This window comes from Nocardia neocaledoniensis, from assembly GCF_003182135.1.
In the GTDB taxonomy this organism is placed as follows: domain Bacteria; phylum Actinomycetota; class Actinomycetes; order Mycobacteriales; family Mycobacteriaceae; genus Nocardia; species Nocardia neocaledoniensis.
In genome coordinates, this window is the sequence record NZ_QGTL01000012.1 from 110,069 (window position 1) to 166,095 (window position 56,027).

Annotated in this window: 54 protein-coding genes (2 of these 54 running past the window's edge); 29 read left to right on the top strand and 25 right to left on the bottom strand. The window is 70.8% G+C overall.

The features are described 5' to 3' along the window. Positions 1-336, bottom strand: partial view of a ribonuclease FAU-1 family protein gene (locus DFR69_RS26920; protein ID WP_110040549.1) — the 5' portion only. 282 nt of this gene lie to the left of the window's left edge; only the first 336 of its 618 coding nucleotides appear in the window; it begins with the start codon at positions 334-336; the stop codon falls past the left edge of the window. 393 nt (positions 337-729) lie between these two features. Between DFR69_RS26920 and uvrB the strand changes: the two genes are divergently transcribed. After that, entirely contained in the window at positions 730-2,910 is a 2,181-nt protein-coding gene (uvrB, locus tag DFR69_RS26925) for an excinuclease ABC subunit UvrB (RefSeq protein WP_110040441.1), read from the top strand. 4 nt (positions 2,911-2,914) lie between these two features. On the opposite strand, the gene DFR69_RS26930 is transcribed toward uvrB, so the two are convergent. Continuing rightward, complete coding sequence (locus tag DFR69_RS26930; protein WP_110040442.1) at positions 2,915-3,382, bottom strand: VOC family protein; 468 nt, start codon at positions 3,380-3,382, stop codon at positions 2,915-2,917. Between the two features lie 65 nt (positions 3,383-3,447). Between DFR69_RS26930 and DFR69_RS26935 the strand changes: the two genes are divergently transcribed. Next, positions 3,448-4,263: a helix-turn-helix domain-containing protein gene (locus DFR69_RS26935; RefSeq protein ID WP_110040550.1), complete on the top strand. Its 816-nt coding sequence runs from the start codon at positions 3,448-3,450 to the stop codon at positions 4,261-4,263. 280 nt (positions 4,264-4,543) lie between these two features. Then, positions 4,544-4,996 carry a universal stress protein gene (locus tag DFR69_RS26940; protein ID WP_110040443.1) on the top strand — a complete coding sequence of 151 codons (453 nt, stop codon included), beginning with the start codon at positions 4,544-4,546 and terminating at the stop codon, positions 4,994-4,996. Between the two features lie 60 nt (positions 4,997-5,056). On the opposite strand, the gene DFR69_RS26945 is transcribed toward DFR69_RS26940, so the two are convergent. Together DFR69_RS26945 and DFR69_RS26950 are read right to left on the bottom strand one after the other, a co-directional pair. Next, positions 5,057-5,431: a cupin domain-containing protein gene (locus tag DFR69_RS26945; protein ID WP_110040444.1), complete on the bottom strand. Its 375-nt coding sequence runs from the start codon at positions 5,429-5,431 to the stop codon at positions 5,057-5,059. Positions 5,432-5,442: 11 nt separating this feature from the next. Beyond that, the gene (locus DFR69_RS26950) at positions 5,443-6,882 is read right to left on the bottom strand and encodes an MFS transporter (RefSeq protein ID WP_110040445.1); all 1,440 of its coding nucleotides are present in this window, start codon (positions 6,880-6,882) and stop codon (positions 5,443-5,445) included. Positions 6,883-6,950: 68 nt separating this feature from the next. Here DFR69_RS26950 and DFR69_RS26955 point away from each other — a divergent pair, with 68 nt between their 5' ends. Then, entirely contained in the window at positions 6,951-7,613 is a 663-nt protein-coding gene (locus DFR69_RS26955) for a TetR/AcrR family transcriptional regulator (protein WP_110040446.1), read from the top strand. Between the two features lie 12 nt (positions 7,614-7,625). On the opposite strand, the gene DFR69_RS26960 is transcribed toward DFR69_RS26955, so the two are convergent. The 3 genes from DFR69_RS26960 to DFR69_RS26970 are packed head-to-tail and all read right to left on the bottom strand — an operon-like array spanning position 7,626 to position 11,591. Next, positions 7,626-9,887, bottom strand: coding sequence for a HelD family protein (locus tag DFR69_RS26960; RefSeq protein ID WP_110040447.1), 2,262 nt, complete (start codon positions 9,885-9,887; stop codon positions 7,626-7,628). Positions 9,888-9,929: 42 nt separating this feature from the next. Next, on the bottom strand, positions 9,930-10,241 hold the full coding sequence (locus DFR69_RS26965) for an antibiotic biosynthesis monooxygenase family protein (protein ID WP_110040448.1): 312 nt from the start codon (positions 10,239-10,241) through the stop codon (positions 9,930-9,932). A gap of 12 nt (positions 10,242-10,253) precedes the next feature. Next, entirely contained in the window at positions 10,254-11,591 is a 1,338-nt protein-coding gene (locus tag DFR69_RS26970; protein ID WP_110040449.1) for a diguanylate cyclase domain-containing protein, read from the bottom strand. A gap of 90 nt (positions 11,592-11,681) precedes the next feature. Here DFR69_RS26970 and DFR69_RS26975 point away from each other — a divergent pair, with 90 nt between their 5' ends. Beyond that, complete coding sequence (locus DFR69_RS26975; protein WP_110040450.1) at positions 11,682-12,827, top strand: beta-ketoacyl synthase N-terminal-like domain-containing protein; 1,146 nt, start codon at positions 11,682-11,684, stop codon at positions 12,825-12,827. A 6-nt stretch (positions 12,828-12,833) separates the two neighbouring features. Here DFR69_RS26975 and DFR69_RS26980 read toward each other — a convergent pair whose 3' ends face one another. Beyond that, the gene (locus DFR69_RS26980; protein WP_110040451.1) at positions 12,834-14,651 is read right to left on the bottom strand and encodes a sensor histidine kinase; all 1,818 of its coding nucleotides are present in this window, start codon (positions 14,649-14,651) and stop codon (positions 12,834-12,836) included. Between the two features lie 153 nt (positions 14,652-14,804). Between DFR69_RS26980 and DFR69_RS26985 the strand changes: the two genes are divergently transcribed. Beyond that, positions 14,805-15,584 (top strand): sigma 54 modulation/S30EA ribosomal C-terminal domain-containing protein, encoded by a 780-nt coding sequence (locus DFR69_RS26985; RefSeq protein WP_110040452.1) that lies wholly within the window; start codon positions 14,805-14,807, stop codon positions 15,582-15,584. Positions 15,585-15,588: 4 nt separating this feature from the next. Here DFR69_RS26985 and DFR69_RS26990 read toward each other — a convergent pair whose 3' ends face one another. Then, entirely contained in the window at positions 15,589-16,221 is a 633-nt protein-coding gene (locus DFR69_RS26990) for a response regulator transcription factor (protein ID WP_110040453.1), read from the bottom strand. Between the two features lie 317 nt (positions 16,222-16,538). Between DFR69_RS26990 and uvrA the strand changes: the two genes are divergently transcribed. Further along, positions 16,539-19,511, top strand: a complete 2,973-nt coding sequence (gene uvrA, locus DFR69_RS26995; RefSeq protein WP_110040454.1) for an excinuclease ABC subunit UvrA — start codon at positions 16,539-16,541, stop codon at positions 19,509-19,511. Positions 19,512-19,960: 449 nt separating this feature from the next. Here uvrA and DFR69_RS27005 read toward each other — a convergent pair whose 3' ends face one another. Further along, entirely contained in the window at positions 19,961-20,302 is a 342-nt protein-coding gene (locus DFR69_RS27005; protein ID WP_110040456.1) for a DUF1844 domain-containing protein, read from the bottom strand. Between the two features lie 357 nt (positions 20,303-20,659). On the opposite strand from DFR69_RS27005, the gene infC reads away from it, so the two are divergent. The 4 genes from infC (at position 20,660) to DFR69_RS27025 (ending at position 22,889) form a co-directional block, all read left to right on the top strand. Next, positions 20,660-21,340, top strand: a complete 681-nt coding sequence (gene infC / locus DFR69_RS27010; protein ID WP_110040457.1) for a translation initiation factor IF-3 — start codon at positions 20,660-20,662, stop codon at positions 21,338-21,340. 31 nt (positions 21,341-21,371) lie between these two features. Further along, positions 21,372-21,569: a 50S ribosomal protein L35 gene (gene rpmI, locus DFR69_RS27015; RefSeq protein WP_067498539.1), complete on the top strand. Its 198-nt coding sequence runs from the start codon at positions 21,372-21,374 to the stop codon at positions 21,567-21,569. 100 nt (positions 21,570-21,669) lie between these two features. Further along, positions 21,670-22,056, top strand: a complete 387-nt coding sequence (gene rplT / locus DFR69_RS27020) for a 50S ribosomal protein L20 (protein ID WP_067498536.1) — start codon at positions 21,670-21,672, stop codon at positions 22,054-22,056. 35 nt (positions 22,057-22,091) lie between these two features. Further along, positions 22,092-22,889: a TrmH family RNA methyltransferase gene (locus DFR69_RS27025; RefSeq protein WP_110040551.1), complete on the top strand. Its 798-nt coding sequence runs from the start codon at positions 22,092-22,094 to the stop codon at positions 22,887-22,889. A 6-nt stretch (positions 22,890-22,895) separates the two neighbouring features. Here DFR69_RS27025 and DFR69_RS27030 read toward each other — a convergent pair whose 3' ends face one another. Then, positions 22,896-23,477, bottom strand: a complete 582-nt coding sequence (locus DFR69_RS27030) for a TetR/AcrR family transcriptional regulator (RefSeq protein WP_110040458.1) — start codon at positions 23,475-23,477, stop codon at positions 22,896-22,898. 104 nt (positions 23,478-23,581) lie between these two features. Between DFR69_RS27030 and DFR69_RS27035 the strand changes: the two genes are divergently transcribed. Continuing rightward, positions 23,582-25,015 carry an MFS transporter gene (locus DFR69_RS27035; RefSeq protein WP_110040459.1) on the top strand — a complete coding sequence of 478 codons (1,434 nt, stop codon included), beginning with the start codon at positions 23,582-23,584 and terminating at the stop codon, positions 25,013-25,015. Between the two features lie 73 nt (positions 25,016-25,088). Here the strand turns inward: DFR69_RS27035 and DFR69_RS34205 are convergent, their stop codons facing one another. Continuing rightward, a complete protein-coding gene (locus DFR69_RS34205) occupies positions 25,089-25,304 on the bottom strand; it encodes a hypothetical protein (protein ID WP_146229433.1) in 216 nt (71 codons plus the stop codon). Between the two features lie 285 nt (positions 25,305-25,589). Here DFR69_RS34205 and pheS point away from each other — a divergent pair, with 285 nt between their 5' ends. Beyond that, positions 25,590-26,651, top strand: a complete 1,062-nt coding sequence (gene pheS / locus DFR69_RS27040) for a phenylalanine--tRNA ligase subunit alpha (protein ID WP_110040460.1) — start codon at positions 25,590-25,592, stop codon at positions 26,649-26,651. Between the two features lie 18 nt (positions 26,652-26,669). Beyond that, a complete protein-coding gene (pheT, locus tag DFR69_RS27045) occupies positions 26,670-29,171 on the top strand; it encodes a phenylalanine--tRNA ligase subunit beta (RefSeq protein ID WP_110040461.1) in 2,502 nt (833 codons plus the stop codon). A gap of 63 nt (positions 29,172-29,234) precedes the next feature. On the opposite strand, the gene DFR69_RS27050 is transcribed toward pheT, so the two are convergent. Continuing rightward, positions 29,235-30,122 carry a ribonuclease Z gene (locus DFR69_RS27050; RefSeq protein ID WP_110040552.1) on the bottom strand — a complete coding sequence of 296 codons (888 nt, stop codon included), beginning with the start codon at positions 30,120-30,122 and terminating at the stop codon, positions 29,235-29,237. Positions 30,123-30,386: 264 nt separating this feature from the next. Between DFR69_RS27050 and DFR69_RS27055 the strand changes: the two genes are divergently transcribed. The 8 genes from DFR69_RS27055 to DFR69_RS27090 all read left to right on the top strand — a co-directional run bounded on the left by DFR69_RS27055 (position 30,387) and on the right by DFR69_RS27090 (position 38,335). Continuing rightward, positions 30,387-31,823 carry a TerD family protein gene (locus DFR69_RS27055; RefSeq protein ID WP_167456427.1) on the top strand — a complete coding sequence of 479 codons (1,437 nt, stop codon included), beginning with the start codon at positions 30,387-30,389 and terminating at the stop codon, positions 31,821-31,823. Beyond that, positions 31,820-32,587, top strand: coding sequence for an alpha/beta hydrolase (locus DFR69_RS27060; protein WP_244198480.1), 768 nt, complete (start codon positions 31,820-31,822; stop codon positions 32,585-32,587). The genes DFR69_RS27055 and DFR69_RS27060 overlap by 4 nt, the downstream gene beginning before the upstream one ends. Positions 32,588-32,610: 23 nt before the next feature. Then, positions 32,611-33,117, top strand: coding sequence for a PspA/IM30 family protein (locus DFR69_RS27065; protein ID WP_110040462.1), 507 nt, complete (start codon positions 32,611-32,613; stop codon positions 33,115-33,117). A 47-nt stretch (positions 33,118-33,164) separates the two neighbouring features. Continuing rightward, the gene (locus DFR69_RS27070; RefSeq protein WP_110040463.1) at positions 33,165-34,187 is read left to right on the top strand and encodes a hypothetical protein; all 1,023 of its coding nucleotides are present in this window, start codon (positions 33,165-33,167) and stop codon (positions 34,185-34,187) included. 186 nt (positions 34,188-34,373) lie between these two features. Next, positions 34,374-36,887 carry a sensor histidine kinase gene (locus tag DFR69_RS27075; RefSeq protein WP_110040464.1) on the top strand — a complete coding sequence of 838 codons (2,514 nt, stop codon included), beginning with the start codon at positions 34,374-34,376 and terminating at the stop codon, positions 36,885-36,887. Then, complete coding sequence (locus tag DFR69_RS27080) at positions 36,884-37,312, top strand: roadblock/LC7 domain-containing protein (RefSeq protein ID WP_110040465.1); 429 nt, start codon at positions 36,884-36,886, stop codon at positions 37,310-37,312. Before DFR69_RS27075 ends, DFR69_RS27080 begins: the two co-directional genes overlap by 4 nt. Beyond that, positions 37,309-37,746 (top strand): DUF742 domain-containing protein, encoded by a 438-nt coding sequence (locus DFR69_RS27085; RefSeq protein ID WP_110040466.1) that lies wholly within the window; start codon positions 37,309-37,311, stop codon positions 37,744-37,746. The genes DFR69_RS27080 and DFR69_RS27085 overlap by 4 nt, the downstream gene beginning before the upstream one ends. Positions 37,747-37,768: 22 nt before the next feature. Next, on the top strand, positions 37,769-38,335 hold the full coding sequence (locus tag DFR69_RS27090) for a GTP-binding protein (RefSeq protein ID WP_110040467.1): 567 nt from the start codon (positions 37,769-37,771) through the stop codon (positions 38,333-38,335). Between the two features lie 15 nt (positions 38,336-38,350). On the opposite strand, the gene DFR69_RS27095 is transcribed toward DFR69_RS27090, so the two are convergent. From DFR69_RS27095 to DFR69_RS27115, 5 genes are all read right to left on the bottom strand, one after another. After that, positions 38,351-38,701 carry a hypothetical protein gene (locus tag DFR69_RS27095; protein ID WP_110040468.1) on the bottom strand — a complete coding sequence of 117 codons (351 nt, stop codon included), beginning with the start codon at positions 38,699-38,701 and terminating at the stop codon, positions 38,351-38,353. Positions 38,702-38,894: 193 nt separating this feature from the next. Continuing rightward, positions 38,895-39,521 carry a hypothetical protein gene (locus tag DFR69_RS27100; protein ID WP_110040469.1) on the bottom strand — a complete coding sequence of 209 codons (627 nt, stop codon included), beginning with the start codon at positions 39,519-39,521 and terminating at the stop codon, positions 38,895-38,897. Between the two features lie 93 nt (positions 39,522-39,614). Further along, positions 39,615-40,040, bottom strand: a complete 426-nt coding sequence (locus tag DFR69_RS27105) for a hypothetical protein (protein ID WP_146229434.1) — start codon at positions 40,038-40,040, stop codon at positions 39,615-39,617. A gap of 252 nt (positions 40,041-40,292) precedes the next feature. Then, the gene (locus DFR69_RS27110; RefSeq protein WP_244198481.1) at positions 40,293-41,678 is read right to left on the bottom strand and encodes a lipase family protein; all 1,386 of its coding nucleotides are present in this window, start codon (positions 41,676-41,678) and stop codon (positions 40,293-40,295) included. 79 nt (positions 41,679-41,757) lie between these two features. Then, a complete protein-coding gene (locus tag DFR69_RS27115) occupies positions 41,758-42,396 on the bottom strand; it encodes a TetR/AcrR family transcriptional regulator (protein WP_110040471.1) in 639 nt (212 codons plus the stop codon). A 67-nt stretch (positions 42,397-42,463) separates the two neighbouring features. On the opposite strand from DFR69_RS27115, the gene DFR69_RS27120 reads away from it, so the two are divergent. Then, positions 42,464-43,021 carry a sugar O-acetyltransferase gene (locus tag DFR69_RS27120; protein ID WP_110040472.1) on the top strand — a complete coding sequence of 186 codons (558 nt, stop codon included), beginning with the start codon at positions 42,464-42,466 and terminating at the stop codon, positions 43,019-43,021. A 59-nt stretch (positions 43,022-43,080) separates the two neighbouring features. Beyond that, positions 43,081-45,852, top strand: coding sequence for a phosphoenolpyruvate carboxylase (gene ppc, locus DFR69_RS27125; RefSeq protein WP_110040473.1), 2,772 nt, complete (start codon positions 43,081-43,083; stop codon positions 45,850-45,852). Here ppc and DFR69_RS34635 read toward each other — a convergent pair whose 3' ends face one another. From DFR69_RS34635 to DFR69_RS27140, 4 genes are all read right to left on the bottom strand, one after another. Continuing rightward, positions 45,853-46,020, bottom strand: coding sequence for a hypothetical protein (locus DFR69_RS34635; RefSeq protein ID WP_167456415.1), 168 nt, complete (start codon positions 46,018-46,020; stop codon positions 45,853-45,855). 101 nt (positions 46,021-46,121) lie between these two features. Continuing rightward, positions 46,122-46,529, bottom strand: a complete 408-nt coding sequence (locus DFR69_RS27130; protein WP_110040474.1) for a RidA family protein — start codon at positions 46,527-46,529, stop codon at positions 46,122-46,124. 5 nt (positions 46,530-46,534) lie between these two features. After that, positions 46,535-47,305, bottom strand: coding sequence for an IclR family transcriptional regulator (locus DFR69_RS27135; protein ID WP_110040475.1), 771 nt, complete (start codon positions 47,303-47,305; stop codon positions 46,535-46,537). Further along, positions 47,302-48,345, bottom strand: a complete 1,044-nt coding sequence (locus DFR69_RS27140) for a sugar kinase (RefSeq protein ID WP_244198482.1) — start codon at positions 48,343-48,345, stop codon at positions 47,302-47,304. The genes DFR69_RS27135 and DFR69_RS27140 overlap by 4 nt, the downstream gene beginning before the upstream one ends. 105 nt (positions 48,346-48,450) lie before the next feature. Between DFR69_RS27140 and DFR69_RS27145 the strand changes: the two genes are divergently transcribed. From DFR69_RS27145 to DFR69_RS27160, 4 genes are read left to right on the top strand one after another with little or no spacing between them, the layout of a single operon-like run. Further along, positions 48,451-49,749 (top strand): type III PLP-dependent enzyme domain-containing protein, encoded by a 1,299-nt coding sequence (locus tag DFR69_RS27145; protein WP_110040556.1) that lies wholly within the window; start codon positions 48,451-48,453, stop codon positions 49,747-49,749. Between the two features lie 9 nt (positions 49,750-49,758). Beyond that, the gene (locus tag DFR69_RS27150; RefSeq protein WP_186817341.1) at positions 49,759-51,372 is read left to right on the top strand and encodes an N-acyl-D-amino-acid deacylase family protein; all 1,614 of its coding nucleotides are present in this window, start codon (positions 49,759-49,761) and stop codon (positions 51,370-51,372) included. Further along, positions 51,369-52,010, top strand: coding sequence for a bifunctional 4-hydroxy-2-oxoglutarate aldolase/2-dehydro-3-deoxy-phosphogluconate aldolase (locus DFR69_RS27155; protein ID WP_110040478.1), 642 nt, complete (start codon positions 51,369-51,371; stop codon positions 52,008-52,010). The genes DFR69_RS27150 and DFR69_RS27155 overlap by 4 nt, the downstream gene beginning before the upstream one ends. Before the next feature lie 11 nt (positions 52,011-52,021). Next, on the top strand, positions 52,022-53,482 hold the full coding sequence (locus DFR69_RS27160) for a GntP family permease (protein ID WP_110040479.1): 1,461 nt from the start codon (positions 52,022-52,024) through the stop codon (positions 53,480-53,482). Here the strand turns inward: DFR69_RS27160 and DFR69_RS27165 are convergent. Further along, positions 53,475-54,032: a TetR/AcrR family transcriptional regulator gene (locus DFR69_RS27165; RefSeq protein WP_110040480.1), complete on the bottom strand. Its 558-nt coding sequence runs from the start codon at positions 54,030-54,032 to the stop codon at positions 53,475-53,477. The genes DFR69_RS27160 and DFR69_RS27165 overlap by 8 nt on opposite strands. Before the next feature lie 101 nt (positions 54,033-54,133). On the opposite strand from DFR69_RS27165, the gene DFR69_RS27170 reads away from it, so the two are divergent. Then, complete coding sequence (locus DFR69_RS27170) at positions 54,134-55,231, top strand: FAD-dependent oxidoreductase (protein WP_110040481.1); 1,098 nt, start codon at positions 54,134-54,136, stop codon at positions 55,229-55,231. On the opposite strand, the gene DFR69_RS27175 is transcribed toward DFR69_RS27170, so the two are convergent. Both DFR69_RS27175 and DFR69_RS27180 read right to left on the bottom strand, forming a co-directional pair. Beyond that, positions 55,232-55,654 carry a tautomerase family protein gene (locus DFR69_RS27175; RefSeq protein WP_110040482.1) on the bottom strand — a complete coding sequence of 141 codons (423 nt, stop codon included), beginning with the start codon at positions 55,652-55,654 and terminating at the stop codon, positions 55,232-55,234. A 28-nt stretch (positions 55,655-55,682) separates the two neighbouring features. After that, a protein-coding gene (locus tag DFR69_RS27180; protein WP_110040483.1) for an SDR family oxidoreductase crosses the window boundary here: on the bottom strand, positions 55,683-56,027 show its final stretch. Its footprint extends 357 nt past the window's final position; only the last 345 of its 702 coding nucleotides appear in the window; the start codon falls outside the window, past its right edge; it ends in the stop codon at positions 55,683-55,685.

Sequence of the window (56,027 nt, forward strand, 5' to 3'; positions counted from 1 at the left end):
GCGGTGGTGACCGGGACTGTCGTGCGCCACGGTGGCGCGGACCCCCGGTTCGGGCAGCAGCCAGCACTCCTCGTAGCGGGCCCGCGCGCCGACCGTGCGGGCCAAGTAGAGCCCCCAGGGCTGCACCTCGTACCGGTCGACGGGCCGGATGAAGCCCCTGGCGTCGGTGCTGGTGAGTTCGGCCACGTCGAAGAACTCCACCCGGGGTCTGCCCGGCGGCGGGGCCGTGGGCGTCGCGACGGGTGGCGGCTGCGGGCCGCGGATCTCGCGCGCGAAGTATCCCGCGAATCCCGTGACCGCCGGAGCCGCGACGAGCAGGGGAAGCAGTGCGCTCATGGCCTTGTCCTTCACCACGTGCCGATGATCAGACCAAGGCTACGCCGGATCGGTGCGTCCGCACGGGGTCCGCGCCGCGCGCCCGCGCCGAATGGTCCTGCGACATGGGATCTTTCGGACACGGCCGCGCGACGCTGGAAGGTTGCGGGATCGCGGTGCGCTCCGGTCGGGAGGCGGCCGGACCTGGCGATCGGCGCCGCGGGGCCGGATCGCCACGATGCTGCGAAGCGCCGGCCCACGCTGTCCGCGCTCCGCGGGTCGCCCGGCGCGATGAGCGGAAATTCACCGGGACGACACCGGCGCGCGCACGGACCGACGGCGTGGCGGCCCTGCGTGTCGCGCCGGCGGCGCCGCTCGTCGCGACTTGTCGGTGGTCGCGCCTAACCTGGTCACATGGCATTCGCAACCGAGATCCCGGCGGAAGGGTATGAGGACCGGGGGCATCCCCTCGCCCATTCCGAGCATCGCCCCGTCGGCACCATCGAGCGTGCGGGCGGGAAGTTCGAGGTGGTCAGCGAGCACAAGCCCGCCGGCGACCAGCCCGCCGCCATCGCCGAGCTCGAGCGGCGGATCACCGCGGGGGAGAAGGACGTGGTCCTGCTCGGCGCCACCGGTACCGGCAAGTCGGCGACCACGGCGTGGCTGATCGAGAAGCTGCAGCGGCCGACGCTGGTGATGGCGCCGAACAAGACCCTGGCCGCCCAGCTGGCCAACGAGCTGCGGGAGATGTTGCCGCACAACGCGGTCGAGTACTTCGTCTCGTACTACGACTACTACCAGCCCGAGGCCTACATCGCCCAGACCGACACCTACATCGAGAAGGACAGCTCGATCAACGACGACGTCGAGCGGCTCCGGCACTCGGCGACCTCGAGCCTGCTCTCGCGCCGCGACGTGGTCGTGGTGGCATCGGTGTCGTGCATCTACGGTCTCGGCACCCCGCAGTCCTACCTGGACCGTTCGGTCCAGCTCGAGGTCGGCACCGAGATCGACCGCGACGCGCTGCTGCGCCTGCTCGTCGACGTGCAGTACACCCGCAACGACATGGCGTTCACCCGGGGCTCGTTCCGGGTCAGGGGCGACACCGTCGAGATCATCCCGTCCTACGAGGAGCTCGCGGTCCGCATCGAGTTCTTCGGTGACGAGATCGAGGCGCTCTACTACCTGCACCCGCTCACCGGTGACGTCGTGCGCCAGGTCGACTCGCTGCGCATCTTCCCGGCCACCCACTACGTGGCGGGCCCGGAGCGGATGGAGCGCGCGGTCGCCGACATCGAGGCCGAGCTGGCGGCGCGGCTCGAGGAACTGGAGAAGCAGGGCAAGCTGCTCGAGGCGCAGCGGCTGCGCATGCGCACCGAATACGACCTGGAGATGATCCGGCAGGTCGGGTTCTGCTCCGGCATCGAGAACTACTCGCGCCACATCGACGGCCGCCCGGCCGGCTCGGCGCCCGCGACGCTGCTGGACTACTTCCCCGACGACTTCCTGCTCGTCGTCGACGAATCCCACGTCACCGTGCCGCAGATCGGCGGCATGTTCGAAGGCGACATGTCCCGCAAGCGCAACCTGGTCGAGTTCGGGTTCCGGTTGCCGTCCGCGGTCGACAACCGCCCGCTGACCTGGGAGGAATTCGCCGACCGGATCGGCCAGGCGGTGTACCTGTCCGCGACGCCGGGCCCGTACGAGCTCGGCCAGGTCGGCGGCGAGGTGGTCGAGCAGGTGATCCGCCCGACCGGCCTGGTCGACCCGCAGGTCGTGGTGAAGCCGACCAAGGGCCAGATCGACGATCTGGTGCACGAGATCCGTCAGCGCACCGAGCGTGACGAACGCGTCCTGGTCACCACCCTGACCAAGAAGATGGCCGAGGACCTCACCGATTATCTGCTCGGCCTCGGCGTGCGGGTGCGTTACCTGCACTCCGAGATCGACACCCTGCGCCGCGTCGAACTGCTGCGGCAGCTGCGGCTGGGCGAATACGACGTGCTGGTCGGCATCAACCTGCTGCGCGAGGGTCTCGACCTGCCCGAGGTGTCGCTGGTGGCGATTCTCGACGCCGACAAGGAGGGGTTCCTGCGGTCGAGCACCAGCCTCATCCAGACCATCGGCCGCGCGGCGCGCAACGTCTCCGGCGAAGTGCACATGTACGCCGACAAGATCACCGACTCGATGCGGCACGCGATCGACGAGACCGACCGGCGCCGGGCCAAGCAGATCGCGTACAACGAGGCCAACGGCATCGACCCGCAGCCGCTGCGCAAGAAGATCGCCGACATCCTCGACCAGGTGTATCAGGAGGCCGACGACGAGGTGGCCGTCGGCGGCTCCGGCCGCAACGTCAGCCGCGGCAGGCGCGCCCAGGGCGAGCCGGGCCGGGCGGTGAGCGCGGGCATCTACGCCGAACGCGACGTGAAGTCGATGCCGCGCGCCGAACTGGCCGACCTGGTCGCCTCGCTCACCGAACAGATGATGAACGCGGCACGCGAGCTGCAGTTCGAGCTCGCGGGCCGCCTCCGGGACGAGATCGCCGACCTCAAGAAGGAACTCCGCGGCATGGACGCCGCGGGGCTGAGCTAGGCCGTCAGCCTTGCTCGGCCATCCAGGCGGCGATGCGGCGGTCGGCCTCCTCGCGCGAGATCTCCTCGAGCCGGGTGATCACCGCCCAGCGGTGGCCGAACGGGTCGATGACCACGCCGAAGCGCTCGCCGTTGACGAACGTCTGCGGCTCCTCGGCGCTGCGGGCGCCGTGCGCGATCGCCCGGGCGACGACCGCGTCGACATCGGGGCAGTAGTGCACGATCGAGGTGTGCACCCAGTCCGCGGGCGCGCGCACGTTGTTCTCGGGGATCGGCATTCCGAGCTGGATGGTCGAATCGCCGATGAGCAGTTCGGCGTGCGCGGGCTGGCCGTCGGGCCGGTCGGCGCGGCTGAGCAGCTTCGCGCCGAAGACCTCGGTGTAGAAGTCGATGGCGGCGTTGCCGTCCGGCACGGCGAGGAAGCAGCTGATGGAGTGGTAGCCCTCCGGAATGGGCGCGACGGGGTTGGTCATGGATTCGATCGTCGTCGGCGCCGCGGTCCGGGTCTTGTAAGAACGCGACAGATCAGGTGACCGCGGTGACCGTGCCGGAATCCGGTGACATGAAGGGCATCCTGCACCCCGGTGAACAGGCCAGGCACCGGTCGCTGGACCGGCTCGCGGTGGGCCCCGGGCTGTCGGAGTTCGCCGACCGGTACTGGGTCGTGCGCTGGGACCTGCGGGGCAAGCCCGCCTACCGTGCCGAGGTGCTGTCGTTCCCGTGCGTCAACGTGACTTTCGAGCGCACGCACACCCGCACCGGCGGCTTCGTCAACGGCGTGTGCACGACGAAGTACGTGCGGGAGCTGGCGGGGGAGGGCGAGACCTTCGGTCTCCGGTTCCGGCCGGGCGGCTTCGGCGCGTTCACCGGCGCCGATGTCGGTGCGCTGCGCGATGATTCGGCTCCGCTCACCGATGTGCTGCCCGAGGCGGAGGGGTTGGCCGAACGGGTCCTCGCGGAGCCGAGCGACCTGCGCAGGCGCGAGATCGTCGAGGAGTTCTTCGCCGGTCGCGGTCGTGGCGACGATCCCCGGTTCGCTCAGGTGTCGCGGATCGTGGCGGCGATGGCGTCGGACCCGGAGCTCACCCGCGTCGACCAGGTGACCGAGCGTTTCGCCGTTCCGGTGCGCAGTCTGCAGCGATTGTTCCGCCGCTATGTCGGAGCCGGACCGAAGTGGGTGCTGTGCCGGTTTCGCCTGCAGGACGCGGCGGATCTGCTCGCGCGCGGCGAGCGGGTGGATCTGGCGGAACTCGCCGCCCGGCTCGGCTATTTCGATCAGGCGCATTTCAGCCGGGAGTTCACCGCCGAGATCGGGATGACGCCGACCGAATACGCGCGCTCCGCCGCACGGTAGGTGGTGCGTCGATGTGATGGAAGTCCTACTCGCGCAGCGCCGTTGATTGTGTTGTGATAGACCACAGTTTTCGTGATCCGCCGTTCGATCTGCGCAGGTGGATTCGCCGAGGGTCGCGAACATCACTCGCACCAGCGAATACCAGGGCGAACACTCACTGTGTGATCTGTCGCGATTTCTGATAAATCGGCCTGTTTTGGCGTTAGGGTCGACCCAATTGCCGCGCTGACGCTCGATTCCCGGGTCGTTCATCGTCGGCACCGACCAAGTTGGAGGAGAGATGACCGCCTACCGGACCATTGTCGTCGGTACTGATGGCTCGGATTCGTCGTACGTCGCGGTGGAGAAGGCCGCGGCGCTCGCTGCCGACGCGGACGCGACTCTCGTGCTGGCCTGCGCCTACTTCCCGACCGATGATCGCGATGTCGCCGCCGCGGCCGACGTCCTCAAGGACGAGGCGTACCAGGTGCGTGGCTCCGCGCCGACCAACGAGATCCTGCACATCGCACGGGAGAAGGCCGTCGCCGCCGGTGCGAAGAACATCACCGAGCGCGCGATCGTCGGCGAGCCGGTGGATTCGCTGCTCGACCTCGTCAACGACACGAAGGCCGACCTGCTGGTCGTCGGTAACCGGGGTCTGAACACCCTCACCGGCCGCCTGCTCGGCTCGGTCCCCTCGGACGTCGCCCGCAAGTCGCGCTCGGACGTGCTGATCGTGCACACCGTCCGCTAGGACGTCGAACACTCGAGGGCGCCGCGTGATCGCGGCGCCCTCGAGTCGTTTTCCGGCCGGTCAGACAGGCTGCTGCCGGGTGCCCTCGCGCAGGCCGATGGACATCAGGTCGGCGGGTCCGTCGAGTTCGATCCGGTGCCACCGGCCGCGCGGAACCACGCACGCGGCACCCGCGCTCAGCGCGACGATCTCGTCCGGCTCGCCCGGGGTGTCCGAACGCAGGCACAGCCGCAGCGCTCCGCGCAGGCAGCACACCGCCTCGTCGCCTGTCGGATGCATCTCCCAGTGGTCGGCGTGCACATCGGCAGCGGTCTCGACGTGGAAAGCGGTCAACTGCCAGCCGCCGGAACCTGCGGCCATCCGCCGTTCGCCGGCGGAGACGGCGCCGCCGGGCTCGAAGCGCAGGGCACGGTCGAACAGATCGATCGGGGTCATCGGGGTTCCTTTCACTGTGCTGCCGCGGGAAGGTCCTCGCGGACAACGGGTTCGGTGGGTTGGGGTCGTGCGGCGGGCAGAACGACCGCGGCGACCACCGCGGCGGCGGCGAACAACAGCGCCGCGACGGCCAGGGCGACGGCGTAGCCGGCGTTGAGGGCGGCCGGGTCGGTGCCCGCGCCGGTGCGGGACGCGGCCAGGGTCGCCAGGGCGGCCACACCGATGCTGCCGCCGAGCTGACGGGCGCTGTTGAACACGCCGGAGGCCATCCCGGCGTCGCCGGGCGCGACACCCGTGACGGCGGCCGCGGCGACCGGGGCCAGGCACAGGCCGAGTCCGAAGCCGCCGACGAGCGAGGGGCCGAGAACGTCGGCGACGACGCTGCCCTCGGGACTGATCAGCGCGAACCAGCCGATGCCCGCGGTGGTCAGCACCGCGCCGGCGATGAGCAGCGGTCGTGGGGACCGGTGCGCGCCGATCCGGGTCGCGACCAGCGTTCCGGCGATCACGCACAGCGAGAACGGCAGGAACGCCGCGCCCGCCGCGCCCGCGCCCAGGTGCAGCACGCGCTGCAGGTACAGCGACACCAGATAGAACGCCGAGAACTGTCCCGCCGCGGCGAACAGGACGAACAGGTTGCCCCCGAGCACCCACCGATTCCCGAACAACCCGAGGCGCAGCAGCGGATTCCGCGCGTGCCGCTCGATGACCACGAAGGCCGCCAGCAGGGCCACGGCCGCGGCCAGCGTCGCGTCGGTCTCCGCCGCGAACCAGCCGAGCTGATCGGTGCGGATCACGCCGGTCACGAGCAGGCCGATGCCGCCGGTCGCGGCGATCGCGCCGAGGACATCGAGTCGCTCCGGGCTCGCCGACGGTCGATCCGCCGGCACTCCCGCCGCGGTCGCCAGCAGCGCGACCGCCACGATCGGGATGTTGACCAGCATCACCCAGCGCCAGTCCGCGTATTCGGTGAGCAGACCGCCGACGAGCACGCCCAGCGCACCACCCGCCGCGTTGACCCCGCCCCACACCCCCAGCGCCCGAACGCGCGCGGGACCTTCCGGAAACGTCGTGGTGAGGGTCGCCAGGGCGGCGGGGGCGACGGCCGCCGCGGCGAGGCCCTGGGCGGCGCGCGCGGCGACCAGCTGCCAGGGTTCTCCGGCGAGTCCGCCCGCGAGGGAGGCGAGCCCGAACACCACCAGCCCGGCAGTGAACAGCCTGCGCCGCCCGTACAGATCGCAGGCCTTTCCGCCGAGGAGCAGGAACCCACCGAAGGTCAGCGCGTAGATGTGCACGACCCAGGCCAGGTCGAGCGGGGCGAAACCGAGCGCGTGCCCGATCGAGGGGAGCGCGACATTCACGACCGCCATGTCCAGCGCGACCAGGAACTGAGCGACGGCGACGGCGGTGAGTGCGGCGCCGGGGCGCGGCGGTGACGAGTTTTTATACATGTATAAAAACTAACCGTGTGAGAGGTCCGTGTCCAGACCGCCGGCGCCGCATGGGTCAAGATGGACTCATGCCCACCTCGTCATCGCCCTCGGCGCGCACCGGAAGACCGGCCAGGATCTCCCGCGCCGACATCGTGTCGGCGGCCCACGACGTGATCGACACCGACGGCGTCGAGAAGCTGACGATGCGCAGGCTGGCCACCGAGCTCGGCTGCACGCCGATGGCCCTCTACCACCACGTCCGCGACAAGGACGCCCTGCTGCGACTGCTCCTCGACGACTACGCCGACCAGGTCGAATGGCCGGACCTGCCCGACGATCCCCGGCAGCGGATCCTGGTGGCCGCCACGGCGATGCACGAGGTGCTCGCCGCCCGGCCGTGGGTGGTCGAGGTCCTCGTCGACGGTGACCTGTTCGGGCGCTCGGCGCTGTGGTTCCCCGAGACCATCATCGACGCCGCCGTCGCGACCGGGCTTCCGCTCGACCGCGCCGTCGACGTCTACCGGACCGTCTGGCACTACACCGCGGGCGAGCTGATCATCACCACCCGCTCGGCCCGCCGTGCGGCGCGGGGCCCGACCTATCGCGCCGAGGTGTTCGCGAACCTCGACGCCGAGAGCACGCCCCGGCTGGCCGAAATCGGTTCCCGCTGGACCGAATTCGACACCAGGCGCACCTTCGCCGCCGGGCTGGCGGCGCTGGTCGACGGATTGCTGGCCGCCACGCCGTGACGGCCCCGCCGCTCACGCGAGGCGGGAGAGCACCTCGGGCAATTCCTCGGTGTGCACCACCGACAGCCGCTGGGTCGCGCGGGTCAGCGCGACGTACAGGTCGTTGAGCCCGCGCGGCGACTCGGCGAGAATCTCCTGCGGTTCCACCAGGTACACCCGGTCGAACTCGAGGCCCTTGGCGTCGTGCACGGTGAGGACCCGCACGGATTCACCCGCCAGCGAGGACAATTCGCCGATCAGCGCGGCGGGGGCGAGGACCGCGCTGGTGCCGGGCCCGTGCTCGGCGTCCAGCAGCCGCGCGAGCTCGCCGGTCACCTCGTCCGGTCGCACGCGGTACGCGCGCGGCGGATGACCGGAGTCGCGGACCGAGCGCGGCACCCGGACGCCGGGGTCGATCGCGGCCAGCACGTCGGCGGCGACGGCCATGATCTCGGCGGGCGTGCGGTAGTTCACGGTGAGCTCGGTGAGCTTCCAGCGTTGCGCCACATACGGTTCCAGCACCCGCTGCCAGGACGACGCACCCGCCGGGTCACCGGTCTGGGCCACGTCGCCGACCACGGTGATCCAGCGGTTCGGGATGCGCCGCATCACCATGCGCCACGCCATGGCCGACAGTTCCTGCGCCTCGTCGACGATCACGTGCCCGTAGGTCCAGGTGCGATCGCCCGCGGCGCGTTCGGCGGTGGTCTGGCGGTTGCCGAACTCCTGGCGCTGGGCCAGCTGGGACGCGTCGATGAGGTCGTAGGCCATGAGGATCTCGGGGTCGAGTTCGTCCTCGATGTCCTGTGGCGCCGAGCCGGTGAGGATGTCGAGCGCGTCCTGGGCCTCGGCCAGCTGGGCCCGCCAGCGGCGGCGGGCGCGTTCGCGTTCCTCGGTGTCGTCGACGCCGAGCAGCTCGGCCAGCTCGTCGAGCAGCGGCGCGTCGGCCGCGCCGAAGGTGCCGTCGTCGGAGCGCACGAGTTCGGCGCGGTCCTCGGGGCTCAGCGTCTTCGCCGCGCGGTCGAGCCGGGCCGGGTCGGCGAGCAGATCGGCCAGCACCTCCTGCGGCGACAGGATCGGCCACAGCGCGCTGATCGCGGCCTGCACCTGCGGGTCGGCGCGCATCTCGTCGCCGATCTCGCTCAGATCGGCGGAGCTGAGCAGGCTCGTCCCGCCGGACAGGTCGGCGCCCATGGTCGCCGCGAGCTGATCGGTGAGCGCGTCGATCACCGAGGACGCGAAGATCGGGCGGGCCAGGTTGTGCGGGCGGCGTGAGGAGCGGGCCCGGCCGCGCGCCTTGGTCGCGATCTTGCGGTCCAGCGTCACCGGGTAGCCGTCGAAGGTGAGCCGGACCGGCTGCGCCGGGACCTCCTGCCGGTCGCGGACGGCCTGCTTGAGCACCTCGAGCATGTCGAGCGAGCCCTTGATCTCGCCCGCGCGCAGCGAATCCTCGCGCACCGCCTTCACGCCCGGGTACAGGTCGCCGATGGTGGACAGCAGCACGCCGGTCTCACCGAGCGAGGGCAGCACCTGGCCGATGTAGTCGAGGAAGGTGGCGTTCGGGCCGATGATCAGCACGCCGCTCTTGGCCAGCTGCTGGCGGTAGGTGTAGAGCAGGTAGGCCGCACGGTGCAGCGCGACCGCGGTCTTGCCGGTGCCGGGGCCGCCCTGCACGACCAGCACGCTCTTGTGCTCGGACCGGATGATCGCGTCCTGTTCGGACTGGATCGTCTCCACGATGTCGTTCATGTGCCCGGTGCGCGCGGCGTTGAGCGCCGAGAGCAGCGCGCTCTCGCCGCCGACGCCGTCGTCGGTGCCGACCACGCCGTCGGCCTCGGCGGCGGCCAGATCCAGGTACTCGTCGTTGATCGCGGTCACCGCGCGGTTGCGCGAACGGATGTGGCGGCGCCGGACCACGTCCTCGGGATTGGCGGTGGTGGCCAGGTAGAAGGGCCGCGCCAGCGGCGCGCGCCAGTCCAGCAGCAGCGGTTCGTAGTCGTTGTCCTCGTCGAGGATGCCGAGCCTGCCGATGTAGCGCGCCTCGGGCTCGCCGCCGTTGAGGTCGATGCGGCCGAAGCACAGCCCGTGTTCGGCGGCGTCGTATTTCGCCAGGTCCTCGCTGTAGAGCGCGGTGAACGACTCGCGTTCGCTGCGGGCCTGCGGGGTGCCGCCGGTCTCCAGCAACACGGTCTTGAGCCGGTTCTGCGCGTAGTCGCGCATGCCGTCGAGCCGGGCGTAGAGCACCGAGAGGTACTGCTGTTCCGCGGCGCGATCATCGGCGAGGCGGTCGGGCAAAACAGGACTCCTTTGTCACCGGCGAGAACAGAGTTGTCGAGTCTACTCGGACACGACGTCGTCGCCGACGATCGGCGCGAAGTGGTCGACCTGGGGAATCGGGTCGTAGAAGTGGTGCAACAGCGCGCGCCAGCGCTGGTATTCCGGTGAACCGCGGAACCCCTCGGTGTGGTCGGTCAGCGTTTCCCAGTGCACCAGCAGCAGGTAGTCGTCGGGGTGCTCGATGCCCCTGGACAGCGACAAGCCGCGGAATCCGGGCATCGACGCGATGATCGGGTAGGCCTCGGCGAAGGCGGCCTCGAAGGCGTCGGCGAGTCCGGGGCGAACGGGCAGCATCGCGTGTTCGACGATCACGCGACCAGTCTGTCAGGACGCGTGGGTGTTGTTCGAGCGTCGATTCTGACCGAGACCGAGGTCACGATGTCCGGCGGGCTTGTCGCGGTACATGGCCAGGTCGGCGTCGTGCAGGACGGCCTCCGGAGTGCGGTGTTCGTGCGGGCCCAGCTCGGTGATGCCGAGCGAGGCGCTCACCTCCAGACGGTGGCCGCGGGCGATGATGGGCTCGCCGATCGTGGCGCGTAGCCGGTCGATGAGCGCTGGCAGATCGGCCCGCTGGGGATGACCGGCGAGCAGGATCAGGAACTCGTCGCCGCCGAGGCGGCCGACCAGGTCCTCCGCGCGCAGCGCGCGCTGGAGCCGCTGCGCCACGATCTGCAGCACGGTGTCGCCGATGGCGTGGCCGAGGGTGTCATTGATCGCCTTGAAGCCGTCGAGGTCGAGGAACAGCACCGTGGTCACCGTGTCGCCGCCGTCGTCGTCGAGCGCGGTCGCGAGCTGCGACAGGATCAGCGAGCGGTTGGCCAGCCCGGTCAGCGCGTCGTGGGTGGCCTGGTATTCGAGCTGGCGGCGGCTCTCCCGGAAGTCGGTGATGTCGGCGAAGGACGAGACCCCGGAGGAGTCGGGGCTGTCGGGGTTGAGCAGACGGCAGTTGCACGACAACCACACCTGCCTGCCGTCGGTGCGTTCCACCCCGAAGACGAAGTGGGTGACCGCCTCGCCGGTGGCCAGGGTGTGCGCCATCGGATGCCGGGTGGTCGGCAGCGGCTGCCCGTTGCGGTCGATCATGGTCGCGGGCAGTTCGTCGATGGTGAGCCCGACCACCGGCGCGGCGTCGTCGAGTCCGAGGATGCGCTTGCCCGCCGGATTGATCGACTCGAGCCTGCCCTTGCGGTCGACGACGAGCACGCCCTCCTCCAGCTGTGACACCACGGTGGTGAAGTGCGCCTCGGCCCGCCGCGCCGAGGCCTCGGCGGCGCGTTGCGCGGTCAGGTCGTGCACCACCACCTGGTAGGCGAGCTCGTCCTTCCAGGCGGTGAGCACCGAGACCGTCTGCACCGGCACGGTGCGGCCGTCGACGCGCACCAGATCCATCTCGGTCGGCGGTGAGGCGGCGCCCTCGGCGGTGAGCTGGGCGATGCGGTCGAGCATGGCGGGCACCGAATCGCGGTGCACGAAGGTCGTGATGGACAGCCCGAGCAGGTCGGCGGGCGAATGCGCGCCGAGCAGCCGCACCATCGCCGGATTGACGTAGACGATGGTGCCCGCCTCGTGCACGCAGATCGCGTCGGGCATGTGCTCGACCAGCGAACGGTAACGCTGCGCGAGTTGCTCGGCGTTTGCCGTCTCGGCGTGTGCTTCTGCCATGCGTTACCCCCGATCTCGACGTGGCCCGGCAGTGAACGGGACTAATGTGGAGACGTGCTTCCCAGCGGCATGAACTACCCCCTCGATTCTATGTCGATCGCCGGGCTCGGTGTCGTCTCCGGCTACGGGTGGGGGCGCGAACGGCTCTGGCGGGGGATAACCGGCGGGAAACCAGCCGCCGGTTTGTACCCCGGATACGGCCCAGGACGCGACGAGCACGCCTGGGTCGGCCGGATCCCCGACAGCGCGGAGCCCGCCGACAACGCCGGCCTGTTCGGGCGCGCCGTGCGCGCGGCGGCCGTCGAGGCCATCGCCGACGCCGAGACGCGCGGCTGGCGCCGGGCCGGCCGCACGGTGGGCCTGGTGCACGCGATCACCCTCGGCGACGTCGCCGACTGGCGCGACTTCTATCTCGTCGACGGCGGGCATCGTCGCTCGCGCGACTACCTGCCCCTGTTGCCCTCGACGCCGATCTCGGTCGTGATGCAGGAGTTCGGTTTCCACGGCCCGGCGATGAACGTCTCGGCGGCGTGCAGCTCGGGCGCGGCCGCCCTGCTCACCGCCCAGCTGTGGCGGGCCGCAGGCCTGGTCGACGACGTCCTGTGCGTCACCACCGACGTCTCGGCGACGCCGGAGATGCTCGAACACTTCGTCGGCATGGGCGCCGCCGTGGCGCACCTCGACCCGTTCACCGCGTGCAGACCCTTCCAGGCGGACACGCACGGCTTCGTCATGGCCGAGGCGTCGGTGGCGTTCCTGCTCACCGACGCCGTCGACGCGCCCTATGCCCGGGTACTGGGCGGGGCGATGACCAACGACGCGTACCACGTGGTCTCGGTCGATCCGGACCACACCCAGATCATCGCCTGCGCGCGTCGCGCGCTCACCGCCGCCGGGATCGAGGCCGGCGAGGTCGCCTACGTCAACGCGCACGGAACCGGTACTCGGCAATGCGACGCCGCCGAACGAGACGTGCTCACCACCGTCTTTGCCGACCGCCCCGTCGTCACCGCCCTCAAACCGCTCACCGGGCACTGCCAGGGCGCGGCCGCGGCGGTGGAGGTCGCCGCGATCGCGCTGTCCTACGAGCGCGGGCTGGCGGTGTCGGCGCCGATCGTGGCGCCGGCGCATCCGCGCCTGCTCGACGGCACCGCGCCGATGACGGAAGGTCTCACCGTGAAACTGTCGATGGGGATGGGCGGCAACAACGCCGCCGTCGTGCTCGGTCCGGCCTGAGCGCGGTCAGTCCTCGCCCGCCTCGGGGCCGCCGGCGAGCTCGTAGCCGTCGGTGGCGTCCTGGGGCAGCGGGACCGCCCAGCGCAGCCGGGTGCCGGGCATGTCCGGGTGGTTGCCGTCGGCGTCCGGGCGCTTCGCCGGCCCGATCTCGAAGTGCCCGCCCGCCTCCTGGGCGCGCTGCTCGAGATTGCGCAGCCCGCTGCGGATCACGTGATTGGGAATGCCCCAGCCGTTGTCGGTGACCGCGATGGTCAGATCGTCGGCGACCTCGATGACGATCGCGACCGTGTCGGCGCCGGAGTGGCGGACCGCGTTGCTCACCGCCTCGCGCACCACCGCCTCGGCGTGGTCGGCCAGCTGCGGGTCCAGCACCGACAGGGGCCCCGAGACCTGGATCGTGGCGCGCAGCGCGATGTCGGCGGTCTGGCGCCGGATCGCCAGCTCGAGCCGCTGCTGCAGCCCCGCGCTGTGTTCGGGACCGCTGGCGTGCAGGTCGAAGATGGAGGTCCGGATCTCCTGCACCACCTCCTGCAGGTCCATGATCACCGTCGAGAGCCGTTGCCGCACTTCGGGAACCACGGCCTTGGGCAGGGTGGCCTGCACGGTGAGACCGATCGCGAACAGCCGCTGGATCACGTGGTCGTGCAGGTCGCGGGCGATGCGGTCGCGGTCGGCGACGATGTCGAGTTCGCGCATCCGGCGCTGCGCGTCGGCCAGCCGCACCGCCAGCGCGGCCTGATCGCAGAAGGCCGCGGTGAGCTCGAGCATCTCGTCGGAGTACGGTGCGAAACCGGGCGGGCGGATGGTCACCAGCACGCCGAGGGTGGCGTCGGGGGTACACAGCGGCAACACGAGAGCCGGTCCGGCGCCGGGAGATTCGGCGCCGCCGAACTCGACGCCCAGCGTCGCGGTCGACGCGTCGTCGAAGCGCAGGGGAGTGCGCCTGCTGAACGCGTCGCCGAGCGCGGTGCCCGCGATCGGCACGGTCTGCCAGTCCTGCCCGGCGTCGGGGCCGGTCCACTGGGTGATCACCAGTTCCGAGATCTCGGCGGGTGATTCGTCCGGCACCGGCACCGAGGCCAGGAACGCCTGGTGCGAGCCGGTGAGCCCGCGCGCGTGGTCGACCACGTGGGCCAGCACCCGATCGGATTCGGTGCCCGCCAGGAATTCGGTGGCGATGTCGCGGGTCGCCTCGATCCACGCCTGCCGGGTGCGCGCCTGTTCGTAGAGGCGCGCGTTGTCGACGGCGATCCCGGCCGCGGCGGCGAGCGCGAGGACGAGGACCTCGTCCTCCTCGGTGAAGGGCTGCCCGTCGGACTTCTCGGTGAGATACAGGCTGCCGAAGACCTTGTCCCGGATCCGCACCGGCACACCGAGAAACGTGTGCATCGGCGGGTGGCCGGCCGGGAAACCCACCGAGGACGCGTGTTCGGTGAGATCGTCGAGGCGCAGCGGCGCCTTCTGCGCGAACACCGCGCCGAGCACGCCGTGGCCCGCGGGTAATCGTTCGATCCGGTCCCGGATGTGTTCGGGCATGCCCTCGTCGATGAACTGCGAGACCTGTTGCCCGTGCCCGCGCACCGCCAGCGCGCCGTAGCGGGCGTCGACCAGGTTCATCGCGGTCCGCACGATCGTGCGCAGGGTGTCGTCGAGGTCGAGGCCCGCGGTGACGGTGAGCATGGCCTCGACCAGGCCGTCCATCCGGTCGCGCGAGCCGATCATCACCTCGACGCGGTCGGCCACTTCGCCCAGCAGAGCGCGCAAACGCTGTTGCGAGGCGGTCCGGCCCACCGAATAGCGGCCACTCCGACCGTCATTCGTCATCGCCGTCCATCCCCTCGCCGCGCCGCCCCGCCGTCCCCGCAGAGTCTAGTCCGCGCCCCGGTCCGCTGTTCGGTGACTTTCGGCCCTTCACGCACGCGAAGGGGAGTGGTGGCATAGGGCACCGGGAAAAGGGATCGAGAAGTGGGGCAAGAGATGAATTCGTTGTCGACCACCCAGCACTGGACGACCGCCGCGGACCCGGAGCTCGCGGTGACCACCCGCGGCGAGGTACCACCCCAGGACGTCACCAGGGCGGTCCGCGCCATCACCCGCGTGATGCGCAGGCACCATCTCGACAGCCCGGCCCGGGTGCGCGTCACCGCGCCGCAGGGCTCCGACGAGCCCACGCTGGTGCAGGCCAACATCCGGACCAACGACACCCTGACCCGCGTGCAGGTCACCGGTCCCGGCGGCTTCGCCGTCACCTTCGCCGCCGAGCGGCTCGACCGTCAGCTGGCCCGGCGCGCCGGCAAGGAGACGCGCGGCGCCTGGCCCGACCCGGCGCGTCGTCCGTTGGCCGAGGTCACCGAGACCCGCCCGATCATCCGCCGCAAGGACTGCGCCCTGATGACGGGCACGCCGCTGGAGGCGAGCACGGTCCTCGACGCCATGGACTACGACGCGTACCTGTTCACCGACGCCCAGACCGGCGAGGACGCGATCGTCACCTGGGCCGACCCGCACGGTGTGAGCCTGGCCAGGCAGCGTCACACCGCCGCCGTGGGCGGCGCCGCCGAGCTGCCGCTGACGGTCAGCGCGATGCCGGTGCGCGTGGTCCAGGACGCCGCGCCCGTCTACGCCGAGGACGAGGCCTCCGACGTGCTGTGCACCGCGGGCCTGCCCTACCTGTTCTTCACCGACGCGCACACCGGGCGCGGCAATCTGCTCTACCGCCGCTACGACGGTGATCTGACCATCGTGGTCCCCGCCTGAGCCCTCACGGTTCGCGCAGTTTGGTCGCCAGCACGGCGGCCTGGGTGCGCCGCTCCACGCCGAGCTTGGCCAGCAGCCGGGAGACGTAGTTCTTCACCGTCTTCTCGGCCAGGAACATCCTGGCCGCGATCTGCCGGTTGGTGAGTCCCTCGCCGAGTAACTCCAGCAGTCGGCGTTCCTGCTCGGTGAGCCCTGCCAGCGCGCCCGAGGGCTCGGTGCTGCGGCGCAGCCGGGCCCGCAGCGCGTCGGCGGCGCGGGTGTCGAGCAGCGAGTGCCCGGCGCCGACCTGCTTGATCGCGTCGGCGAGCTTCATGCCGTCGATGTTCTTCACCACATAGCCGCTGGCGCCGGCGAGGATCGCGTCGAGCATGGCGTGCTCGTCGGAGAACGAGGTGAGGATCAGGCAGCGCAGGTCCTCGAACTCGGCCAGCAGGTTGCGGCACAGTTCGATGCCGTTGCCGTCGGGCAGGCGCACGTCCAGGACGGCGACATCGGGTCTGGCCTCGCGAATGCGCACCATCGCCTCGGCGACGCCGCCCGCCTGGCCGATCACCCTGAGTTCTGGATCACCTTCGAGCAGGTCGATCAGGCCGCGCCGGACGATCTCGTGGTCGTCGACCAGGAACACCTCGAGCACTTCGGCTCCTTCATCATGTCGATCGTTCCCGCCCCACGGTCCAACATAATCCGCGCATCGAAAGAGCGTGCGTGGACCGAGAACTCGCCCACGACGACCCGACCCGGAACCGGGTGGGCCGTCGCGGTCCGCCGTTACGGCCGTCCCGCCGACCGGGCGCCGTGGCGTCGCGGGCGAGGCAGTGGGCGACGGCTTCCGGCCGGAGGGGCGCGAGGCCCCGCGACTCGGTCAGCCGTTTCTGTCGGTGGGTCGGCCTAGCATGGCTGACGGGGGTTCATGTCCGGTCGGCGGATGACGATGGAGAAGGGATTCACCAGGTGGCGGAACGCCTCACTGTGCGCGGAGCTCGGGAACACAACCTCAAAGGTGTCGATCTCGATCTGCCGCGGGACAGCCTGATCGTGTTCACCGGGCTGTCCGGTTCGGGTAAGTCGAGTCTGGCGTTCGACACGATCTTCGCCGAGGGACAGCGCCGCTATGTCGAGTCGCTGTCGGCCTACGCGCGGCAGTTCCTCGGGCAGATGGACAAACCGGACGTCGACTTCATCGAGGGCCTCTCGCCGGCGGTGTCGATCGACCAGAAGTCGACCAACCGCAACCCGCGGTCCACGGTCGGCACCATCACCGAGGTCTACGACTACCTGCGCCTGCTCTACGCCCGCGCGGGCACGCCGCACTGCCCGGTCTGTGGCGAGCTGATCGCCAAGCAGACCCCGCAGCAGATCGTCGACCAGGTGCTGGCGATGGACGAGGGCCTGAAGTTCCAGGTGCTCGCGCCGGTCGTGCGCACCCGCAAGGGTGAGTTCGTCGACCTGTTCGACCAGCTCAAGACCCAGGGCTACTCGCGCGTGCGGGTCGACGGTGTGGTGTATCCGCTCACCGATCCGCCGAAGCTGAAGAAGCAGGAGAAGCACGACGTCGAGGTCGTGGTCGACCGGTTGGCGGTCAAACCCGCCTCCAAGCAGCGGCTCACCGACTCGATCGAGACGGCGCTGCGGCTGGCCGACGGCATCGTGGTGCTCGACTTCGTCGACCGCGACGAGCACGCGCACGACCGGGAGCGCCGCTTCTCCGAGCGGCTGGCCTGCCCGAACGGCCACCCGCTCGACATCGAGGACCTCGAGCCCCGCTCGTTCTCGTTCAACTCGCCCTACGGCGCCTGCCCCGACTGCACCGGCCTCGGCATCCGCAAGGAGGTCGATCCGGAGCTGGTGGTGCCCGATCCGGAGCTGAGCCTGGCCGACGGGGCGATCGCGCCGTGGTCGCGCGGGCAGACCGCCGAGTACTTCAACCGGCTGCTGTCGGGCCTGGCCGACGCGATCGGTTTCTCGATGGACACCCCGTGGCAGGACCTGCCCGCCAGGGCCCGCAAGGCGGTGCTCGAGGGCAGCTCCGACCAGGTGCACGTGTCCTACACCAACCGCTACGGCCGCAAGCGGTCCTACTACGCGGACTTCGAAGGCGTGATGCCGTTCCTGCACCGGCGCATGGACAACACCGAGTCCGAGCAGATGAAGGAGCACTACGACGGCTATATGCGCGACGTGCCGTGCCCGGTCTGCCACGGCGCCCGTCTGCGCCCGGAGATCCTGGCCGTCACGCTGGCCGCCGACGGCACCGACAAGTCGATCGCCGATGTCAGCGATCTGTCCATCGGCGAGTGCGCGCACTTCCTGAACTCGCTCACACTGGGGGAGCGCGAGGCCGCGATCGCCGGCCAGGTGCTCAAGGAGATCCAGGCGCGGCTGGGCTTCCTGCTCGATGTCGGCCTGGAGTATCTGACGCTCTCGCGCGCGGCGGCGACGCTGTCCGGTGGCGAGGCCCAGCGCATCCGGCTGGCCACCCAGATCGGGTCCGGCCTGGTCGGCGTCCTGTACGTGCTCGACGAGCCGTCGATCGGCCTGCACCAGCGCGACAACCGCAGGCTCATCGAGACGCTGCTGCGGCTGAAGAAGCTGGGTAACACGCTGATCGTGGTGGAACACGACGAGGACACCATCCGCGCCTCGGACTGGGTGGTCGACATCGGCCCGCTGGCGGGCGAGCACGGTGGCCGGGTCGTGCACAGCGGCCCGTACGCCGAGCTGCTCACCGAGCCTGAATCGCTCACCGGCGCTTACCTTTCCGGCCGCGAGCAGATCGAGGTGCCGATGGTGCGCCGCCCGATCGACAAGAAGCGCAAGCTCACCGTCGTCGGCGCCACCGAACACAATCTGCGCGGCATCGACGTGGCGTTCCCGCTCGGTGTTCTCACCGCGGTCACCGGGGTGTCGGGGTCGGGCAAGTCGACGCTGGTCAACGACATCCTGGCGACGGTGCTGGCGAACAAGCTCAACGGCGCCCGCCAGGTGCCGGGCAGGCACACCAGGATCAACGGCCTCGATCATCTGGACAAGCTGGTGCAGGTGGACCAGTCGCCGATCGGTCGCACCCCGCGCTCGAACCCGGCGACCTACACCGGCGTCTTCGACAAGATCCGCACCCTGTTCGCCTCGACCACCGAGGCGAAGGTGCGCGGCTACCAGCCGGGCCGGTTCTCCTTCAACGTCAAGGGCGGCCGCTGCGAGGCCTGCTCGGGTGACGGCACGCTCAAGATCGAGATGAACTTCCTGCCGGATGTGTACGTGCCGTGCGAGGTGTGCCACGGTGCCCGCTACAACCGGGAAACCCTCGAGGTGCACTACAAGGGCAAGACCATCGCCGAGGTGCTGGACATGCCGATCGACGAGGCCGCGGAGTTCTTCGAGCCGGTCACCTCGATCCACCGCTACCTCAAGACGCTCGTCGAGGTCGGCCTCGGCTATGTGCGCCTCGGGCAGAGCGCGCCGACACTGTCCGGCGGCGAGGCCCAGCGCGTGAAGCTGGCCGCCGAGCTGCAGAAGCGCTCGACCGGCCGCACGGTCTACATCCTCGACGAGCCGACCACCGGTCTGCACTTCGAGGACATCCGCAAGCTGCTCAAGGTGATCAACGGACTGGTCGACAAGGGCAACACGGTCATCGTCATCGAGCACAACCTCGATGTCATCAAGACCTCGGACTGGGTCGTCGACATGGGGCCGGAGGGCGGTTCCGGCGGTGGCACCGTGGTGGCCTCGGGCACCCCCGAGGACGTCGCGCAGGTGTCGGGCAGCTACACCGGGCAGTTCCTCAAGGAGGTCCTGGCCGCGCCCGCGCCCGTGCGCGCACCGGAGAAGAAGGCCGCCAAGAAGGCGCCGGCGGCGAAGAAGGCGCCGGCCGAGACCCCGGCGGCCAAGAAGCTGGCGCGAAAGGCGGCCGCGCTGCGCTGACGACCGCTACCCTCGCGAGCCGGGGACTTTCCGAAAACACGACAAAGTGAAACACGTCTGGGTAACATTCGCCTCGGCGCGATCGCGATGTCGTGCAGGTACGAAAGGAACGTCCCCATGGATGAAGCCACCACGGCGCTCATCGGCCAGATTCTGTCTTTCCTCAGTGGCGGGTCCTCGTTGGCCTACGAGCCCACCAAGCCGACCGCCTGACCGGCGGAATCGAAAGGAACCACTGAGAAATGGACACCGGTAGCGCGGCGTTGTTCGCCGCCATCGCCAATATGATCACCTCCGGCTCCGCGGTCTCGGTCACCCCCGGGCAGCCGCCGACCACCACCCCGCCGCCCGCGGTCTGAGAACACAGCCGCCACCGCGGCCCGTGAACGCGAAAGATCCGCCGACGCTTCCGGTCGGCGGATCTTTTCGTGTGCGGGGTCCGGGTGCGCTCAGTACACCGGGCCGGTGTACTTCTCGCCGGGGCCCGCGCCCGGCGCGTCCGGCACCGAGGACGCCTCGCGGAACGCGCGTTGCAGGGCCTGCAGGCCCTCGCGGATCGGGCCTGCGTGCGGTCCGAGATACTCGACCGACGCGGTGACCAGCCCGGCCAGCGCGGTGATCACCCGGCGGGCCTCGTCCAGATCGATGTGCTCCGCGGCGTGCGGGTCGTCGGCGGCGAGGCCGAGCTTCTCCGCTGCCGAACTCATCAGCATCACCGCGGCCCGGCTGATCACTTCGACCGCGGGGATGTCGGCCAGGTCGCGCACGGGGGGATCGAGCTCGTCAGTCATGGCGACAAGGCTATCGCCAGGCCGGTCGGGCCCGTCGGCACCGGGCCGATTCGGCGATAGCGGAATGCGATGCTAGACTTTCCGCTGACGACCGCCCCTGGTTGTGTCATGCACGGCTGGGGGCAGATAAGTGGAGCCCGACTCCCACCGTTACCGACGAGCGATCGTACTGGTCAACGGTCCCGGTCACCCGCCCGATGTGGCGGGTTTCCCGTGTGCCTGGCACGCGGGGGTCGACACCGAGCTCGTGAGGGCGTCGGATGTGGGCGATCGGTCGACTCGGGCCCCGTCGCGGAGAAATACCGCAACGGGGCTTTCGTGTTGAAACAGGGGTTGCAGTTATTGCGTGCGGTCGTTATGACGACACCGCTTGACCTAGGAGGCCCCATCAGCACTGAGACCCGCATCAACGATCGCATCCGTGTTCCCGAGGTTCGACTCATCGGACCCGGCGGCGAACAGGTTGGGATCGTGCGTGTTGAAGATGCACTTCGCGTCGCGCTCGAAGCCGATCTCGACCTGGTCGAGGTGGCACCCGATGCCCGTCCGCCGGTCTGCAAGATCATGGACTACGGCAAGTTCAAGTACGAGACGGCGCAGAAGGCGCGCGAGTCCCGGAAGAACCAGGTCCAGACCGTGATCAAGGAGCAGAAGCTCCGCCCGAAGATCGACGACCACGACTACGAGACCAAGAAGCGCAACGTCGTTCGCTTCCTCGAGGCCGGGTCGAAGGTCAAGGTCACGATCATGTTCCGCGGTCGTGAGCAGTCGCGACCCGAACTCGGTTTCCGGCTGCTGCAGCGTCTGGCCTCCGACGTCGCCGAACTCGGTTTCGTCGAGACCTCGGCCAAGCAGGACGGCCGCAACATGACCATGGTCCTCGCTCCCCACAAGGGCGCGAAGACGCGGGTGAAGGCCCAGCAGGAATCGGCGCCGGCGGCACGGCCGCTGCCGACCGGTCCCGCGAGCGCCGAACCGGCTGCGACGGCCGAGCCGAGCGCGCCTGCCGAGCAGGCGGCGTCGGCCGACCCGCAGTAACACCGATTTCAACGACTAGATAGAGGAATCCATGCCGAAGAACAAGACCCACAGCGGCGCCAAGAAGCGATTCAAGGTGACGGGCCGGGGCAAGCTGCTTCGCGAGCAGGCGAACCGTCGCCACCTCCTGGAGCACAAGTCCTCCCGCCGGACGCGTCGTCTGGAAGGCACGGAGTCCGTCGCCGACGTCGACGCCCCCCGCGTGAAGCGGCTGCTCGGTCTCGCCTGAGACCGTCGCATCCTGACGATTCCGCGGCCGGGATAACCGGACGCCGACAACTACCGAACTCGGGCGCCGCCGCGCCCCCAGATGATCAAGGACTGACACAGTGGCACGCGTCAAAAGGGCCGTCAACGCTCAGAAGAAGCGCCGTTCCATCCTCGAGGCCTCCAAGGGCTACCGGGGCCAGCGCTCGCGCCTGTACCGCAAGGCCAAGGAACAGCAGCTCCACTCGCTGACCTACGCCTACCGCGACCGCAAGGCGCGCAAGGGTGACTTCCGCAAGCTGTGGATCGCTCGTATCAACGCCGCCGCGCGTCTGAACGACATCACCTACAACCGCTTCATCCAGGGCCTCAAGGCCGCCGGTGTCGAGGTGGACCGCAAGATCCTCGCCGAGCTCGCCGTCTCCGACGCGGAGGCCTTCGCCGGCCTGGTCGCCGTCGCCAAGGCCGCGCTGCCCGCCGACGTCAACGCCCCGGCCTCGGCCGCCTGAGCTTGACGCCGCACAGCGATCTGTCGGAACGACCCGTGGACGCGCTCTCCGAGCGCAATCCGCGGGTCGTTTCCGCTGTCAAGCTCCAGCGCGCCGCGCAGCGCCGCAAGTCCGGCCGGTTCCTCGCCGAGGGCCCCAACGCCGTGACCGCCGCGCTCGAGACCGGTCGCGTGCGTGAGCTGTTCTACTCGCTGGCCGCCGCCGAGCGTGAGACCGCGCTGATCGCCGGCGCCGCCGCCGACGGCGTGCGGACCACCCTGGTCAGCGATCGCGCCGCCGAGCATCTCGGGGAGACCGTCACCGCACCCGGCCTGGTGGCGGTGTGCGACCTGGTCGACGTCGGTCTCGCCGACATCCTCGACCGCGGCCCGCGCATGCTGGCCGTGCCCGTCGAGATCGCCGAGCCGGGCAACGCGGGCACCCTCATCCGGGTCGCCGACGCGGTCGGCGCCGACGGCGTGGTGCTCGCCGGCGAGACCGTCGACCCGCACAACGGCAAATGCGTGCGCGCCAGCGCGGGCAGCCTGTTCCACGTGCCGATCGCCCGCGGCCGCGACATCGACGCGACCCTCGACGCGATCTCCGCGTCGGGTGTGACGATCCTGGCCACCGCCGCGAACGGCGAGGTCGACCTGGACGCGGCTGACGACATCCTCGCCGGCCCGGTGGCCTGGCTCTTCGGCAACGAGGCGCACGGCCTCGACCCGGCCGTCGCCGCCCGCGCCGATCACCGCGTGCGGATTCCCATCCACGGCCGCGCCGAAAGCCTGAATCTGGCCGCCGCCGCGGCGATCTGCCTCTACGCGAGCGCGCGCGTCCAGCACGCGCGCTAGGCCGCCTCAGCAGCGCGGGTCGACGTCGTCGCGCAGGTCCTCGAGAATTTCGGTGGCCCAGGGGAGCGGGATGGCGTCGGCGCCGGCGACCTGCATGGCGGTCATGATCGTGAGCAGCATGCCGGTGGCGACGAAGCGGCGGGCCTCGGCCGCGTCGGCGCCGGTGAGCTCGCGGATGAGCAGATAGATGCGCCCGAATCGTTCCCGCATGTGTTCGCCGATCGCGGGATCGGCGCTCGCGGCGGCGCCGTGCAGCATGTTGAGCGGGAGCTCGCGCTCGTCGAGGAAGATCTCGTAGGCCTTGCCGAGCGCGACCAGCGCCTCGTCCGGGTCGGCATCCGGCGCGATCTCCGCGCTGCGGAACACCTCTTCGATGCGGCCGCACACCCGATGCAGGACCTCGACGAACAGCTGCTGTTTGCTGCCGAACAGGCGGATCACATAGGGCTGCGAGACCCCGGCCCGGCGCGCGATGTCGTCGGTCTTCGTCGCGGCGTATCCGGATTCGGCGAACGCCTGGACCGCAGCGTCGAGTACCTGGGCGCTGCGTTGCGCCGCTGTCATCCGGGTCCGCGTCGTGCCGGCCATCCGGTGGCCACCTCCTCGTCGGCGATTGTCCTCTTGACATGTTATCAGCCGATGCATAACTATGAATCGTAGTTATCAGTGAATAACAACTCAGAGGTTCCAGCATGACGCAAACACTCGATCCCGGTGGCACCGCCACCGCCGCTACGCCGCCGGAGACGGGCGCGAAGGCCAAGCCGATCGGGGCGGTCGTCGCCGCGGTGGCCGTGCCGATGTTCATGGTCACGCTCGACAACCTGGTGATCACCAACGCATTGCCGGTCATCAAGACCGAGCTGGGCGCGTCGCTGTCGGACCTGCAGTGGTTCGTCAACGCCTACACGCTGTCGTTCGCGTCGCTGCTGCTGACGGCCTCGGCGCTCGGTGACCGGATCGGCCGCCGTCGCGTGTTCCTCGCCGGCATCGCGCTGTTCGTCGTCGCGTCGGCGGCCTGTGCGCTGGCCACCGACCCGTGGATGCTCATCGCGGCACGCGCCATCCAGGGCGCGGGCGGCGCGGCGGTGATGCCGCTGTCGCTGACACTGCTCGCGGCCGCGGTGCCCGAGCGGATGCGCAGCGCGGCGATCGGCATCTGGGGCGGCATCGCCGGTCTCGGTGTCGCGGTCGGCCCGGTGGTGGGCGGCGCGGTCGTCGAGGGCCTGAACTGGCAGTGGATCTTCTGGCTCAACGTCCCCGTCGGCCTGCTGGCGCTGCCCTTCGCCGCGCGCATGCTGACCGAATCGTTCGGCGCGGCCCGGCGGCTCGACCTGGTCGGGCTGGTGCTCTCGGCCGGTGGGGTGCTGGCGCTGGTGTGGGGTGTCATCCACGGCGCCGACGACGGCTGGACCTCCACCCCGGTGCTCACCGCGCTGATCGGCGGCGGCGCGCTGCTCGTCGCGTTCGTCGGCTGGGAGCGACGCGTCACCGACCCGATGCTCCCGTTGCGCATGTTCGCCTCGCGGGGGCTGAGCCTGAGCTATGTGGTGTCGTTCGGGTTCTCGGCTGGCGTGTTCGGCGCGATCTTCCTGCTCGCGCAGTTCTTCCAGGTGGTGCAGGGGTATTCACCGCTGGAGAGCGGCGTGCGGACCCTGCCGTGGACGCTGGTGCCGATGGTCGTCGCGCCGCTGGCCGGTCTGGTCGTCGACCGGGTCGGTGCGCGGGTGCTGATCGCCACCGGTCAGGTCTGCCTCGCGGTCGCCCTCGGCTGGATGGCGCTGATCATCACCGTCGACGTGCCGTATATCGGTTTCGTCGCGCCCTTCGTCCTCGGCGGCATCGGCATGGGTCTCACCTTCGCCCCGTCCTCGACGATCGTGATGGCCAGCGCCGCCCCCGCCGACCAGGGCATGGCCTCGGGCATCAACAGCACCGTCCGCGAAGTCGGCGTCGCGATGGGCATCGCCGTCCTGGCCTCGGTCTTCGCCTCCCACGGCGCCTACACCGACCCCCAGTCCTTCGTCGACGGTCTCGTCCCCGCGGTCTGGGTCGGCGCCGTCCTGGTCGCCGCCGCGGCCGTCGTCGCGGCCTTCCTCCCCGGCCGCCTCCCACAATCCACCTGACCCGGCCCCGACGGCCCGCGCGCACCCCGCCCGCGGGCCGCCGTCGTGTCCCGGCCCTCGCCGAGTCCCCAGCTCAGTCGGTGCTCTCGGGGCTCGTCGTCGTGCCCGCTTCGGGGAGTTCGTCGCCCGGGGTGGCCGGCGGGTTCGGGCACAGGCCCGCGGCGCGGGGGTACGGGCGCGGGCGGCGGGGGTGGATGCCGAGGCCGCAGAGGGCGAGGCCGCTGCCAGGGGTGGTGCGGCGGGTGCGGCGGCCCCGCGGTGAGGGGGAATCGCAAGTCTGTTCCGGCATCGAGTCGTCCTGTTCTCGAGTCGAACACGCTGATGTGTTTGCACGGTTGGACGGGCGGACAATCCATTCGGTTCCCTCGAATTCCGAAGTCGGGGTCCGGCGCTCCGAAATCGGCCGTGACCTGGACTTGTGAGTCCTCGTCACGACTGCCTGCCGTGCCCCTCGGCGACCCACCGGTAATCCGGATGAACCGCGCCGACCCCATCCCATAGGATTTGTGCAGCACCGATACGGGTAGGCAATGACGCACCCGTGAACCGATCCCCAGGGGAGAGTCGAACGATCGTGGCCGACGACAACAGTGGAGTCGAGCAGAACGCCTCGCTGACCGAGGAGGCACTCGCGGCGGCGGCAGCGGAGGCCGAGAAGGCGTTCGCCGCGGCCGCTGATCTGGATGCGCTCGCGGTCGCCAAGACCGAATACATCGGCGGCAAGTCGCCGATCGCGCTCGCGCAGCGTGGCCTGGGGGCGCTGCCCAAGGAGGAGAAGGCCGAGGCGGGCAAGCGGGTCAACGTCGCCCGCAAGCGCGTCTCCGACGCCTTCGAGGCCCGGCGCGCCGCGTTGCTCGCGGAGCGCGACCAGGCGGTGCTGGTGGCGGAGAAGATCGACGTCACCCTGCCCGCGCGGCGCCAGGCGGTCGGCGCGCGCCACCCCATCACCGTGATCTCCGAGGAGATCGCCGACGTGTTCGTCGGCATGGGCTGGGAGGTGGCCGAGGGCCCCGAGGTCGAGACCGAGCACTTCAACTTCGACGCGCTGAACTTCCTGCCCGACCACCCGGCGCGCACCATGCAGGACACCTTCCACATCGCCCCGGAGGGTTCGCGCCAGGTGCTGCGCACGCACACCTCCCCGGTGCAGGTGCGCTCCATGCTGGAGCGGGAACTGCCGATCTACGTCGTGTGCCCGGGCCGCACGTTCCGCACCGACGAACTCGACGCCACCCACACCCCGGTGTTCTCCCAGGTGGAGGGTCTGGCGATCGACAAGGGCCTGACCATGGCCCACCTGCGCGGCACCCTGGACGCGTTCGCGCGCGCCCTGTTCGGCCCCGACACCCGAACCCGCATGCGCCCCAACTACTTCCCGTTCACCGAACCCTCGGCCGAGGTCGACGTGTGGTTCCCGGACAAGAAGGGCGGCGCGGGCTGGGTCGAGTGGGGCGGCTGCGGCATGGTCAACCCGAAGGTCCTGATCGCCAGCGGTATCGATCCCGAGGTGTACTCCGGGTTCGCGTTCGGCATGGGCATGGAGCGCACGCTGCAGTTCCGCAACGGCATCCCCGACATGCGCGACATCGTCGAGGGTGACGTGCGGTTCACCCTGCCCTTCGGTATCCGGTCCTGAGAGAGAGCGAAAAGTCACGTGCGAGTAGCGCAGTCCTGGCTGACCGAGATCCTGCAGCGCACCACCCCGGAATGGTCGGTGTCCGCCGAAGAGCTCGACGCCGGTTTCGTCCGTGTCGGCCTGGAGGTCGAGGAGGTCGACAAGCTCGAGCCGATCGGCGGTGACATCGACAAGCCGCTGGTCGTCGGCCGCGTCGCCGAGATCACCGAACTCACCGAGTTCAAGAAGCCGATCCGCTTCTGCAAGGTCGATGTCGGCAACCCCGAGCTGCAGGAGATCGTGTGCGGCGCCCGCAATTTCGCGGTCGGCGACCTCGTGGTGGTCGTGCTCCCCGGCGGCGTGCTGCCCGGTGGATTCACGATCTCGTCGCGCAAGACCTACGGGCACACCTCCAACGGCATGATCTGCTCGGTCGCCGAACTCGGCATCGGCAAGGATCACGACGGCATCCTGGTGCTCGAGCCCGGCTCGGCGGAGCCCGGTGACGACGCGAACGTGCTGCTGGGCACCGACGACACCATCATCGAGCTCAACATCACCCCCGACCGCGGCTACTGCTTCTCGGTGCGCGGCCTGGCCCGCGAACTGGCCTGCGGCTTCGACCTCGAATACGCCGACCCCGCCGTGCGCACCCTGCCCGACGGGGACGCCGAGGCGTGGCCGGTGCGGCTCGAGGCCGACTCGGAGTGCACCCGCTTCGGCGCGCGCCGCGTCACCGGCATCGACCCGAACGCGGTGAGCCCGCTGTGGCTGCAGCGCAGGCTGATGCTGTCGGGCATGCGCCCGATCTCCCCGGCCGTCGACGTCACCAACTACGTGATGCTCGAACTGGGGCAGCCGCTGCACGCCTTCGACGCCGCGAAGCTCAACGGCGCCTTGGTCGTTCGCTCGGCGCACAAGGGCGAGACCCTGCGCACGCTCGACGACACCGAGCGCACGCTCGACGCCGAGGACGTGGTGATCGCCGACGACTCCGGTGTCATCTCCCTCGCCGGCGTCATGGGTGGCGCCGGCACCGAGGTCGGCGCCGACACCACCGACGTGGTGCTCGAGGCCGCGACCTGGAATCCGTTGCGGGTGTACCGCACCGCGCGCAGGCACAAGCTGGTCTCGGAGGCGGGCAAGCGCTACGAGCGCGTCGTCGATCCGGAGATCAACATCGTCGCCCTCGACCGCGCGGCCACCCTGCTGGCCGAGATCACCGGCGGCACCATCGAATCCACGCTCACCGACGTGCGCGTGCCGCTGGAGCCGGTGGCGCCGATCGCGATGGACATCGACCTGCCCGACCGCGTCGCCGGCGTCACCTACCCGGCGGGCACCGCCGTGCGCAGGCTCGCCCAGATCGGCGCCGCGGTGGAGATCGAGGTCAACGACGCGGGCAGGACCCAGCTGCTGGTGACCCCGCCGAGCTGGCGGCCCGACCTGGCCCAGCCCGCCGACCTGGTCGAGGAGGTGCTGCGGCTGGAGGGGCTCGAGCAGATCCCGTCGGTGCTGCCGTCCGCGCCCGCCGGTCGTGGGCTCACCGCGTCGCAGCGGCGGCGTCGCGCGGTGAGCCGCGCGCTGGCCTTCGCCGGTGGCGTCGAGGTGCCGGCGCCGGTGTTCCTGCCCGCCGGGGTGTTCGACGTGTGGGGCCTGGACGCCGACGATCCGCGCCGCACCACCACCCGCGTGCTCAACCCGCTCGACGCCGAACGGCCCGAGCTGGCGACCACACTGCTGCCCGGTCTGCTGGAAGTGGCCGCCCGCAACATCTCCCGCGGCGCTCGCGACCTCACGATCTACGGCATCGCGCAGGTCGTGCGGCCTGGTGAGCGGACCCACGCCGTCGAGGCGCTGCCGGTGGACCGACGGCCCACCGACGAGCAGATCGCCGAGCTCAACGCCTCGCTGCCCGCGCAGCCGGTGCACGTGGCCGCGGTGCTCAGCGGCAAGCGGGACCCGCGCGGTCCGTGGGGTCCCGGCCGTCAGGCCGAGGCCGCCGACGCGTTCGCGCTCGTGGACGAGGTCGCCGACGCGGCAGGCGTCACCATCGAACGCCGGGCCGCCGCCTACCTGCCGTGGCATCCGGGACGTTGCGCCGAGCTGGTCGTCGACGGTGTCGTGGTCGGCCATGCCGGCGAGCTGCATCCGGCCGTGCTGGAGCGGGCGGGCCTGCCGCCGCGCACCTGCGCGCTCGAGCTCGATCTCGACGCGTTGCCGCTGGTCGCGGCCCGTCCCGCGCCCATCGTGTCGGCGTTCCCCGCCGTGCTGCAGGACGTGTCGATCAGTGTCGAGAAGGCGGTGCCCGCCGCGAGCGTCGAGTCGGCGCTGCGCAGCGGCGGCGGCGAGCTGCTCGAGGACATCGCCCTGTTCGACGTCTACGAGGGCGCCCAGGCGGGTGAGGGACGCAAGTCGCTCACCTACGCGCTGCGTTTCCGGGCGCCCGACCGGACCCTCACCGAGGACGAGGCCAGTGCCGCGCGCGACGCGGCGGTCGCCTCCGCCTCCTCGGCGGTCGGCGCGGAATTGCGCGGATAGCCCGGTCCGACACCAGCTTTCGAGGCCCGCCCGATTCCTCGGGCGGGCCTCGTCGCGTCGAGGTCAGCTCGCGCGGCGTGCGGGGAGCGGGATCCGGTCGAGGTCGTGGGCCAGGACCGCGCCGGGGAATCCGGCCTGTTCGAGGAACAGCGGGTCGTCGGACTCGCCGTAACGCTCGGAGAAATGGGTCAGGACAAGGGTTTTCACGCCGCAGGCGCGGGCCACTTCGCCCGCCTGCCTGGCCGTCAGGTGGCCGCGTTCGGTGGCCTGGTTTAGTTCGGAGTCGAGGTAGGTGGACTCGATGATGAGCATGTCGACGCCGTCGGCGAGGGCGAAGACGTTGTCGCACAGGCGCGTGTCCATGATGAACGCCACCTTCTGGCCCGGTCGCGGCACCGTGCATTCCTCGAGCAGCGGGCCCGTCAACTCGCGGACGGCCGCGCCCGAGATGCCGTGCGCGCGCAGACGTTCCGGCAGGAAGGTGCGGCCGTCGGGCTCGGCGACGCGGTAGCCGTAGGTGGGGATGCTGTGGTCGAGCGGGCGGGCGGTGACGGTGAAGCCGTCACCCGGCAGGGTCGCGCCGGGGCCGCTGACCGGATGCTCGACGATGGTCGCCGAGCCGTAGTAGCTGGTCGCGTACCGCAACCGCGTCCAGTACTCGGCGCCCTCGGCGGGGAAGACGGCGTGCACGTCGTGCGGCACACCGTCGCGACCGAGCCGCTGCACGATGCCGGGCACGCCGAGCGAATGGTCGCCGTGGAAATGCGTGACGCACAGCCAGTGCAGTTCGGTCGCGGACGCCCCCGCGTGCGCCATCTGCCGCTGGGTGCCCTCGCCCGGGTCGAACAGGATCGCCTGACCGCCCCAGCGCAGCAGGTAGCCGTTGTGGTTGCGGCGGCGGGTCGGAACCGCCCCCGCCGTCCCCAGCACGATGAGTTCCCGCGTCGACATGAATCCCATCCTCGCCGGTCCCGCAAGCGCTGTCAGGTCCGTTTCGCCGCCGGGCTCACGCCGTCTCGCGTCGGCGCGGAACGAATCGCATCTGGATCAGCTGGTCGGGGCGGGGAGATGCGGCGGCTGCGCGAGATGCTCACGCGCATCATCGTGGACGCCGGTTCGAACCCGGACGCGGCGAACGCGGCGGTCATGCGGGGTGTAATGGTGGCGACGGGTTGGGTCGGGACGCGGGTCGGGGCTAGGTTGGCAGGTGTGTCGATGATGAAAGGCGCCAATCTCGCGGTGCCTGCCGCCGCGGTCCGCGTCGAAGTGGGCTGGCAGTCGGGGCCGGGAGCGCCCGACGCCGATGCCTCGGCCCTGCTGCTCGCCGGGGCGAAGGTGCGATCCGACGACGACTTCGTCTTCTACAACCAGCCGGTCCACCCGGCCGGCGCCGTACGGCACGAGGGAAAACAGCAGGGCCCCACCGTCGTCGACGTGCTGACGGTGCACCTGGCCCAGGTCGAAGCGCAGATCGAGACCATCGTGCTCGCGGCCTCCGCCGACGGCGGCACCTTCGGGCAGTTCCGCGGTCTCTACATCCGGGTGCTCGACGCGGCGACCGGCGCGGAGATCGCGCGCTTCGACAGCACCGGCGCCACCACCGAGACCGCGTTCGTCCTCGGTGAGCTGTACCGGCGCCAGGGCGCGTGGAAGTTCCGCGCGGTCGGGCAGGGGTACGACACCGGATTGGCCGGATTGGCAACAGATTTCGGTATCTCGGTCGACGACGCACCGGCGACTCCGCCGCCACCACCGACTCCGCCGCCCTACGTTCCCCCGCCGCTGCCGCACCAGCCCGCCACGCCACCGCCCGCCCAGCCGCAGCCGTACGCACCACAGCCGCAGCAGGCCGCCACACCGCCACCGCCGTACGCACCGCCGCAGCCGTACGCACCGCCACCGCCCGCACCGTCGCAGCCGTACGCACCGCCGTCGGCTCCGCCCCAGCAGTTCGCGCCGCCGCCGCATCAGCCTGCCGTCCCACCGCAGCAGTTCGCCGCGCCGCCGCAGGGACAACCGGTGAACCCGGCCAAGGTCTCGCTCACCAAGGAAGCACCGTCGGTCTCGCTCACCAAGCACGGCGCGACCGGCGGCGTCATGCGGGTGAATCTCAACTGGACCTCGATGGCCGCGACCGGCCGCCTGTTCGGCAAGCTGCGCGGCAAGAACATCGACCTCGACCTGTGCTGCTTCTTCGAGCTGGTCAACGGCGCGATCGGGTCGGTGCGCGCGCTGGACCGGCGCTTCGGCGCGCTGTACGAACCGCCGTTCATCCACCTCGACCAGGACGACCGCACCGGCGCCAGCATCACCGGCGAGAACCTGTCGATCAACCTCGACTACACCCGGTTCTTCCGCCGCATCCTCGTCTTCGCCTCGATCTACGACGGTGCGAGCGACTTCCGCGGCGTGCACGCCACCGTCACCCTGCATCCGGTGAACTCCGCGCCGATCGAGATGACCCTCGACGGCTGCACCGACAATTCCCGCGACGCCGTCCTCGCGGTGCTCGAGAACGTCGACGGGGAGCTGGTGGTCCGGCGCGAGGGCGCCTTCGTGCGCCCGCCCGCGGGGCAGCCGGGCGGCGGCGTCATGGAGATCGCGCGGTTGTACCGGTGGGACTTCGGCTTCCAGGCGGGGCGGGGCAAATGATGCGTCATCCCGCCACCCGGGTGCTCAACGCGCTGGTCTATCACCCGGACAAGCACGTCGCCCAGACGCCCGCGGCGTTCGGGCTGAACCACCGCGAGCTCACCATGCGCACCGCCGACGGTGTCGACGTGCACGGCTGGTTCGTGCGCGCCGAGCGGCCGCGCGGGCACATCCTCTACGCGCACGGGAACGCGGGCACGATCGGCGACCGCGTCCCGATCATCGCCCTGCTCGTGGCGGCGGGGTTCGACGTGCTCGCCTTCGACTACCGCGGCTTCGGGCACAGCACGGGCATGCCCGAGGAGCGGGGCACCTACCTCGACGCCAGGGCCGCGCGCGCCGCGCTGCTCGACCAGTCCGGGGTCGACCCGGCCAAAGTGATCTATCTCGGCAAGTCCCTCGGCGGCGGCGTGCTGCTCGAGCTCGCCACCGAGCATCCGCCGGCGGGCATGCTGCTGATGTCGACGTTCAGCAGCATGCGCGCGGCCGCCCGCTCGGTCTACCCGTTCCTGCCGCCGCCGCTGATCCCGAACGCGTACCCGAGCCTGCGCCGCATCGCCGCGTTGCGGGTGCCGGTGCTGATGTTCCACGGCGACCGGGACGAACTGCTCCCGCTGCGCCACGCCGAGCGGCTGTTCGCCGCGGCGAGCGAGCCCAAGGAACTGGTCGTCGTGCCGGGTGCGGGCCACAACGACGTGATCGACGCGCTCGGTCCGGTCTGGCCGCGACGCATCGTCGAGTGGAGTGACGGGTTCCTGCGCTGACCTCGCGTGCGTAGCCTGGCGGTATGAGTGATGTGAGCGGGATCCTCGGTCAGCTGGCCGCGCTGCCGGACGCCGAACTGATCTCGGTGCTGCGCGCCGCCGTCGCGGGCAGGCCGGGACTCGGCACGGTCGCGGCCGCGCTCGCCCAGCTCGAGTCGGGTCATGCCGAGACGGGGCCACCTGTGACTCTGGACACGGACGTCATCGACGCCGATGTGGTGCCCGTCGCATCGGAGCAGGTCGGAGGCACGTTCCCGGTACCGCCGGTACCGCATGGCATGCCGGGGGCCGCCGCACCCACCGCGACCGGCGGCTATTCCGCGTCCGGAGTGCCGACATTCGACGCGGTTCGCGATAAGGTCGAGCAGCGTTTCGGCACCGCGCAGGGCCTGGGTGAGCTCGACCGGCAGACCCCGGCGGGGCGCAGTGCCGACGAACAGTGGGAGGCGCGGGAGAAGGCCGCGCGCGAGCGTCTGGCACAGATCCGGAAATCGATGCAGGGCAACGATTCCGGCGCCGACGACAAGTAGCCGCCCCGGCCTCCCGTCCGAGCAACGACCGTGATGGGTGGACCCAGATGACACAGGCGCGCCAGATCGCCGACCGACTGCTCGACGCGCAGGTGGACTTCCTGCTCGCCGAGGTGACCGGCGACCGGTTCGCCGAGGTGATCGCCCGCGACGTGGCCGCCGTGCTGGGCGTGGGCGAGACCATCGTCTTCGGTGACGTCGTGAGCCTGGAGCAGGGCGAGCAGACGGTGGCGACGGTGTTCGACCGGATCGGTGGCAGCCCCGTCATCGCCGACACCGTCGGCGTCTTCGCCGACGCCATCTACGACCACATCGCCGCCAACACCGAGTACACCCTCGGCGACGTCGTCGACCGGGAGCCGGTGGAAGCGCTGCTGGAGAAGATCTTCGGGATGCACCAGGCCCAGGAGCGGATCCTGGACCGGCTCACCGAGAGCCCGCTCGTGGCCACCGTCGCCGCCCGCTTCGTCGACAAGCTGATCGGCGACTTCATGCAGGCCAATCGCGAACGCGCCGAGAAGATCCCGGGCGTTTCCTCGTTGATGTCGCTGGGCCAGTCCGCCGCCAACCGCGCCAAGAAGGTCGCCGACAGCACCTTCGTCGGCGATCTGGCGGGCAAGGGTGCGCTGTTCGCGCTCAAGCGCACCAACAACGCCATCCGCGACATGCTGCGCGACGCGCCGGTGCACTCGGCCGCCATGGAGTTCTGGGACCTGCACGCCGACGAGCCCGTGGCCGGGCTGCGCGAGTACCTCACCCAGAAGGACCTCAACGAACTGGTCCAGATCTGCTACGAGATCGCGGTGACGACCAGGGAGAAGGAATACTTCGGCATGCTCGTGCGCGAATGCGTCGAGGTGTTCTACGAGCGCTACCGCGGCCACACGCTTACCGCCATGCTGCCCGAACTGGGCCTGAGCGCCGAGGACATCAGCACCGAGATCCTGCGCTACGGTCCCGCCGTCATCGAGTCGGCCAAGCGCAACGGCGTGCTCGCCGCGCTGATCCGGGAGCGCCTGGAACCGTTCTTCTACTCCGAGCAGGTGCTCGGGATTCTCGGCGGGGAGTGACGCGCGGCCGCTGTGAGGTTTCGGATACAGAAGGCGCCGTTCGTTTCCGGCGTGTTGAGATCAGTGCACGAATCCCGCACCGGCCCCGCCCCGGATTGACCGCCGCGGTGGGCGCGGGCAAGTTGACACCTGACTGTCGCCGAGCCGCTGGATGACCACCCGCGGTGTCTTCCGAGGAGCAGGTGGGTGCCTTCACTTTCCCGACGGCGGGCCGCGGGCGGCCTGATCCGGCCGCGCACCATCGCCGGTCAGCTGGGCCGGATCCTGGCGGTGTCGCTGGTGCTGGTGCTCGTGCTGCTCGGGCTCACCATGGCCACCCAGGCGTCGGCGTATCGGCGCAGCGGCGAGACCGTCGACGCGGTGGCCCTGGCGCTGCTGGCCCAGGACCTGGTGCATCAGGCGCAGCGGGAACGCGGCCTGAGCAACGGTCTGCTCGGCGGCGACGAGCGGCTCGGGCAGCCGGTGACCGATCAGCGCGCCGAAACCGATGCGGCGCTGCGGGTCCTGGCCGAGGCTGTCGCGACGAGGCCCCCGGGCGCGACCGCGCTGGACGCGGCGCTGAGCCAGCTCGCGGGATTGCCGGGGCTGCGCGCCCGGATCGACACCCGCACGATCACCCGGCAGGCGGCGTTCCAGTTCTACTCCGACAGCGTCGACGCGGTGAACCGGGCGGCGCTCGGTCTCGACCAGGCCCGCGACCCCGCGATCCGGCACGGCCTGCAGGCGCTCTACGCGCTCGGCGACGCCAAGGAGTTCACCGCGCGCGAACGCGGGTTCCTCAACGGAGTGTTCGCGGCGGGTGCGTTCGCCGAGGGGGAGTATCTGCAGTTCCTCGACATCCGGGCCGCCCGCGCCGCCGCGTTCGCCCAGTTCGACCGGGACGCGACCGCCGCGCAGCGCGATCGGATCGACGCGGTGCGCACCGGGGCGAGCGCCGCGCTGGCGGCCAGGGCGGAGAACATCGCGATCGCCTCGATGGCCGGGCCGCTCACCCACCCGGTCGATCCGGCGACCTGGTGGTCGCAGATGACGGAGGTGATCGACGAGCAGCGCACGGTGCAGCAGGCCGTCGGCGCCGACATCCGCGCCCGCGCCGACGACCTGCGCCGCGCCGCCCTGCTCACGCTCGCCGCGTTCGCCCTGGCCGCGCTGCTCGCCGTCGCCGCCGAGGTGGTGCTCGTGATCGCCAGCGTCCGGGCCATCGTGCGCCCGCTGGCCGGGCTGGCGGGCGAAGCCGACGACGTGGCCTCGCGCCGGCTGCCCACCGCGATCGCCGCCTGGCGCGACGCCGACACCGCCCCGCCCGCCCCGGCGCCCGTGCGCACCCCGGCCGGCGCCGGCGTCGAGATCGACGCGGTCGCCCGTGCGCTGGACCGGGTGCAGACCACCGCCTTCGACCTCGCCTCCGAACAGGCGCTGGTGCGGCGCAACACCACCGAGTCGCTGGCCAATTTGGCCCGCCGCAACCAGAACCTGGTACGCAGGCAGCTGAGTCTGATCAGCGAGTTCGAGCGCGAGGAGATGGACCCCAAGGCCCTGTCGAATCTGTTCGAACTCGACCACCTGGCCACCCGCATGCGCCGCAATGCCGAGAGCCTGCTCGTGCTCGTCGGCGAGGCGAGTCCGCGGCGCTGGGCCGAGCCGATCGCGCTCACCGATGTGATCCGGGCGGGGCTCTCGGAGGTCGACGACTACCGGCGGGTGGCGTTGCGCCGCGTCGACGACGTCGCGATCGCCGGCGCCGTGGTGAGCGAACTCGCCCACGCGCTGGCCGAACTCATCGAGAACGGGCTCGCGTTCTCCCCGCCCGACCTCGAGGTGGAGATCTACGGTCGCAAGGTCGCGGGCGGATACCTGCTCGCGGTCGTCGACCACGGCGTCGGCATGGGCGCCGAGCAACTCGCCGAGGCCAACGCGCGGCTGCGCGGCGAGCAGGACTTCATCGTCGCCTCGACCCGCTACCTCGGGCACTACGTCGTCGGCCGCCTCGCCGGTCGGCTCGGCATCGACGTGGAACTCACCACGAGCCCGGTCAGCGGCATCGTCGCCCGGTTGCTGCTGCCACCGAGTGTCCTGGCCGAGGAGAACGTTTCGCGCCCCGTGGAATCCGGAGGCGAACGGATCATCTCCGATGGTGGAACCGACGCAGGCAGCTCGCGCAGGTCCGGTGTCGGCGCGCAGCGGGAGCTCAACGGCGCGGTGGTTTCGGGGCGTGCGGATTCAGCTGCACCGTCTCGTGTGAACGGGTCAGCGGTGGACGCGACGCCTCCTGCGACGAACGGGCTCGCCGGCCCCGGTCCGAGCGACACCGATGCGCGGGCGACCGTGCGCTCCGGCCCGATGCCCGCCGCCGCGCAGGGCGACTCGCCGTACGCGCAGTTCGTCAGTGGCGCAACGCCTTCCCGCCGGGAGCCGCAGGTGCGGGAGTCGGCCGATCCGGGGGACGGCGTCGTCCGGCACGTGGGCCCACGTGCGGCGGCCACCGTCGAGCGCACCCGCAACGGACTGGTGAAGCGGGGCAAACGGGTGAAGACCCCCGAGACCTCGCATTCGCGTTCCGCGTCCGAGCTGAACCGCCCGCCCGTCGTGGAACGCACCCCCGAGCAGACCCGCGGCCTGTTGACCGCGTTCCGTACCGGCCACGACCGCGCGGGCGAGGCCCGTGGCGAGCACCGGCCCCGAACCGAGGAGCTTCGATGACCACCCACCTTCCGACCGCCGACCCGCACACCTTCAACTGGCTGCTCGGCAACTTCGTCCGCGAGACCCACGGCGTGCGCGACACGGTCGCGGTCTCCTCCGACGGGCTGCTCATCGCCATGTCCGACGGACTCGACCGCGCCGGCGCCGACCGCCTGGCCGCGATGGTGTCGGGACTGGCCAGCCTGGCCCGCAGCGCCTCGCGCAGTTACGAATTCGACGGCCTGAAACTGATCATGATCGAGATGCGGCGCGGTTTCCTGCTGGTCTCGGCGCTGGGGGACGGCAGCTGCCTCGGCGTCATCGCCGACGGCGGCTGCGATGTCGGCCTGGTCGGGTACGAGATGGCGGTGCTGGCCGAGCGTGCCGGTGCGCTGCTCGACCCGATGCTCATCGGCGAGCTGCGGGAGTCGTTGCGCAGATGAGAGATCCAGACCGGCCCCGGGTGCCCGATCCGCGCATGATCCCGGTCCGCGCGACCGCAGGCTGGCGCGACCAGGCGGCGCCGACCCCGGCGCGTTCCGCCGACCCCGAGACGGACGACCGATTCGTGCGCCCGTTCGTGGTCACCGCGGGCCGCACCGTCCCCGTGCTGGACGGCCTGCGGCTGGAAACCCTGGTGCAGGCGCCGCCGTCGGCGCTGTCGGCACCGTTGCGCTTCGAGGAGCACACCGTGGTGCGCCTGTGTCAACGACCGCACTCCATCGCCGAAATCGGTGCCGCCCTGCGGGTTCCGGTCGGCATCGCGAAGGTGATCGTCGGTGACCTGGCCGCAGCGGGCCGGGTGGGCGTGCGTGACGCGCCGGATCTGTCGACCGCCGCCATCGAGAGGATCAGGGATCTTGTTCGGGCACTCTGAATTCCGTCCGCCCACTCCGGTCATGCCGTCGTCGGTGAAGGTCGTCGTCAGCGGCGGCTTCGGCGTCGGGAAGACCACGTTCATCGGCGCGATCTCCGAGATCGAACCACTGGTCACCGAGGCGTCGATGACCGAGATGTCGCTCGGCGTCGACGACGCGGGCCACCGCGCCGACAAGACGGCGACCACCGTGGCCCTGGACTTCGGCCGCATCACCCTGGACTCCGAGCTGATCCTCTATCTGTTCGGCACGCCCGGCCAGGATCGCTTCGTGTTCCTGTGGGACGACCTGGTCGACGGCGCGCTGGGCGCCGTCATCATCGTCGACACCGGCCGCGTCGAGGACTGCTACCCGGTCCTGGACTACTTCGAGGACCACGACACCCCGTTCGTGGTGGTGGTCAACCGCTTCGACGGCGCCACCCACTTCGACCTGGCCGAGGTCCGCGAGGCCCTCGGCCTCGACGACTGGATCCCGGTCCTCGACTGCGACGCCCGCGACCGCGACTCCGTCCGCGACACCCTGGTGGCCCTGCTCGAGCAGGTCCTCCTGCACCGCGCCCGGCCCCGCCACCGCGAGGTCAGCTGAGCGCGGGACGCCGCGTCAGTGCCGAGGCAGCGTCAGCCCCCAGTGCGCGAGGTGGAAGTTCTCCGCGGTGACAGTGATCGGGGTGTCGGTGAACTGCCTGCCGCCCAGGATGTTTCGGAGGAAGTCGCGGACCGTGGTGGGCTGGGAGTCCAGCTCGGCGAGTGTCTGTCGCGGTATCTCGACGGTGCCGTCGAAGGCGCGCGGTTGGGCGGTGATACCCGGCTGCTGGGGCGTCTGCCGCAGTCCGTCCACGGTGTGCAGCACGAGGTCGACCCCGGTGCCGTCCGCGAAGTCGACGCGCAGCGGGGTGGGGGAGACGGCCGGGTCGAAGGACTGGATCCGCGCGGTCCACCCGTGATCCGACACACCGCGATAGTCGTACGGGGAGACCGGGCCGAGGGTGTCCGCGGAACGATCGACCGGCGAATTCTCCAGTGGCGCACCGGCCAGCGGCTGATCGGTGGCGACGAACGACCACGCCGGGTCGGTGAGTGTCTTGCGCCAGTACCCAGTCCTTCGGCGCGCTGAGCGCGTGGTCCAACGTAAGGAAGCCCGCGCCTCACAGCCAGCCCGCCGCGCCGAAACCGATGAGGGCGACGGCGTCGACGCCGAAGATCGCGCCGACGGTCAACGCCTTGGCGCGCACGGTCGGCAGGTCGTGCACCAGGAAGCAGGCGGTGAAGAACGGGACGTACCCGACGATCCAGATCAGGAACGGGAATCCCGGCTGCCACCACGACCAGTCCCAGGTGAGCACGCCCGCCTTGTTCAGCAGCACCTCGACGCCCACCGCCGCCGCCGAGTTCGCCGCGATCAGCACCGGTCGGTTCGGCAGCCCGAAGATCCGGGTCTCCTCGGGCGGCAGCATCTTCGCCGCCGCGATGCCCATGATCGCGAACATGAAGCAGATCTCGATGTTCAGCCCGATCAGGATCTGATACGCCGTCGGTCCGCTCGCCGCCCACACCGGCGCCCGCTCGGTGACATGGAAGACCAGCGCGTTCCAGATCTCGTTGAACCAGTCCATGCCCCACAGCGCGAGCCCGGCGAACAGCACGTTCCAGTTCCGCCGCTCGACCTCGACCGCGTAGACGTAGATGACGAGCAGCAGGAGTGGAATGACGTACCACTTGAACTGATCGGCATCGCGGAGCAACTCCAGTGCGGCCCTGGCATTGTCGGTCACCGGGTGGCCTCCTGCTCATCTCGTCGAACCGCGCGAGTATGTAACAGATCACCATCAAACGTCAATGTGTATCGCCGACACGGGTTCGCGGTGTCACTTCCCGGTGAGCGACTCGGTCAGTTTCGTTCCGCCGGTCGCCCAGGCGACGCACTGGACGGTGGTGGACTTGCGGTAGGAGGCCTCGTCGGCCGGGGCGTAGGACATCAGTTCGACGACCGCGTTCGCCGTGCTCGCCTCGATGATCGGGGTCGCGTGGGTGACGCAGAGGGTCTTGCCCGCCTCGCGGGCGGCGGTCTCGTTCTCCCACGCCGTGAGGTGGCCGACGTAGACGACCTCGCCGTCGTGCGGCTTGTCGCAGGATCGCGTCGGCAGCGAGTACACCGTGCCGGTGGACGACGGCTTGTCGACACAGCGGCCCGCCGTGAGATCGTCCATCTCGCTGCGGCCGTGCGGGTCGGTGACGCCGCGGTACACGACGGCGCCGACTGCCGAGGCGCCCAGGACGACAGCGCCGATCACCGCGGCGATGATCAGTCCCCTGTTGCGCTTCGGTGGCTGGGGCGGCCGCGGGTAGCCCGGCCCGACCGGCACCTGGTAGTGCGGCGGATACCCCGCGACGGGCCCCTGGTGGTGCGGCGGCCGAGGGGCCGGCCCTGGGAGCGGCGGCTGCCCGCCCCTCGGGTACGGCGTCGGCCCGTGCGGATGTGCTGGTCCCCCTGGATGATTCACCCGATCACCCTATCGGGACCGCCGGGCGGCCCCGGCAGGGTGTCAGCGGCTGCCGAGGGGAACGCCGAAGAGGGTGGCGAACTTGGCGGCCAGGGTGTCGCCGAGGAAGGCGAGGGCGCCGGGGGTGGCGGCCATGGTGCCCGCGTCGGAGGTGGTGCAGCCGCGTGGGGCGGGGATGCCGTCGAGGCGGTCGCGCAGCCACAGCAGGGCGGCGGGGCCACCGACGACCTCGGCGACGATGTGCTCGCTGGCGTGGTCGCGGGTGTAGGTGAGGGAGGTGTCCGGGTCGCGGCAGTAGGTGTCGACGAGGGTGTCGGTGGCGGCCAGCGGGAGGATCTCGTCCCACGCCGAATGCCAGACGAACAGCGGCATGTCGGGCACGGTCTTGCCCATGCGGGTGTCGTCGAGCATGGCCGCGACCGGCGGATCGTCGAGCGGATTGCCGTCGGAGCCGATCATCCCGGTGAGATTGAGGAACGGCAGCAGCGCGGACTGGTACTGCACGCACAGCGGCGACTTGATCGCGCTCAGGCCCTTGCCCAGCGGGTCGAGCCGCTGATCGAGGTAGGCGGCGAAATCGGGGTACTCCCGGGTGAGTCCGAGGACGGCGGCGAAGACCAGACCCGAGGTGAGCTGATTGTTGGCCATGCTGAGCGCTGCGCCCAGATCGGCGCCCACCCCGCCCTCGGCCGCGCCCACGATGTTCAGCTCGGGCGCGTAGGTCGCGTGCAGCTCGGCGGCGTGGCCGGTCGCGATCGACCCGCCGGAGTAGCCGTAGAGGCCGACCGGCCCACCCTCGCCCACCTCGAGCGGCGCGAACCCGGTCGCGGCACGGATGCCGTCGAGGGTGATCCGCCCGGCCAGCGGTCCGGCGGCGTACGCCGAGTTCGGGCCCTGATGATCGGGCACGACGACGGCCCAGCCCTGGGCCAGTGCGGCCTGCGCGAACAGGAACTCGGCGGGCACCACGACCTGTCCGGCGATCGGCGCGACCGAAAGATGTTGCAGCGCATAGGACGGCGCGCAATAGCCGGCGGTCGAGTCCTCGGCGAGCTGTACCGAGAGCAGCTTGCGGGGTGAGACCGCCTGTCCGCGCGGCTTGATCAGCGTGGCGACGGCGGGGATCGCCTCGTCACGGCTGTTGTTCGAGCGGTAGGACACCTGCCAGGCGTCGACGGCGATCGGCAGCACGCCGAAATCGGCGACGGTGACCTGTCTGGCCGCGATGATCGCGCCGGGTTCGGTCGCCGCCACCACGTCGGCGGGCGGCAGGTAGAAGCCCGGATCGAGCTCGGGCGGCAGCGGAATCACCGGTGCGGGCGCTATCGCGGCGGGCTCGGCCACGACCGGACCGGCCGCCACCACGGTGGCCGCCGCGAGCACGGTCGTGGCCAGGGCGAACCAGCGCGGAACCAGGGGAGATCTCATCGTGCACAGTCCTCACATTCATTGAGACGCCTTCGTCTCAATGACGGCTACTATGGCACGGGTGTGGCGTGGATCGCAATCAGCGCGGGGGAGGGACCGAGGTCAGCGCGTTGAGCAGGGTGGTGAAGACGTCGACCAGCTCCTCGACGGGTGGTCGCGGGTCGTCGTGGCTCCACTGGTGGACCGCGCCGTTCACCGCGCCGATGAAGGCCGCCATCGCCACCCGCCAGCCGCCCGGCGGGGTGCGCGTGTCCGAGCGGCCGCTCGCGATGCCGGCCACCACCTCACCCCACTGGTCCCTGATCCGGGCCCGGTGCTCTTCGATCGCCGGGCTCACGCCGACGATCTCCACGAAAGCGACCTTGGCGCACCGGATGTCCTCGGTGATCGAGGTCGTGTAGGCCCGCACCGCCGCGTCGATGAGCGTGCTCACCTCCGTGCTGTCCGCGGCCGCCAGCGCCGCCACGACCGCGTCCCTGGCCTTGCCCTGCACCGTGTCGTACACCGCGACCAGCAGTTCCTCGCGGCCGGCGAACTGTTCGTAGAACTGCCGTCGCGACAACCCCGCCGCCGCGCACACATCGGTCAGCGAACTGTTGGCGTAGGACTTCTCCGCGAACACCGTCAATCCGGCCTCGATGAACAGCGCCCGCCGCTCGACCTGCCGTTCGGCGACCGAGGTGCCGCTGTAGTTGTGTCGAGTCCGCGCCGATTTCACTCCCCCGAGCCTACTGACCACCGCGACGGCGGGGCCGCGCGCCCGTCACCGCGCCTACCCTGGCCGCATGGGCGAACAGAAGCGGCGGATGCTGGCGGGCGAGTTGTACCGTGACAGCGATCCGGAGTTGGTGGCCGAGCGGGTGCGGGCCCAGCGGTTGTGCGACGAGTTCAACCGGACCGGTCCGGAGGAGACCGCGCGGCGGACCGAGGTGCTCGGTGAGCTGCTGGGCAAGCTGGGGGAGGGGTCGTGGATCATGCCGCGCTTCCAGTGCGACTACGGCTATCTCGTCGAGATCGGGACGAACAGCTTCCTCAACTACGACGCGATCCTGCTCGACTGCGCGCCGATCGTGATCGGCGACGACTGCTCGATCGGTCCGCGCTGTCAGCTGCTCACCGCGTTGCATCCCATGGACGATCACGAGAAGCGCAGGCAGCGTTGGGAATCCGCGGCGCCGATCCGGATCGGGAACAACGCCTGGTTCGGCGGCGGCGTCATCGTGTGCCCCGGAGTCACCCTCGGTGACGACGTGGTGGTCGGCGCGGGCAGCGTGGTCACTCGTGACCTGCCGGATCGGGTGTTCGCCGCCGGCAACCCCGCGCGGGTGATCCGGGAACTGTAGCCACCACCGGCGCGCGTCGCCGGGTCGCGTTCGGCGGCGCACGGCCATACTGTTCTTCCATGGGCGAATCGCGAACGGTGCAGGAGCAGGAAGCGACCCGGCCGCTGCGGGAGGACATCCGGTTCCTCGGCGGCATCCTGGGCGACACCATCCGCGACCACGAGGGCCCCGAGGTCTTCGACCTGATCGAGCGGGTGCGCACCGAGGCGTTCCGGGTGCGCCGCGAGGAGGTCGAGCGCAGCGCCGTCGCCGACATGCTCGACGGCACGCCCACCGAGGTCGCGATCCCGCTGATCCGGGCCTTCAGCTACTTCGTGCTGCTGGCCAACCTGGCCGAGGACATCCAGCGTGACCGCCGCCGCGCCGCGCACGTCGCCGCGGGCGAACCCCCGCAGGACTCCTCGCTGGCCGCCACCTACGCCAAGCTCGACGCGGCCGCGCTCGACGGCGCGACGGTGGCCGAACAGCTCACCGACGCGCTCGTCTCGCCGGTGATCACCGCGCACCCCACCGAGACCCGCCGCCGCACCGTCTTCGACGTGCAGGCCAAGATCACCGAGCTGATGCGGCTGCGGCGCAGGCTCGAACCGGGCGATCCCGGCCTGGCCGACACCGAGCTGCGGATCCGCCGCGAGGTGCTCACGCTGTGGCGGACCGCGCTGATCCGGCTGGCGCGGCTGCGGATCCAGGACGAGATCTCGGTCGGTCTGCGCTATTACGACCTGACCCTCTACGACGTCATCCCGGCGATCAACGCTCAGGTGCGCGCGGCGCTGCGGGCGCGCTGGCCCGAGGTGGAACTGCTGCCGCGGCCGATCCTGCGCCCCGGTTCCTGGATCGGCGGCGATCGTGACGGCAACCCCTTCGTCACCGCCGAGGTCGTGCACACCGCCGCCGAACAGGCCGCCGCCTACGCGTTCGGCCGGTACCTGGACGAGCTGGTGGAGCTGGAGAAGTCGCTGTCGCAATCGGCGCGGCTGGTGCGCGTGAGTCCCGAGGTCGCCGCGCTGGCGGAGGCCGGCTATCCCGACCCGGCGGTCTTCGCCGACGAACCGTATCGCCGTGCGCTGCACGCGATCCGGGCCCGGCTCAGCGCTACGGCCGCCGGCGCCCTCGACGAGCTGCCCGAACACGGCCTCGCCACCGACGCCGCGCCCTACGCCACCCCGCAGGACGTCCTCGACGATCTCGACGCGATCGACGCCTCGCTGCGCGCGAGCGGGGACGCCCTGCTCGCCGACGACCGCCTTGCCGATCTGCGCCACGCCGTGGAGACCTTCGGCTTCCACTTGCAGGGCCTGGACCTGCGGCAGAACTCCGAGGTGCACGAACAGGTCGTCGCCGAACTGCTGGCCTGGTCGGGCGCGCACGCCGACTACGCGAGCCTGTCCGAGGCCGCGCGGGTGGAGCTGCTGGCGAACGAATTGCGCACGCGCCGACCGCTGCTCGGCCCGAACGCGCGGCTCAGCGAACTCGCCACCAAGGAACTGGGCGTGCTGCGCGCCGCGAAGGACGTGATCGACACCTTCGGCGCCGCCGCGGTGCCGAACTACATCATCAGCATGTGCACCTCGGTCAGTGACATGCTCGAGGCCGCGCTGCTGCTGAAGGAGGCGGGCATCCTCGACCCCGGATCGCTCGCGGCCACTCCGCGCAGCCCCGTCGGCATCGTGCCGCTGTTCGAGACCATCGAGGACCTCAGCGCCGGCGCCGACACCTTGGCCGCGGTGCTCGAGGTGCCGGTGTACCGCGAGCTGGTCGCGGCGGCGGGTATGCGCCAGGAGGTGATGCTCGGCTACTCCGATTCCAACAAGGACGGCGGCTACCTCGCCGCGAACTGGGCGCTGTACCGGGCGGAACTGGACCTGGTCGAGGTGGCGCGCAAGTCGGGGATCCGGCTGCGGCTGTTCCACGGGCGCGGCGGCACCGTCGGCCGCGGTGGCGGTCGCAGTTACGACGCCATCCTGGCCCAGCCCGCCGGCGCGGTGCGCGGCTCGCTGCGGCTCACCGAGCAGGGCGAGGTGATCGCCGCGAAGTACTCCGAACAGGGCGCGGCGCACCGCAATCTGGAGTCACTGATCGCGGGCACCCTGGAATCGACCCTGCTCGACGTGGAGGGCCTGGGCGAGGACGCCGAACCGGCCTACGCGCTGCTCGACGAGCTGGCCGCGCGCGCCCGTACCGCCTACGCGCGCCTGGTGCACGAGACGCCCGGCTTCGTCGAATACTTCCGGCAGTCCACCCCGGTCGCCGAAGTCGGTGACCTGAACATCGGTAGCCGTCCCGCTTCGCGTAAGCCCACCAATTCGGTCTCCGACCTGCGCGCGATCCCGTGGGTGATGGCCTGGAGCCAGGCACGGGTCATGCTGCCCGGCTGGTACGGCACCGGGACGGCGCTCGAGGACTGGGTGGGCGGGGACGCGGGCCGCCTGGCCCGGCTGACCGAGCTGTACCGGCGCTGGCCGTTCTTCCGCACGGTGCTGTCGAATCTGGCGCAGGTGATGGCCAAGAGCGACCTCGACATCGCCGCCCGCTACGCGGACCTGGTCACCGACGAGACGCTGCGCGCCCAGATCTTCGGCATGATCCGCGACGAACACGCCCGCACCATCCGCATGTACGAGGCGGTCACCGGGCACGCGGAACTGCTCAGCGACAACCCGTCGCTGGCGGAGTCGATCCACAACAGGTTCCCGTACCTGGAGCCGCTCAATCAGCTCCAGGTGGACCTGCTGCGCAGGCTGCGCGGCGGTGACGATTCCGAACTGGTGAAGCGGGGCATCCTGCTCACCATGAACGGCCTGGCCACCGCGCTGCGCAACTCGGGCTAGCTAGAGGCAGACGCTGATGGTGATCGGGCCCACCGGAATCCCGGTGCAGATGGACACCGAGCCGACGACGGGTGCTGCCGTGGCGGCCGAGGCGGTACCGGCGCCGACGGCGGTGACGGACAGGGCGAGGGCGGCGACGGCGAGCGGCCGGGCGGTCTTGGCGAACATAGGCTGATCCTCGGGTAGAACGGGTCGAACGGCCCCCGGGACGAGGGCCGCCCCATCACAACACGGGTCGGCGGCCGCTGTCCTCGACATCGCGGAATGGCTCAGTCCGTGACGACCGCGATCGCGTCGATCTCCACCAGCATCTCCTCGCGGGGCAGGCCCGTGAAGACCGTGGTGCGCGACGGCAGGACGCCGCTCGTGGTGTGCGCGGTGACGAATTCACCATACGCCTCGTTCATGATCGCGAAGTCCTCCCTCTTGGTGAGGTAGACCCGCAGCATCACCACGTCGTCGAAGGTGGCGCCGGACGCCTCGACGATCGCGCGCACGTTCTCCAGCGTGCGCGTCGTCTGGGCGGCGACATCGCCGGGGTACAGGTACTCGTTGGTCTTCGGGTCGACCGGGCCCTGGCCCGAGACCTGCACGAACGGGCCCTTGCGCACGCCCTGGGAGAAGGTGTGGGCGGGCGCGGGGGCCTCGGCGGTGCGCACGGCGATCTTGTCGGACATGGGGTTCAGCCTTTCCTCGGGGTGGGGTCTCGGCGGGGTGTCCAGCCGAGTTCGGTGGAGATGGCGTCGGCGGTCGCCCGCACCTGGGGCAGCAGCGCCAGCACCTGGTCGTGGTCGAGCAGGACGTCGGGCACCGACACCGACACGGCGGCGACCACGGCGCCGATGCCGTCGCGCACGGGCACGCCGATGCAGTTGACGAAGCTCTCGTGCTCCTCGTGGTCCTCGGCGAAGCCTTGCGCCGCTACGCGGTCCAGCTCCGCCAGGTACTGCTCCGGGGTGCGCAGGGTCTTCGTCGTGAACGGGTGGAAGTCCAGGCGCGCGGCCACCGCGGGCCATTCCGAGCGTGGCAGCGCGGCGACGAGGACCTTGCCGACGGCCGTGCAGTGCAACGGCGCGGGGCGGCCGATCCGGGAGTACATCCGCACCGACTGCTCGGCGTCGACCTTGTCGATGTAGACCGCGTCGCCGGATTCGTAGGCGGCCAGGTGCACCGTCTGCCCGGTGGCGGCGCCGAGCGCGCTCAGATGCGGGCGGGCGACGGTGCGCACATCGCGATTCTCCAGTGCGCGACTGGCCAATTCGAACATCCGGGTGCCCAGCGAATACCGGTGTGCGGCATCGCGGACGACGAACCGGTCGGCCTGCATGGTCTGCAGCAGTCGCAGCACCGTCGACTTGTGCACGCCCAGTCGCGCCGCCAGTTCGTCGAGGGACTGCGAATCCTCGCCGAGGGCGATGAGAATGGACAGGGCGCGCGACACGCTTTGACTCATGGCCCGATGGTCCCATCCAGTGCGTCGGGGTAGCGCAGCCCGGCCCACTCCCGGTCGGTCAGTGCGGCGAGCCGCCGGATCTCTTGCGCCGGTGGCAGTTTCGCGGCGTCGCCGGTGGCGGTGAGCGCGGCGGCGGCGCAGAGATGGCCGTAGCGCAGCCGGGTGCGCGGGTCGACGCCGTGCAGCAGGGCGGCGAGGTAGCCGCCGGCGAACGCGTCGCCGGCGCCGATGCGTTCGGTGATCTCGAGCGCCAGCGCGGGCACTTCCACCGCCGTGTCGCCGTCGAAGGCGAGCACGGTGTGCTTGTCGTTCTTGATGATCAGCTGGGCCGGTTCGGGGAACAGCGCCCGCAGCGCGGCCGGGTCGCCGGTGCCGAAGATCTCGGCGGCCTCGTCGGCGCCGAGCAGGGCCACGTCCGCGCCGCGGACATGGGCGGCGAGTTCGTCGGCGGCCGCGTCGACGCGCGAACCCCACAGGGCCGGACGGTAATTGAGGTCGAAGCTGACGAGGCGGCCGCGCCGGGGCAGGGCGATCAGGGTGCGGGTGAGTTCGTTCGCCGAGGCCGACAGCGCCGGGGTGATTCCGGTGAAGTGCACCAGATCGGCGCGATCGAGCAGACCCGCCGCGATCCTGGGCGCCAGATCGGCGGGGGAGAGCGCGCTACCCGCCGACCCGGCCCGGTAGTAGTGCATGCGACTGGCGTGGGCGGGCAGGTCGTGGGGTGCGCCCGAGCCGCTGCCGCGCTCCTTGACGTAGAGCCCGGTCGGGTGGTCCGGATCGACGGTGACGGCGCCGACGTCGACCCCGCCGGCGGCGAGCTGGGCCACCAGGTAGCGGCCGAAGCCGTCGTCGCCGACGCGCGACACCCACGCTGTCGAGACGCCGAGCTGGGCGAGCACCAGGGCCACATTCGCCTCGGCCCCACCGGCCCCGCGGTCGAACACCGCGGACTGTTCCAGGGGGCCGGAACGGGCGACGAGCACGGCGAGCCCCTCGCCGACGGTGACCGCCCGCGGCGGCGTCGCTGTTGCCTGTGTCACCTTTTCCGCCCTTTCGTGCTTGCCATCACTGCCCTCGAGATGCACAATAACGAGCAGAAACATTTCATGCAACCGGCGTTGCGCATTATGCAATGCACGCTCGACATGAACCACGGAAGGGAAGCTGTGACTATCGACAACGCCGTCGTGGACGCGCTGGCCGAGGAGTCGCTCGGGCCAGGGGACAAGAGCGCGCCGCCCGCGGCCTGGGGGCGCACGGTGCGCGAGTACCTCTCCGGCGCACCGGAACTCGCGCGATGGCAGACCCCGCTGCTCACCCTCGACCGGGAGCGGCTCGACGCCAATCTCGCGCTGATGGCGGAGTGGACGGCCGCGGCGGGCGTCGCGCTGGCCCCGCACGGCAAGACGACGATGGCGCCGCAGCTGTGGCGCGAACAGCTCACCGCGGGCGCGTGGGCGATCACCCTCGCCACCGGTTGGCAGGCTCAGCTCGCGCGGTCCTTCGGCGTCGGCCGGATCATGCTGGCCAATGCGCTCGTCGATCCGATCGGATTGTCCTGGGTCGCCGCCGAATCCGCGCGCGACGCCGGGTTCGAGTTCTTCTGCTGGGCCGACAGCGTGGCCACCGTGGAACTGATGGACAAGATCCTGCGCGACGCCCCCGCCGCCCCGCCCGTACGGGTGCTCGTCGAACTCGGCGGCGCGCACGGGCGCACCGGGGCGCGCACCCGCGCGCAGGCCCACGAGGTCGCGGCCGCCATCGGGCACAGTGAACGCCTCGTTCTCGCCGGTGTCGCCGGCTACGAAGGGGCGCTGGCGCACGACCGCAGCGCCGCCGGGATCGCCGCCGTGCGCGGCTACCTCGGCGAACTCGCCGCCCTGCACACCGACCTCGTGACCGCCGGGGCGTACCGGGGTCCGGCGGTGGTCACCGCGGGCGGCAGCGCCTACCCCGAACTCGTGGTCGGCGAACTCGCCCGGCTGGCCGACGACACCACCACCGTCGTGCTGCGCAGCGGCGCCTACTTCATCCACGACGACGGCTTCTACGCCGGGATCTCGCCGCTGGCCGCCCCGGCGGTGAACCCGGGTCTGCGCGCCGCCATGCACGGCTGGGCCCGCGTCGTGTCGCGCCCCGAACCCGAACTCGCCCTGCTCGACGGCGGCAAGCGCGACTTCCCGTTCGACGAGGGGCTGCCGGTGCCGCAGCTGGTGGTCGGCGGCACGCTGCCCGCGGGCGCCGAGGTGACCGCGCTCAACGATCAGCACACCTTCCTGCGGCTGCCCGGCGCGGACGCCGCCGAGCTGCCGGTCGGCAGCATCGTCCGGCTCGGCCTCTCGCACCCGTGCACCGCCTTCGACAAGTGGCGGCGCATCCCGGTGATCGACAGCGCCGCGGCCGCGAATCCCCGCGTGGTCGACCTGATCCGCACCTACTTCTGACGGATGACCATGACGGACACTCTCTTCCGCGACATCGACATCGTCGACGGCACCGGCGCCCCGCGCCGCCGCGGCGACGTGCTCGTGCGCGACGGCCGGATCGCCGAGGTCGCGGCCCCGGGCACGATCACCGCCGACGCCGGCGTCGTGGCGACCCGGCCGGGTTCGGTCCTGGCGCCGGGATTCATCGACATGCACGCGCACTCCGACCTCCACCTGCTCACCCACCCCGAGCACACGCCCAAGATCACCCAGGGCGTGACCACCGAGGTGATCGGCCAGGACGGCCTGTCCTACGCGCCGATCGACGACGCCGCGCTCGCGGTGGTGCGCAAGCAGATCGCGGGCTGGAACGGCAACCCCACCGATCTCGACTTCTCCTGGCGCACCGTCGGTGAGTACCTGGACCGGCTCGACCGGGGCATCACCCCGAACGCCGCCTACCTCGTCCCGCAGGGCACGCTGCGGCTGCTCGTCGTCGGCAGCGAGCAGCGTCCGGCCAGCACCGCCGAGATCGACCGGATGTGCGCGGTGCTGGCCCAGGGCCTCGACGAGGGCGCGGTCGGCATGTCGAGCGGGCTCACCTACACCCCTGGGATGTACGCCGATACCGGCGAACTCGCCGCGCTGTGCTCGGTGGTGGCGACCTACGGCGGCTTCTACGCCCCGCACACCCGCTCCTACGGCGCCGGCGCGCTCGAGGCCTACGCGGAGATGATCGGGCTGGCGAAGTCGACCGGCTGCGCCCTGCACCTGACCCACGCCACCATGAACTTCGGCGTGAACCGCGGGCGCGCACCGGAATTCCTCGCCATGGTCGCCGCGGCGCGGGCCGAGGGCGCCGACATCACCCTCGACACCTACCCCTACCTGCCCGGTTCGACGACGCTGTCGGCGTTGCTGCCGAGCTGGGCGATGTCGGGTGGACCCGACGCCGCGCTGGCCCGGCTCGACGATCCGGCCGAACGCGCCAGGATCGTCGCGGACGTGAACGTCAACGGGTCCGACGGCTGCCACGGTGTCACCGTCGAATGGGAGACCATCCAGATCAGCGGCGTCGCCCAGGACGAACTGTCGGGCTACGTCGGGCGTACCGTCGCAGGGATCGCGGCCGAGGAGGACCGCGAACCGGTCGCGGTGTTCTTCGACCTGCTGCGCCGCGATCAGCTCGCGACGACGATCCTGCAGCACGTCGGCCACGAGGAGAACGTGCGCGCCATCATGGTCGACCCCGGTCACATGGGCGGCAGCGACGGCCTGCTGGTCGGCGCGCGGCCGCATCCGCGCGCCTGGGGCACCTTCCCGCGCTACCTGTCGCGCTATGTCCGCGAACTCGGCGTCCTCGAGCTCGAGGACTGCGTGCACCACCTGACCGGCCGGCCCGCCGCCCGGCTGCGCCTGGCCGATCGCGGCCTGATCCGTCCCGGCTACGCCGCCGACCTCGTCGTGTTCGATCCGGCGACGATCCACGACACGGCGACCTTCGAAGACCCACGCCAACAGGCGCGTGGCATCCAGCACGTGCTGGTCAACGGTGCGTTCGCGCTGGCCGACGGCACCGCGACCGGCGTGCGCGCCGGCCGCGCCCTGCGGATGGACGCCACGCGAGAGGAGACCCGATGAACCCGCTGCTCAGCTCGTCGTCCGAGGCCATCGAGGTGATCCGGGCCGACCGCGCCCTCACCGTGGTCCGCGCGCCCGAGATCCCCGACCCGGCCGGGCTCGCCCGCACCCTCGCCGGAGCGGGCATCCGCGCCGTCGAGCTCACCTTCACCACGCTCGGCGTGCTCGAGGCGGTACGCACGGCGTCCACCGTGCGGGAGGCCGTCGTCGGGGTGGGTACCGTGACCACCCGCGCGCAGGCCGAGGCCGCGATCGAGGTGGGCGCCCGCTTCCTGGTGACGCCCGCGCTGCGGCCCGAGGTCGCCGAAGTGGCTGTCGCGCACGGGATCCCGGTCGTCATGGGTGCCTTCACGCCGTCGGAGGTGCTGGCGGCGGTCGAGCTGGGCGCCGCGGTGGTGAAGATCTTCCCGGCCCGCGCCTTCGGTCCGGCGTATCTGAAGGATCTGCGCGGCCCCTTCCCGCACGTCGACCTGATCCCCTCCGGCGGCGTCAATGCCAAGAACGCCCGCGACTTCCTGCGGGCGGGCGCGATCGCCGTCTCCGCGGGCACCGACGTGGTGGCCCCCGCCGACGTCGCGAGTTCGCGTTGGTCTCAGATCGGCGCCAACGCCGAACGCTTCGTCCATTCGCTTGATTGAGAGGTACTCCCATGGGCGCCACTGTCGACTGGTTGCGCACCACCACCCCCGGGTTGCTGGTGCTGTGCGGTCTCGCGATCGCCGTGCTACTCATCGCCATCATCAAGGTCAAGCTCGAGCCGTTCGTCGCGCTCCTGCTGACCGGTCTGCTGTTGGCCCTCGCCGCCGGGCTCCCGGTGGCCCAGATCGTCGGCACCCCGCTGAAGGCCGGTGAGTCCCTGCTGGAAACGGGCTTCGGCGGCATCCTCGGCCACATCGCGGTGATCATCGGTCTCGGTACCGTGCTCGGCGCGATCCTGGAGCGATCCGGCGGCGCCGACGTGCTCACCGACCGGCTGCTGCGGACCTTCGGCGAGAAGGGCGCACCGGTCGCGATGGGCCTGCTCGGCCTCATCTTCGGTATCCCCGTCTTCTTCGACATCGGCATCTTCGTGCTCGCGCCGCTGGTGTACGTCGCGGCCAAGCGGGGCGGGCGGTCGCTGGTGCTCTACGCCATGCCCATGCTGGCCGGCCTGTCGATGACGCACGCCTTCCTGCCGCCGCACCCCGGTCCCGTCGCGCTCGGCGGCCTGCTCGGCGTGAGCCTGGGTTGGTTGATCATCATGGGATTCGTCTGCGGCATCCCGGGTTTCATCGCCGCGGGCATCGTGTGGGGCACCTGGATCGGCAAGCGCGTGCAGGTCGACGTGCCCGCCGAGTTCGTGCCGCTCGAGCCGAACGGTGCGGGCGGGTCCGGGGCGAACGGCGAGTCCGGCGACCTCGAGGGCAGCGGCGGCACCGCGGTGGTCACCAAGTCGCCGCCGTCGGTGGCGCTGATCGGCGCGATCATCGCCATTCCGCTGGTACTCATCCTCGGCGCCACTTTCGGTTATCAACTGCTGGACAAGGATTCGGCCCTGCTGCAGGTGCTCACCTTCTTCGGCACCCCCGCGGTGGCGCTGCTCATCACGGTGCTGGTGGCCTTCTACCTGCTCGGCATCCGGCGCGGGTCCACCGTGCAGGAGCTGAGCACGATCACCGCCGAATCGCTCAAGCCGGTCGGCATGGTGCTGCTGGTGGTCGGCGCCGGCGCCTTCTTCGGCAAGGTCATCTCCGCCACCGGGATCGGCACCGCGCTGGCCGACACCATGTCCGCGGCCGGGCTGCCGGTGATCGTGCTGGCCTACCTGATCAGCTGTGGTCTGCGGATCGCGCAGGGCTCGGCGACGGTCGCGATCGTCACCACCGGTGGCATCGTCGCGCCGCTGGTGGCGAGCGAGGGCTACTCGCAGATGTCGATCGCGCTGATCGCCATGGCCATCGCGGCGGGCTCGATCATCCTCAGCCACGTCAACGACGGTGGCTTCTGGATCATCGCGAAGTACTTCAACATGACGGTGAAGCAGACCCTGCAGACCTGGACGGTGCTCGAGACCGTGCTGTCGGTGGTGAGTTTCGTGGTCGCGGCGGTGCTGTTCGCGATCGTCAGCTGAGGTCGGCGCTCAGCGCGTCGACGAGTCGGCGCAGGGCGGCGCGGGGATCGGTTCCGGTCTCCGCGCCGCTCAGTCCGTGCACGATGACACCGTCCAGGTAGTCCACCAGGATGCCGGTGTCGGCGGCGCCGAATCCGACCCGGGCGGCCAGCTCGACCGCCTGCGCGCGCAGGCGCCGGTGCGCGCGGTGCAGCGCGTCGAGCAGCGCGGGCATGGTCTGGGCCTCGCCGAACAGGGCCAATCGGGCCAGCGTGCGGGCCCGGCCAGGGCCGGTGGCCTGCTCGGCGAACGCGACCATCCCGTCGACGAGGTGGTCCAGGGTCGGCGGGCCGAGTGCCCCTCCGGTGGTCTCCCACTCGCCGCGATCGCGGTCCTCCAGGCGCTCGGCGATCCCGATCAGCAGGGCCTGCCTGGTGCGGAAGTAATTGGACGTCGACCCGACCGGGACGGCGGCGGTCTCGTCGACGGCGCGGTGGGTCAGGGCGCGCGCACCACGCGACCCGAGGAGCTCGATCGCGGCGTCGAGAATCTGTTCACGCTTGCTGGCCACCCCGCGATACTACGCCCGTAGTGACTCGCACTACATCAGTAGTAAAGTGCACTACAGCAGTAGTAGCGTGAGGCGCGTACCTGCTCACGAGGGAGAACGCGATGTCCACAGCAATCGTCGTCGGTGGCGGCATCGGGGGTTTGGCGACCGCACTGGCGCTGACGCGACAGGGCTGGTCGGTGGAGCTGCTCGAGCGCGCGCCCGAGATCACGGCCGTGGGGTCGGGAATCTCGCTGTGGTCCAACGCCTTGCGCGCGCTGGACGAGCTCGGCGTCGGCGCCGCGGTGCGCGGGCACGGGATCGAGGACGTGTCGGCCGGGATCCGCGACAGCAAGGGCCGTTGGCTCTCGCGGACCGACGTGGCGACGATGCGCGAGCGATTCGGTGCCCCCGTCCTGATCCACCGCGCCGACCTGCTCGACATCCTGCGCGCCGCCGTGCCCGAAGGCGTTGTGCGGACCGGTGTTTCCGTCACCGAGGCCGATCCCGACGGCACCGTCCGGCACTCGGCGGGCGTGTCGACCGCGGACCTGGTTGTCGGCGCCGACGGGATCCGCAGTGTGGTCCGGCGGGCGGTGTGCGGTGAGGTGGCGCCCCGCTACGCCGGCTACACCGCCTGGCGCGCGGTGGTCCACCCCGACGCGCCGCTGACCGAGTTCGGTGAGACCTGGGGGCGCGGCGCGCGTTTCGGTCTGGCCCCGCTGGCCGACGGCCGCGTCTACTGCTTCGCCGTCTACAACGCCGCCGAGCACGCTCCCGGCTCCCTCGCCGAGGTGCGCGCCCGCTTCGCCGGCTGGCACGCCCCCGTCCCCGCCCTGCTGGCCGCCGCGGACGCGGACACGGCGCTGCACAACGACATCTACGAACTGCCACCGCTGCCGACCTATACGGCGGGGCGCATCGCCCTGCTCGGCGACGCGGCCCACGCCATGACGCCGAACCTCGGACAGGGCGGCTGCCAGGCGCTCGAGGACGCCGTGGTGCTGGCCCGGCTGGCAGGCGAGCCCGACGGACTCGCCCGCTACGACCGGGAGCGCCGTCCCCGCACGCAGATGATCGTCACCCGCTCGGCGCGCATCGGCACCATCGCCCAGCTCGCCTCCCCGCCGCTGGTCACTCTGCGCGACAACGCCTTACGGCTCGCCCCCGCCTCGATGGCCTTGCGATCGATGGCACAGATCCTCGACTGGCGCCCCTGATCAGAGCGGCACGGGCTCGTTCGCCGCCGCCCAGGTCCTCTCGCCCTCGGAGCCGGGCAGGGGTGGGTACTGCCCGGCGATCATCCAGAGATCCCGGGGCGATTCGTAGGTGTGGAATTCCCAGTGCAGCCCGCGGTCGCGAGTGAAGGGCTCCATCACGGAATTGAGTCTGCGGGTGGACTTTTCGCGCATCACCGGGTCGTCCAGATGTCGCGCCAGGTGCTCGACGACGATACGGACGGTGTCCTCGGAGGCCGCCCCGCCGACGTAGAACGAGGACTGCTCGATCTCCTTGAACAGCACCACGACATAGAAGGCGGGCAGGCCGACGCCGGTATAGATCTCGGTGATCGCCTGCGCGAAGTGCTCTTTGTCCTTGTCGGAGTAGCTGTTCGCGGGATGGTAGATGTGCCACAGCGGCATGGGGTGTCTCCTGGAGAGTCGGTGCCGGTCAGCGGCTCAGGGGGATGGTCAGTCCTTCGACGGGTCCGGACAGCGCCGCCTTGACGGTGCGGGTGATCTCGTCGACGAGCACCTCGCTCTCGCCCAGCTCCACGCCGTCGCAGACGCTCGCGGCGACCCGCTCCGGCGCGATCTTGGCGAACGGCAGGTCGCGGACCATGTCGGTGTCCGCGAAAGCCAGATGCACGCCGGTCACCTGGGTGCGCTGGGCCGCGAGTTCGATCCGGACCGAATTGGTCAGCGACCAGAACGCGGCCTTGGACGCGCCGTACGCGGCGGCGCCGGCGCCCCACGACAGCACCGAGTGGATGTCGACCAGGGCCCCGCCGCCGCG

Excerpts from the sequence above, each read along its gene's own strand:
- DFR69_RS27065 (WP_110040462.1), top strand. The coding sequence starts at position 32,611 with ATGAGTGATGTGAGCGGGATCCTCGGTCAGCTGGCCGCGCTGCCGGAC.
- DFR69_RS26930 (WP_110040442.1), bottom strand. The coding sequence starts at position 3,382 with ATGACCAACCCCGTCGCGCCCATTCCGGAGGGCTACCACTCCATCAGC.
- DFR69_RS27050 (WP_110040552.1), bottom strand. The coding sequence starts at position 30,122 with ATGTCGACGCGGGAACTCATCGTGCTGGGGACGGCGGGGGCGGTTCCG.
- DFR69_RS27170 (WP_110040481.1), top strand. The coding sequence starts at position 54,134 with ATGTCCACAGCAATCGTCGTCGGTGGCGGCATCGGGGGTTTGGCGACC.
- DFR69_RS27150 (WP_186817341.1), top strand. The coding sequence starts at position 49,759 with ATGACGGACACTCTCTTCCGCGACATCGACATCGTCGACGGCACCGGC.
- DFR69_RS34205 (WP_146229433.1), bottom strand. The coding sequence starts at position 25,304 with ATGCCGGAACAGACTTGCGATTCCCCCTCACCGCGGGGCCGCCGCACC.
- DFR69_RS27145 (WP_110040556.1), top strand. The coding sequence starts at position 48,451 with ATGAACCACGGAAGGGAAGCTGTGACTATCGACAACGCCGTCGTGGAC.
- DFR69_RS27085 (WP_110040466.1), top strand. The coding sequence starts at position 37,309 with ATGAGAGATCCAGACCGGCCCCGGGTGCCCGATCCGCGCATGATCCCG.
- DFR69_RS27090 (WP_110040467.1), top strand. The coding sequence starts at position 37,769 with ATGCCGTCGTCGGTGAAGGTCGTCGTCAGCGGCGGCTTCGGCGTCGGG.
- DFR69_RS27120 (WP_110040472.1), top strand. The coding sequence starts at position 42,464 with ATGGGCGAACAGAAGCGGCGGATGCTGGCGGGCGAGTTGTACCGTGAC.
- DFR69_RS27175 (WP_110040482.1), bottom strand. The coding sequence starts at position 55,654 with ATGCCGCTGTGGCACATCTACCATCCCGCGAACAGCTACTCCGACAAG.
- DFR69_RS26950 (WP_110040445.1), bottom strand. The coding sequence starts at position 6,882 with ATGTATAAAAACTCGTCACCGCCGCGCCCCGGCGCCGCACTCACCGCC.
- DFR69_RS27080 (WP_110040465.1), top strand. The coding sequence starts at position 36,884 with ATGACCACCCACCTTCCGACCGCCGACCCGCACACCTTCAACTGGCTG.
- DFR69_RS26980 (WP_110040451.1), bottom strand. The coding sequence starts at position 14,651 with ATGACGAATGACGGTCGGAGTGGCCGCTATTCGGTGGGCCGGACCGCC.
- DFR69_RS27135 (WP_110040475.1), bottom strand. The coding sequence starts at position 47,305 with ATGAGTCAAAGCGTGTCGCGCGCCCTGTCCATTCTCATCGCCCTCGGC.
- DFR69_RS27005 (WP_110040456.1), bottom strand. The coding sequence starts at position 20,302 with ATGACTGACGAGCTCGATCCCCCCGTGCGCGACCTGGCCGACATCCCC.
- DFR69_RS26975 (WP_110040450.1), top strand. The coding sequence starts at position 11,682 with ATGTCGATCGCCGGGCTCGGTGTCGTCTCCGGCTACGGGTGGGGGCGC.
- DFR69_RS26955 (WP_110040446.1), top strand. The coding sequence starts at position 6,951 with ATGCCCACCTCGTCATCGCCCTCGGCGCGCACCGGAAGACCGGCCAGG.
- rpmI (WP_067498539.1), top strand. The coding sequence starts at position 21,372 with ATGCCGAAGAACAAGACCCACAGCGGCGCCAAGAAGCGATTCAAGGTG.
- DFR69_RS27160 (WP_110040479.1), top strand. The coding sequence starts at position 52,022 with ATGGGCGCCACTGTCGACTGGTTGCGCACCACCACCCCCGGGTTGCTG.
- DFR69_RS26985 (WP_110040452.1), top strand. The coding sequence starts at position 14,805 with ATGAATTCGTTGTCGACCACCCAGCACTGGACGACCGCCGCGGACCCG.
- DFR69_RS27110 (WP_244198481.1), bottom strand. The coding sequence starts at position 41,678 with ATGAGATCTCCCCTGGTTCCGCGCTGGTTCGCCCTGGCCACGACCGTG.
- DFR69_RS26940 (WP_110040443.1), top strand. The coding sequence starts at position 4,544 with ATGACCGCCTACCGGACCATTGTCGTCGGTACTGATGGCTCGGATTCG.
- DFR69_RS27070 (WP_110040463.1), top strand. The coding sequence starts at position 33,165 with ATGACACAGGCGCGCCAGATCGCCGACCGACTGCTCGACGCGCAGGTG.
- ppc (WP_110040473.1), top strand. The coding sequence starts at position 43,081 with ATGGGCGAATCGCGAACGGTGCAGGAGCAGGAAGCGACCCGGCCGCTG.
- DFR69_RS34635 (WP_167456415.1), bottom strand. The coding sequence starts at position 46,020 with ATGTTCGCCAAGACCGCCCGGCCGCTCGCCGTCGCCGCCCTCGCCCTG.
- DFR69_RS26970 (WP_110040449.1), bottom strand. The coding sequence starts at position 11,591 with ATGGCAGAAGCACACGCCGAGACGGCAAACGCCGAGCAACTCGCGCAG.
- DFR69_RS27130 (WP_110040474.1), bottom strand. The coding sequence starts at position 46,529 with ATGTCCGACAAGATCGCCGTGCGCACCGCCGAGGCCCCCGCGCCCGCC.
- infC (WP_110040457.1), top strand. The coding sequence starts at position 20,660 with ATGACGACACCGCTTGACCTAGGAGGCCCCATCAGCACTGAGACCCGC.
- DFR69_RS27055 (WP_167456427.1), top strand. The coding sequence starts at position 30,387 with ATGATGAAAGGCGCCAATCTCGCGGTGCCTGCCGCCGCGGTCCGCGTC.
- DFR69_RS27060 (WP_244198480.1), top strand. The coding sequence starts at position 31,820 with ATGATGCGTCATCCCGCCACCCGGGTGCTCAACGCGCTGGTCTATCAC.
- DFR69_RS27035 (WP_110040459.1), top strand. The coding sequence starts at position 23,582 with ATGACGCAAACACTCGATCCCGGTGGCACCGCCACCGCCGCTACGCCG.
- DFR69_RS27155 (WP_110040478.1), top strand. The coding sequence starts at position 51,369 with ATGAACCCGCTGCTCAGCTCGTCGTCCGAGGCCATCGAGGTGATCCGG.
- DFR69_RS26945 (WP_110040444.1), bottom strand. The coding sequence starts at position 5,431 with ATGACCCCGATCGATCTGTTCGACCGTGCCCTGCGCTTCGAGCCCGGC.
- DFR69_RS27030 (WP_110040458.1), bottom strand. The coding sequence starts at position 23,477 with ATGGCCGGCACGACGCGGACCCGGATGACAGCGGCGCAACGCAGCGCC.
- uvrB (WP_110040441.1), top strand. The coding sequence starts at position 730 with ATGGCATTCGCAACCGAGATCCCGGCGGAAGGGTATGAGGACCGGGGG.